The sequence below is a fragment of the Nocardia sp. NRRL S-836 genome (genome assembly GCF_001279525.1).
Classification (GTDB): domain Bacteria; phylum Actinomycetota; class Actinomycetes; order Mycobacteriales; family Pseudonocardiaceae; genus Lentzea.
In genome coordinates, this window is the sequence record NZ_LGDY01000110.1 from 1 (window position 1) to 56,093 (window position 56,093).

Here is a 56,093-nt window from a genome sequence, read left to right on the forward strand (position 1 = left end):
CGAGCTCGACTCCCGCCGCGTGGAACGGATCCTGCGCAACCTGCTGGCGAACGCGATCGACCACGGCGAAGGCCAGCCGGTCGAGCTCACCATGCGCGGCAACGAGGACGCGGTCGCGATCACCGTGCGGGACCACGGCGTCGGCCTGCGGCAAGGTGAGGCGGAGCTGGTGTTCAGCCGGTTCTGGCGCGCCGACCCGTCGCGCAACCGGCGCACCGGCGGCACCGGCCTCGGCCTGTCGATCTCGCTGGAGGACGCGCGGCTGCACGGCGGCTGGCTGGAAGCGTGGGGCGAGCCCGGCCACGGCGCGGTGTTCCGGCTGACGTTGCCGCGCAGGCACGGCGAGGAGCTGCGGGAGAGCCCGCTGCCGCTGGCGCCCGCCATCGCGTCCCTCCCGGCCGCCGCCGTCGTGGAGACGCCGGTGGCGGACGAGCCCGAAGAGGTCGAGCTGACCCCTGAGGAGATCACCTGGCAGCCGGCGGAACCCGTCGACGGCGTGCCCGACGAGGTATCGGAGGAAGTGCGGTGAAGCGGCTGGCGCTGGTGTTCCTCGTGCTCCTGACGGTCACGGGCTGCGCCGCGATCCCGACCAACACCCAGCCGAAACCGATCGGCACCAAGGACAACAAGTCCTCGAACACGAACCAGGCGCCCGAGCCGCGGCGCGACCTGGACCCGTTCGAGCTGGTCCGCGACTTCATCGGCGCGACGTCCAACCCGGACCACAACTACGCGGCGGCGCGGGCCTACCTGACGCCGGAGGCCGACAAGAAGTGGGACACCAAGAGCCCCACGATCATCGAGACGGCGTTCTCGACCGTGCCGACCTCGCAGGCGCCGCAGGAGAAGACGCAGACGGTGCTGCTGCAGGGCCGCAACGTCGGCCGGTTGGGCGCCAACGACAACGCGTTCGTGCCGCAGCTCGGCGACTTCTCCACGCCGGTGAAGCTGGAGCGCAACAACGAGAACCAGTGGCGCATCTCCGAGCCGCCACCGGGCGTCTACATGCCGCAGAACGTGTTCAACAACAGCTACCGCCGGGTCGTGCTCTGGTTCTACAACCCGGAGTTCAGCGTGCTGGTGCCGGACCCGCGCTTCGTGATCGTGCCGGCGGCGACCGAAATCCCGACGCGGGTGACGGAGCTGCTGATCAAGGGCCCCGGTGACGCGCTGCGCGACACGCTGGTGTCGGCGCTGGGCCCGGACACCGACAAGTTCTCGAACACCAAGGAAGCCGACGACGGGGCGTTGGAGGTCAACCTCACCAAGGTCGGCAACGACCGCACCCCGGAGAAGAACAAGCAGATCGTCGCGCAGGTCGTGAAGTCGTTCCAGGGCGTCACGTCGTCGCGGATCCGGGTGCTGGTCGACGGCCAGCAGATCATGCCCGAGCAGCGCGACTACCGCCCGTCGGACGTGTCGGCGACCGCGGGGGAGGCGTTGCTGGCCTCGAACGTGAACCTGCCGGGGATGCTCGTGGTGGACGGCCGGCTGCGGTCGCTGAACGACGGCGTCGCGGTCAAGGGCCCGGCCGGTGACGGCACGTACAACGTCGCGAGCGCGGCCCAGTCGCTGGACGGCTCGCGGCTCGCCGTGGTGACGCGGGAGGCGTCGTCGATGCGGCTGCGCATCGGGGAGAACGAGCAGGCGCTGTCCGAAGTGGACCTGCCGGCGACGACCCTGACGCGCCCGACGTGGCAGCTGTCGAGCGGGCCGAAGGAGCCCGGCAAGGAAGTGTGGATCGTCGTCAACGGGAACTCGGTCGCGCGGGTGACCCGTTCGGACAACGGGAACTGGACCGCCAAGAGCGTCAACATCACCGACCTGGTGTCGTTCGGCACGATCAGCGAGCTGCGGCTGTCGCGGGACGGCACGCGCGCGGCCCTGGTCATCGCAGGGAAGCTCTACGTGGCCTCGGTGTCGCGCAACCAGCAGGACGTCGCGCTGAGGGCGCCACGGCCCGTTCAGCCGTCGTTGCTGGGCAACTCGGTGCTGTCGGTCGACTGGCTGTCGCAGGACATCGTGGTGGTGTCGTCGTCGCTGGCGACGCTGCCGGTCAGCAAGGTCTACATCGACGGCGCCAAGCTGGACAGGTACAGCCAGTCGAACCTCACCGGGCTCGTGGGCTCGGTGGCCGCGGGACCGTCGCGGTCCGTGCAGGTGATCGACAGCTCCGGGTTGTGGATGGCGACCGACATCACCGACGTGTGGCGGCCGAGCAGCATCCGCACCTCGGCCGGGTCGATGGTCTTCTACCCGGGCTGATCCCGCTCAGGGCCGCGTGAAGACCCCCGCCGTGGCCAGTGCGACCCGGTCGCGCGCGGCCGTCTCGTCGTCGGCGAACCGGTCGACGGCCCACGACAGCGCGAGCACCAGCTCGTACACCGCGCACGGCCCAGGCTTACGACGCCGTCGAGGACGGGACGATCGAGGTGCTGGCCGACGAGACCACGCGGGACCTGAAGGCGCGGCTCGGCACCAGGGCGGAGGAGCTGTACCCGTGGCTCGACGAGCAGCTCGCCGCGTTCGTGCCGTGATTCGTCCAGCCTTTGACCTGCGGTTTTCGTAGATCCACAAAATTGTCGGACCCCGTCGTCATGCTGGTCCACATGACTCTCGACCTGCTCGTGCCCTCGCGGTGTTCCGGCTGTGGACGGTCCGGCCCGGCGTGCTGTTCGTCGTGCCTGCGCGTGTTCGGGCCGCCGTCCAGGCTCTCCGTGCCCGGTGTGGGGCCGCCGGTGTGGGCGCTGGCGGCGTACGGCGGCGTAGCGCGTGAGCTCGTGCTCGCGTTCAAGGAGCGGGGCGCGCGAGCCCTGGCGGCGTGGTTCGGCGCGCTGGTGGCCGCGGCGCTGGTGTCGGTGGGGCCCGCGCCGTGGGTGCTGGTGCCGGCCCCGTCCCGTTCCGCCGCTGCTCGGGAACGCGGCGGTGACCACATGGTGAGAATCGCTCGTGCCGCCCAGATCGCCTCGGTGGCGCCGCTGCTGTCGTTCGCCGCCGGGGTGGCCGACTCCGTGGGGTTGGGTCCCGGCGCGCGCCGCCGGAACGTGGACGGGCGGATCTTGGTTTGTGGGCGGCCGCCGCCGGGAACCGTTGTGGTGCTGGACGACGTGGTCACAACGGGTGCGACGGCAGCTGCCTGTGTCCGAGCGCTGCGATCGTCCGGTGTGCGCGCGAAGGCGGTGCTGGCACTTACGTCAGCACGTCCGTGGGGTTGACGGTTCCGCTGGGACTTTCGGCACCGCCCACAAGGGTGAAGTTGGTGTCGACTAGTGGATCACCGGTTCGTCCTGGTTGGACACGAATCCCCAGGTCGTCGTCGCGAGCGCGGTCCTGTCCCAAGATCCGGAACTACGGAGTGGCACGTTTGCACCCCATCCGCGCAAGACCAGTGTTTCGTATCCGTGTCGTACCCCGTTCCGGCGCGCTGCCGATTGGTGTGGACCATTAGAGCCGTCCACGCCTCGGTGGCCGCCGCCCGCGGCGCCCGGTCTCGCTGACGCGCCCCTCGCCGGCCCTGTGCGGCCCGCTCCGGTTAACGATTATTCACATGTGGAGCTGACCAGCACGTATCGCTGGGAATGCATGGTTCACCGGGTGGCCGAGTAGATCACCGGCTTGTCTGCGAATGGGCGAAATCTGGTGTTGGGCCAGGCGTGACCGCCTCGTGATCGGTCAGCGAAACGGAACAGTTCAGTGAAAGAACTGTGGTTCGGGTCCATCCCAATGCGCGTCGGAGGCGTCGGAATCGATCTCTTGGAGGTTTCGGGAACATGACGTCCGGGTCGCCCGTTGGCTGGGTATGAGGCCGCGACTGGAACCGTTCGACGCAGTGACGCTGCCGTCGAGTGCTGGTCGCGCGCTGCTCCGTACGGGTGAGCGAAGTGCCGGAGAACAGTGCTCGTGCCACGCTCGGAACACGAGCTGTGGCGGTGTGTCGTCGCGCTGTGTAGTCGCCAAAAAATCTGCCGGTTCGCCCGGCAAGGGGGCTTACGCGACGGTGAATCCCAAGCTAACGTGCACCGCTATCAGCGTTCCCGGCCCGCGGGGAGGAGGCGAACAGCCCATGACCCTGGCGCCGTGAGACCCGCGGAGGACGACCCTCTGCGACACATCCGCGATCCAAGATCGCCACGGCGCCCGAGAACCAGTCCAGCCAAAGCTCGCAGCAAAGCGAGGGAGGTCGTGTATGGACATCGTCGTTAAGGGCCGCAACGTCGAGGTGCCCGATCACTACAGGGTTCACGTCGCCGAAAAGCTGGCCCGGCTTGAGCGCTACGACCGCAAGGTCATCCGCTTCGACGTGGAACTTTTCCACGAACCGAACCGCCGCCAGTCGAAGAACTGCCAGCGGGTCGAAATCACCGGCAAGGGACGTGGACCGGTGGTCCGTTCCGAAGCCTGCGCGGGTGACTTCTACGCCGCGCTCGACGCGGCGGTCGCGAAGCTCGAGAACCGCCTGCGTCGCTCGCACGACCGCAGGCGCGTCCACCACGGGGCACGCGCCCCGATCTCGGTGGCGGAAGCGACAAGCGGACTGGCATCCGCGACTGACCAGAACGGTCAGGTGATGACGTCGCGCCGCGCGAAGACCGCGGTGCTCGACGCACCCGAGGCCGACTACGAGGGCATGGCGGAAGTGCCCGCGCAGCGGTGGGACGACGGCCTCGAGGACCAGTTGCCCGGACGCGTGGTGCGCGAGAAGGAGCACGCCGCCAAACCCATGACCGTCGACCAGGCCCTCTACGAGATGGAACTGGTCGGACACGACTTCTACCTGTTCGCCGACGCCGACAGCGGACGCCCGAGCGTCGTCTACCGCCGGAAGGGATTCGACTACGGCGTGATCAGGCTGGCCTGACGCGGTAACCCACACCCATCCTTCGACCGCCGCCGCCCTCGCACCCCTCGCGTGTGAGGGCGGCGGTGTGCGGTTCGGGGGCCTGGGTCCGTCCGTTTGCGTGTCGCCTTGGCAGCGTGGTCTTGCAGGCAGGAACGACGTTCGGGGTTCATCGCCGCTTCGCGACGATCGCGATTGGGGCTTGACTTCGAGCCTCTTGCGGGGCGATGAGTCGGCCTTCAAAAGCCGGGCTGAGAAGAGCCCGGCCGATCCGGAACCAGGGTATCGCCCCGCCCTCGAAGTCAAGCCCCAATCGCAGGTCAAAGGGCTTGTCACCGCTACCCGTCGAGGGAAGGTGGAGACGTCTCGCTTCGCTCGACAGCCGCGAACTGCCTGAGGCGGAGGGAGAGTCGTCTCGCTCCGCTCGACGGGCGTGTTCGCCCCTGGCATCGGGCCGATCCGACTCGCTTCGCTCGACGGCGTGACCGTGCTCGGGACCAGGTCGGTGCGGCTTGCTTCCTTCGATGGGCGTGACCCGTGCCGCCAAGGTGGTCACCCCGCTCGACTGGCGTTGCCGGAGTGCGAGGCGCCAGAAAGTGTCAGACCTGCTCGGTACGTTGGGTCGCGGGGGAGCCAACTGACGAGGGGACCCCTGCGCGAGCCTGCGGACGAATCGGAGACGGGTGCGTGGCCGCCGCTTCGCGGCAGCGCTCCGCCAGCCCGCGCCAACAGCCCGGCAGCCGGTATGCAGGCCCTGCCCGGCAGCCAAGTTCGCGCGGCGGCGGCCAGCCGAGCTCCACAGCGCACACCAGCAACCGCACGCCAGCGTCCCGCCCCGCCCACCAGCTCCCGGCCTCGCCTGGCGCTCACTTCGGCAGCGCGCGACCGGCCTGGTCTCGCGCCCGGCTGAGTCCGACCTGGCTGAGTCCGGCGTCTGGCCTTGACTGGGCGGCGCACCCCAGCGGTTCGTTTCCCGCAGCGCTGTTCGGCACCCCGGCGCCGCCGGGCCGCTGTCGAGCGGCTTCCCACCGGCTGAGCCGTCGCCTCGCCCGCAGTCCGGTCTGGCCGAGTCCGGCCCTGGCGTTGCCTGGCAGCGCACCCAGCAGTCCGTCCCAGCAGGCCCGCCCAGCACGTCGGCCTCACCCGGCCGCCCTCCAGTGGCCTCGCCACCGGCCAGCCCTCGCCCGCTCGGCAGCTCCGCCCCGCAACCCAGCCCGGCCATCCGCCCCTCAGCTCCGCCCGACGGCCCGAGCCCCGGCCTCCCGCCCCACAACCCAGCGCGCCCCCCGGACGGCCACGAAACGGCTTGTCAACCGCCTCCCGTTCACCGTCAAGGTGAACTTCTCCCGACCAGGAACCTTTACGCGGTCCTCATGCGTTCACCTCACCAGTAGCCGAGGTGGGGGCACCGGCGACAGGTGGGTCCGCGGAAGATCGTGGAAACGGCACCTGACCTGCATATACCAGGTCCGGTGCAGGAATCCGCCTGTGTCTGTGCACACATCTTGGCGACTTGCCTACGATGGGCAGGGGAAAGGCGTCCGACGTGGGCGCGCCGCGATACAGGTGATGAGGTCTATCCAGATGGTGCTGTCCCGACTGCTCCGCGCCGGCGAGGGCAAGATGCTCAAGCGCCTCCGCAACATCGCAGCACACATCAACCAGCTCGAAGACGAGGTGGTGGACCTTTCCGACGCTGAGCTGCGTGCGAAGACGGAGGAGTTCAAGAAGCGCTACGCCGAGGGCGAGTCGCTCGACGAGCTGCTGCCGGAGGCGTTCGCCGTGGCCCGCGAGGCGGCCAAGCGCACCCTCGGTCAGCGGCCCTACGACGTGCAGCTCATGGGTGGCGCGGCGCTGCACCTCGGGCAGATCTCCGAGATGCGCACCGGTGAGGGCAAGACGCTCACGAGTGTCATGCCGGTCTACCTCAACGCCATCGCCGGCAAGGGCGTTCACGTCATCACCACGAACGACTACCTCGCCAAGCGCGACGCGGACTGGATGGGACGTGTCCACCGGTTCCTCGGGCTCACGGTCGGGGCGATCCTGTCCGAGATGACGCCGGAGCAGCGGCGCGCGGCGTACAACGCGGACATCACGTACGGCACGAACAACGAGTTCGGCTTCGACTACCTGCGCGACAACATGGCGTGGAGCCTGGACGAGTGCGTGCAGCGCGGGCACTACTACGCGATCGTCGACGAGGTCGACTCGATCCTGATCGACGAGGCGCGCACGCCGTTGATCATCAGTGGTCCCGCCGAGCAGAGTGCCCGGTGGTACGTCGAGTTCGCGCGGATGTCGCCGTTGATGAAGCGCGACGTGCACTACGAGGTCGACGAGCGCAAGCGCACGGTCGGTGTGTCGGAGCAGGGTGTCGCGTTCATCGAGGACCAGCTGGGCATCGACAACCTGTACGAGGCGGCGAACACGCCGTTGGTGGGCTACCTGAACAACGCCCTCAAGGCGAAGGAGCTCTACACCAAGGACAAGGACTACATCGTCCGCAACGGTGAAGTCATGATCGTCGACGAGTTCACGGGTCGTGTGCTCGCCGGGCGGCGCTACAACGAGGGCATGCACCAGGCCATCGAGGCCAAGGAGGGTGTGGAGATCAAGGCGGAGAACCAGACGCTCGCCACGATCACCCTCCAGAACTACTTCCGCCTCTACGAGAAGCTCGGTGGCATGACCGGTACCGCCGAGACCGAGGCGGCCGAGTTCCACCAGACCTACAAGCTGGGCGTCGTGCCGATCCCGACGAACCGGCCGCCGCAGCGCAAGGACCAGCCCGACCTCGTCTACAAGAGCGAGGAGGCGAAGTTCGAGGCCGTCGCCGAGGACATCGCCGAGAAGCACGCGAAGGGCCAGCCGGTCCTGATCGGCACGACGAGCGTCGAGCGCTCCGAGTACCTGTCGAAGCTGTTGGTGCGCAAGGGCATTCCGCACGAGGTCCTGAACGCGAAGCACCACGACCGCGAGGCGCTGATCATCGCGAAGGCCGGTCGCAAGGGTGCCGTCACGGTCGCGACGAACATGGCCGGCCGTGGTACCGACATCGTGCTGGGCGGCAACCCGGACATCATCGCCGACCACGAGCTGCGCGACCGCGGCCTCGACCCGGTGACCACGCCGGAGGAGTACGAGGCCGCGTGGGCCAAGGTCGTCGAGGAGCTGACGATCCAGGGCAAGGCCGAGGCGGACGAGGTGCGGGAGGCCGGTGGTCTCTACGTGCTCGGCACCGAGCGCCACGAGTCGCGCCGCATCGACAACCAGCTGCGCGGCCGCACCGGTCGTCAGGGCGACCCCGGTGAGTCCCGGTTCTACCTGTCGCTGCAGGACGAGCTGATGCGCCGGTTCAACGCGTCGATGGTCGAGATGGTCATGACGCGCCTGAACGTGCCGGACGACGTGCCGATCGAGCACAAGATGGTGACCAGGGCGATCCGCAGCGCGCAGGTCCAGGTCGAGCAGCAGAACTTCGAGATCCGCAAGAACGTTCTGAAGTACGACGAGGTCATGAACCGCCAGCGCACGGTGATCTACGCCGAGCGCCGCCGCGTCCTCGAGGGCGAAGACCTGAAGGAACAGGTCGAGCACATGATCGAGAGCGTGGTCGAGGAGTACGTCAACGGCGCCACGGCCGACGGCTACGCCGAGGACTGGGACTTCGAGAAGCTGTGGACGGCGCTCAAGACGCTGTACCCGGTGAGCCTCGACGCGGACCAGCTCCTCGAGTCCGATGAGGACATCAGCCGCGAGTACCTGCGCGAGGTGCTCGTCGAGGACGCGCGGAAGGCCTACCGCGAGCGCGAGGCCGAGATCGACAGCCGCGTCGGTGAGGGCGCGATGCGCGAGCTGGAGCGGCGCGTGCTGCTGTCGGTCCTGGACCGCAAGTGGCGCGAGCACCTCTACGAGATGGACTACTTGAAGGAGGGCATCGGCCTGCGCGCGATGGCGCAGCGCGACCCCCTCATCGAGTACCAGCGCGAGGGCTTCGACATGTTCAACGCGATGCTCGACGCGTTGAAGGAGGAGATCGTCGGCTTCCTGTTCAACCTGCAGGTCGAGGCCGCCGACCCGGAGCCCCAGCCGGAGCCCGAGGTCCCGGTCCTGCTCAGCCAGGCCCCGCAGGCGCTGCCGCCGACGGGCGCACGGGCGCGTGCCCGTGCCGCGGCGGCCGCCCAGCAGCAGGCGCAGCAGCAGACGGCGGCCCCGGCCGGCCCGGCGATGGCGCAGCTGGCCAGCGGCAACGCGATCCCGCCCGCCCTGCGTGGCAAGGGTCTCGGCGGCCCCGGTGAGCAGCACCTGAGCTACAGCGGCCCGGCCGAGGACGGCGGCGTCGAGCAGCACGCCGACAACAACGGCGGCTCGCAGAGCGGCACCCGCAAGGAGCGCCGCGAGGCGGCCCGCCAGGCCGCGAAGGGCAACCGCCGCAAGCGCTAGCAGCCAACGGCCACACAGGGGCCCCGCGCTTCCCACCAGGGGAACGCGGGGCCCTTGCGTGTACCCAGGGGGAACGCGGGGCCCCGCGTGACATTTGCAGGCGACGCCGGGCCCAGGGGCATCAGAACCGAACGCGGGCCCCTACATGGCCTCCGGAAGGCACGTGGGACCCCCGCGTGGCCCTGGAGGGCACGCGATCCGCGGAAGCGGGGGAGGGGTTACTCCAGCACTGTGAACGTGGTCAGCAGCCAGCGGGCGTTGCGGTGTTCGGCGCGTGCGGCCACGGCGAGGGCGCGGTTGTCCCGCAGCACCGTCGCCGAGATCTCGGCGGCGAAGCGGGACGGGTGGCAGACGCGGGGCGGGCGCAGCAGGCGGGTGGACCGCACGCGCACCGACCGGGCCAGGCGGTCGGCCAGGCGGGGCAGGGCGAGCTGCTGCAGCGAACGGCCGGGGCGGCGGCCGTCGAGCACCTCCAGGACGGCTCGGACGAGCCTGGCGGCGTCCAGGGGCGGCGAGGGCGGTTCGGGTGGAGGTGTCCACGGCGGGCGCGTGCGGGGGTGTGGCACGAAAGCCGCCCCGGCGGGCGGCTCGTAGGTGGGCAGGCGGCGAACGACTGGGGGCATGTCGAAACCGGCGACACACCCCGCTGATCAGGACACCGTCCACCCGAAAGTGTGGGTAGTACGGTCCTGACCATGCTCAAGGCCCTGGTGCTGGACTACGGCGGCGTGCTGACCGACCCCGGCGAGGACAACCCGCCGGAACCGCCGTTGCTCACCGCGCTGCGCAAGGCCAGGCAGCAGGGCGTCAAGACCGCGCTGCTGTCCAACGCCGACGGCTGGTGGCACCCGCCGGCGCAGTGGCACGGGCTCTTCGACGCCACCGTCATCTCCGGCGAGGTGGGGCTGGCCAAGCCGGACGTCGAGATCTACCTGCTCACGGCCGCGAAGCTCAATCTCGAACCGGCCGAGTGCGTCTTCGTCGACGACCTCGCCGTCAACGTCCGCGGCGCCGCCGAGGCGGGCATGGTCGGCGTCCACCATCGGTCCACCCGGTCCACCCTCGAGGAGCTGGAGATCCTGCTAGCGATCGCGCTGCGCGATTGAGCTTCACCCCGAGGCGTAATTGCCGGTCATTCCGCTCGGCCACTAAATTCGGCGCGGAGCAGGTTCCGCGCGTCTTTAGGGGAGTCAATGCGAAGAAATGCCGCTTGTGTTGCGATTGCCGTTGCCGCCATCGCGGCGATGACATCACCGGCACAGGCACACGAGCGCGGCTGCTCCGAGGACTACCCGCGGGGCGGCCACAGCGTCGAGGTCTTCTGCGACGACGGCAGGCCGGGCAACTTCCGCGCCGTCGCCCACTGCCGCACCGCGCTGTCCAGCTGGGACGTCTCCGGCTCGATCGGGCGCGTGCGCGGCCGGTCGTCGGTCGCCGTCTGCGAGGCGCTGGTCGGCCCGACCTGGGTCGAGGGCTACCACGTGGACTGGCTGTGATCCGCCCGCCCGACGAGCTACACCTGGGCGCGCCGCACCAGTTCGAAACAGAGCACGGCCGCCGCTGACGCGACGTTCAGCGATTCCACACCGGCGGCCATCGGAATCGAGAGCCACGACGTGATGTGCGGCCGCACGTCGTCGGTGATTCCGAACGTTTCGCTGCCCAGCACGAAGGCCGCGCGTTCACCGAATTCGGCCGAATAAATCGTGTCGGAAGCGTGCGAGTCCAGCGCGTGCAACGGGAAACCGGAGGCGCGCAACAGGGCGGAGGCCTCCGCCGCGGTGGCGCAGCGCAGGACGGGCGCCCGGAAAGCCACCCCGGCGGAGGCCTTCACCACGAGCGGGTCGATCGAGGCGACGCCGCGGCGCGGCACCACGATGCCGTCGATGCCCGCGGCCGTCGCGGTCCGCAGGATCATGCCGACGTTCGCCGGCGTGGTGATGCCGTCCAGCACCAGCACGGACCGCAGGTCGTCCTCTTCCAGCGCCAGCGCCAGCGGCTTCATCCGCGGCGCCACGACGTCCGCGAGCACACCCTGGTCCTGCTTGCCGTTGCCCGCCAGCACCTTCACCCGCTGCGCGGTCGCGCGCTGCACCTCGACGCCACGGGACCGGGCCGCGTCCAGGATCTCGCGCGCCGCCGGGCCGCGGGCGGTGTCGGCGAGCACCACCTTGTCCACCGACAGCGCCGGGTCGTCCAGCGCTTCCAGCACTGGCTTGCGGCCGTAGACGGTGACGAAGCGGTCCTTGGGCGAGATTTCCACGCCGATGAGGGTGCCAGACGGGGTCACGGGCCCCCGCACGCCCGGCTCGAACGGGTGAAGTGCCCGAGTAGAGCCGTTCGGCCCTTGTGCTTTGGATCATATGCATGATGATCGTCACATGACGGCAGGTATGCGCAGCGTCGCGCAACGTCAACACCTCGCGAGCGGCCAGGACTCGGACGTGTTCATCCGGTCCGACGGGCTTCTCGTCAAACGCACGCGCACGGGCCGTGACCTGCGGCGCGAGGCCGAGATGATGTCGTACCTGAGCGGTCACGGCATCCCCGTCCCGCGGGTGCACGAGGCGACGGCGGACGAGCTCGTCATGCAGTACGTGCCCGGTCCGCGGATGTCCGAGGAGATCGGCCGCAGGCCGTGGCTCGCGGGCCCGCTCGGCCGCGAGCTGGCCGGCCTGCACCGGCGCTTGGACGCGGTCCAAGCCCCCTGTTTCCTCACCGGCGACGGCGACCTGCTGCACCTCGACCTGCACCCCGGCAACGTCGTGCTCGGCCCCGAGGGACCGGTCGTGCTGGACTGGGCGTGCGCGACGAGGGGCGACCGGCGGCTCGACGTGGCGCTCAGCTGGGTGTCGCTCGCGGTGGCCAGGCTGACGACCGCCCGCAGGCTCACGCGGTGGAGCTTCCTCAGGTCGTTCATGGCGAACGTGGACCCGAGGGCGCGCGAGGCGATCCCGGAGGCCGCGCGCATCCGGCTGGAGCGCCACGACCGCGATCCGCGGGAACGTGCGGCCCTGGAAAAGCTCATGGCCGTCAACCGGCCCTAGCGCGGCATTAGGCTGGCGGGCATGCCGGACCGACTGTCAGCGCTGGACGCCTCGTTCCTGTACCTGGAGGACTCCACGACGCCGATGCACGTCGGTGGTGTGGCGGTGTTCCGCAGGCCCAAGGCGGGCTTCGACTACGACAAGCTCGTCGACCTCATCGAGCAGCGGCTGAGCCTCGTGCCGCGCTACCGGCAGAAGGTCGTGCAGGTCCCCGGCCGCATCGCGCGGCCCGTGTGGGTGGACGACCCGGACTTCGACGTCACCTACCACGTGCGGCGCTCCGCTCTGCCCAAGCCGGGCAGCGAGAAGCAGCTGCACGACCTGGTGGCGCGGCTGATGTCACGGCCGCTGGACCACTCGCGGCCGCTGTGGGAGATCTACCTGGTCGAGGGTCTCGCGAAGAACCAGACCGCGGTGATCACGAAGACGCACCAGGCCATGGTCGACGGCATCGCGTCGCTGGAGATCGGTCAGGTCATGCTCGACGTGTCGCCGTCGCCGCGCACGAACGTCGAGAACCTCTGGATGCCGCAGCCGGAGCCCAGCTCGCTGCAGCTGGTGGCGGACGCGCTCACCGAGGTCGTGCACCGGCCCGGTGAGCTGGTGGAGAACGTCCGCAGCGCCGCGATGGACACCGTCGCCACGGTCGGGAAGGTCGTGAACGCCGTCGGCGTCGTGGCCGCCGCCGTCCGCACCGCCGCGACCCCCGCGCCCGGCAGCCCGTTGAACGTGCGCATCATGTCGCCGCAGCGCCGGTTCGCCGTGGCGCGCGCACGGCTCGACGACCTGCGCACCATCCGCAAGGCGCACGGCGGCACGGTCAACGACGTGGTGCTGGCGGCGTTGGCGGGGGCGATGCGGAACTGGCTGCTCAGCCGCGGCGAGAACGTCACCGGGAGCACCTCGATCCGCGCGATGACGCCGATGTCGGTGCGCGACACCGATCCCGAGTCCGGCAACAACGTCTCCGCGTACCTGGTGGACCTGCCGGTGGGCGAGCCGAACCCGGTCGTGCGGCTGCACCACGTGAGCCACGCGACCCGCGCGCACAAGGAGTCCGGCCAGTCCGTGGCCGCCGACGCGCTGGTCAAGGTCTCCGGCTTCGCGCCGCCGACCCTGCACGCGCTCGGTGCGCGGGCGGCCAGCTCGTTCAGCCGCCGGCTGTTCAACGTGATGGTCACCAACGTTCCCGGCCCGCAGGTGCCGCTGTACGCCGCGGGCGCGAGAATGACCGAGATCTTTCCGGTCGTGCCGCTCGCCAAGAACCAGGCGCTGGCCATCGGGGTGACGTCGTACGACGGCGGTGTTTACTTCGGGCTGAACGGTGACCGCGACGCCATGTCCGATGTGGACGTTCTGGCGAGCATGGTCGAGGAGTCGGTGGAGGAACTGATGGGGACGGCGAGCGCGTGATGAGGGTCTACATCCCGGCAACGGTGGCCATGCTGCGCACCTTCGTCGACACCGGCGAGCTCACTCCGCTGGGCGGCACGGCGTTCGCGCTGACGCCGGCGCTGCGCGAGTCCTACGCCGCCGGCGACACCGAGGAGCTGGAGTACGCCGCGATGCTCGACGCGGCCCGCGCCTCGCTGCGGCTGCTGGCCGCCGACGAGAAGTCGGAACCGCGCCGCGCGGTCGTCGCGGTGGACGCGGACGACGTGACGCTGCGGCCCGACCTCGACTTCTCGGTGGTGAAGGTCGCGGGTTCGTTCACGTTGAAGGACGTCGCGTCCGTGCACCTCGACACGGCCGAGGCGGAGGACGACGTGCGTGCCGCGGCCGAGGTCGTGGACGCCGCCGACCTGGGCGACCCGGACGCGGAGTTCACGCTGGGCAGCGCCGAGGACCACGAGCTGGCCTGGTACGCGGCGCAGGAGCTGGCCTTCGTGCTGGAACTCATGTGACACAGGTCACCTCCGGCTGATGTCGAGGTGCCGCGACCGGCTCCGTCCCCCGGTTGTCCGACACCGGAGAGACGGAGCCAGAGCCATGCGGCAGCACGAGATCGACGAGGTCCTGAACCACCCGCTCAGCCAGGAGCTGCTCGCCCGCGACATCGCCCGGCTGGCGTTCGTCGCGCAGGACGGCACACCCCGCAACATCCCGGTCGGGTTCTGCTGGAACGGCGCGGAGCTCGTCGTGTGCACCTCGAAGAACGCCCGCAAGCTCGCCATGCTGGCGGCGAACCCGGCCGTCGCGTTCACGATCGACACCGAGGGCTTCCCGCCGAAGATCCTGTCCGTGCGGGGCAACGTCGAGCTGGACCCCGTGGACGACATCCCGGAGGAGTACCTCCAGGTCGCCAAGACCATGTCGATGACGCCGGAGCAGCGCGCCGAGTGGGAGGTCAACGTGCGGTCGCTCTACAGCGACGGCATGGTCCGCATCGTGCTCAGGCCGGCCTGGGTCAAGCTGACCGACTTCGAGACCACGTTGCCCGACAACGTCGCCGAGCTCGTGCAACGCCAGGCCGCCGCGCAGGGAGCCTGAAGCTCACATGCCCGTCGCGGGTTCCCAGAGCTCGATGCGGTTGCCCTCGGGGTCCACGCACCAGCCGAACCGGCCGAACTCCGAGTCCTCGGTCTCCGGCAGCACCTCGACCCCGCGGGCCCGCAGCTTCGACATCAACGACACCAGGTCGTCCACGCGCAGGTTCAGCATGGTGCGCTGGTGCGGTTCGCCGATGTAGTCGGTGTCCTGCGCGAACAACGCCATGGTGGTGGTGCCGGGGTACTCCGACGTGGCGGTGTCGAGCCAGTGGAACGTGACGGTGCCGCGTTCGCTCATCGGCACACCGAGGTTGTCGCGGTACCAGGCCGCCAGGCGCACGGGGTCCCTGGAACGCAGGAAGACCCCGCCGATGCCAGTCACCCGCGCCACCCGACGGACCCTACTACCGCGTGCCACGATGGGGGAATGGACGCCGTAACGTCTGCACCCGAACCGGTCAACGAGCCCGTGCGCACCTACGCGCCCGGCAGCGCCGAACGTGCCGCGCTGCAGGCCCGCGTCGCGGAGCTGGAGGGAACCACCCACGAGCTGACCATGACCATCGGCGGTCAGCAGCGGATGGGTGGCGGCGACCGGGTCGACGTCGTCCAGCCGCACGACCACCGGCACGTGCTCGGCGTGACGGCGAACGCGACCAACTCCGACGTCGCGGCGGCGATGCGGGCCGCCCAGCACGCCGCGCCGGGGTGGCAGGAGCTGCCGTTCGACGAACGCGCCGCGGTGCTGCTGCGGGCGGCCGACCTGCTTTCCGGGCCGTGGCGCGACACCCTGAACGCCGCCACGATCCTCGGGCAGTCGAAGTCCGTGCAGCAGGCCGAGATCGACTCGGCGTGCGAGCTGATCGACTTCCTGCGGTTCAACGTCCACTTCGGGCGCCGGATCCTGGCGGAGCAGCCGGTGTCGAGCCCCGGCGTGTGGAACCGGATGGACCACCGGCCGCTGGACGGGTTCGTCGTCGCGATCACGCCGTTCAACTTCACCGCCATCGCCGGCAACCTGCCGCTGGCGCCCGCGCTGATGGGCAACACGGTGGTGTGGAAGCCGTCGCCGACGCAGCAACTGGCCGCCCACTACACGATGCGCCTGCTGGAGGAGGCGGGGCTGCCACCGGGTGTGGTCAACCTCGTCACCGGTGACGGCCGGGCCGTGAGCGAGGTGGCGTTGCGCGACCGGTTCTTCGCCGGCCTGCACTTCACCGGTTCCACCCGCACGTTCAAGGCGCTGTGGCAGACCATGGCGAGCAACCTCGACCACTACCGCGCCTACCCGCGCATCGTCGGCGAGACCGGCGGCAAGGACTTCGTGCTGGCCCACGCCTCCGCCGACCCCGACGCCCTCGTGACCGGTCTGGTGCGCGGTGCTTTCGAGTACCAGGGCCAGAAGTGCTCGGCCGCCTCACGGGCGTACATCGCGCGTTCGTCGTGGGACAACGGTGTGCGCGACCAGCTGGTCGACCTCACGAAGACGCTGGCGTACGGCGACGTCACGGACCTGTCGGCGTTCGGCGGCGCGGTCATCGACCACCGCGCGTTCGCCAAGCACGAGGACGCGTTGCTGATGGCGTCCGCCTCCACCTCGGTCGACGTCCTGGCCGGCGGCACGTGCGACGACTCGGTCGGCTACTTCGTCGACCCGACCGTGCTGCTGGGCACCGACCCGCACCACGACATCTTCACCTCCGAGTACTTCGGCCCGATCCTCGCCGTGCACGTCTACGACGACGCGGACTACGAGCAGATCATGGGCGTCATCGACACCTCCACGCCGTACGCGCTGACCGGCGCCGTGTTCGCCCGCGACCGCGTCGCCGTGGAACAGGCCCACCGCGGGCTGCGGTTCGCGGCGGGCAACTTCTACGTCAACGACAAGCCGACCGGCGCCGTCGTGGGACAGCAGCCGTTCGGCGGGTCGCGCGGGTCGGGGACGAACGACAAGGCCGGGTCGATCTACAACCTGCAACGGTGGACGAGTCCGCGCGCCATCAAGGAAACGCTGGTGCCCCCGACCCGGCACGGCTATCCGCACATGGGCTAGCGGGCCCGCGGTGCCCAGCCCGTCGCCGCGGTGAGCTTGGTGCTCACGACCCGTTGCGAGCGCCCGAACACCGCCAGCGACGTCGCGAGCCTCCCGAACGCGCGCGGCAGCCGCGTGATGCCCAGGTCCCGCTTCAAGACCGGCGTGCCGACGTTGTAGACGCCCGCCGGCGCACCGAGAGCGGCGATGGCGGCGGCCGCCGCGTCGCCGGGGTGCACGACCGACATCCAGCCGTCGCCGACGAGCACCGGCGGCGACTGGGCGGCGCCGCCCACCAGCATCCCGAAGCGCAGGAAGACGCCGCCGGGGTGGCGCAGGACGTTGTGCTGCGCGGTCACCGAGCTGGCGATGTGACCGACGGGCTCGATGGGAGCGTTCTCGTCCAGCTCCCGGTCACCGCCGTCGGCGTACACGAACGAGATGCCCTCCTGCACCACGCGGCCCACGCCCGCCCGCAACGCCGCCTCGGCCACCGCGGCGCTGCCCCCGGTGCGGATGCGGTCGTTCTCGGCCCAGGCACCGGGCAGCACGGCCCTGGCGCTCAACGGGATGCGGGTGGCGAGGTTGAGGACGGCGTCGTAGCCGCTCAGCGCGGCCGTCAGCCCGGCGACGTCGAACAGCGAGGTGGTGTGCCGGTCGAGCACCCCGACCTCGTGGCCCGCCTCCCGCAGCCGCGGCAGAGCTTCCCGCCCGAGCACACCCGTCGCACCGATCACGAAAACCTTCATGACCGGTGGACGGGACAGCCTGCCGATTCGTGACAGCCCGGTTCGTGACCGTCCAATTCGTGACAGGCCGGTTCGTGACAGGTCAGCCGGTGGCGGGCAGCCGCTTCAGCGCGTTGCCCACCTTGCCGGTCGCGATCTGCACCTTCTGGTCCTGGTTGGCGCCTTCGAGGTGGACGACCACCGCGATCGTCTCGGTCCGCGACACCACGACCGTCGCCGTGCACTCCGACCCCGCGTTGCACGAGACCCACATCGAGTGACCGTCGACGAGCCCCTGGGGCTTCCGCGTCTCGTCGTACGGCCCGCCGATCGCGGCGAACACCCGCAGGTCCCCGGCCGTGCCGGTGCCGACCCGGTACTCGCACGATTTCGGCAGGCCCGCGAACGGCGCCGGTGCGCTGAACAGCGGTTCGTCGAAGTCCTTCGCCTCCAGCAACGCGCACGGGTCGAGGCCCGCGAGCTTGCGCGGTGTGTCGATGCGCGGCGACGTGGTGGTGGCCGTCGTCGTGGTGGTGGTCGTGGTCGTGGTCTGCACGGGCGGGGGAGCGGGCGTCGAGGCGCAGCCCGCGACCAGGATGACCGGCAGCAGGACGCGCTTCACCGCGGCAGCCGCTGCAATGCCTTCAACGCCAGGCCCTGCGTGGTCTGGCCGAGCACGTTGTCGTCCTCGCCCTGCTTGGTGACGCTCAACCCGAGCAGCTCGCCCTCGCGCACCTGCACCACGGCCTCGCACGCCGACGACGCGCACCGGCGGGTCATCGGCCGGTCCTCGACCACCGCGCCGTACCCGCCGCCGGTCTGCAGCCGCGCCGACTCCTGCTCGAACTTCGCCTCCAGCAGCTTCAGCGTCACCGTCGTCGAGCCGAACGCGAACGTGCACTCGCGCTCGCCCTTGGCGGTGCTGGTCAGCTCACCCGCGTCGCCGCCGCGCAGCAGCGTGCACGGGTCGGTGTCGGTGAACTTCGGGGGAGCGGGGTCGCCACCGCAGGCGCTCAGCAGCAGCACCAGGGCCAGAACTCGCTTCATGCACTTCCTTCTGCACTTGATCAGGGGGTCGGGGCTCAGTCCGTGTAGTCGTCCAGCCCGGCACGGGAGGCGAGCAGGCGGCGCAACGACGTCAACCGGCCCGGCGCGTCCGGAACGAGCTCGTCCAGCATGCAACCGGGGTCCTCGGGCGCACCCAGGTGGCCGCAGCCGGGCGGGCACTCCTCGGCGGCCTCCGCGAAGTCCGGGAAGGCCTTCACGATGTCGTCCGGCGTGATGTGGGCCAGGCCGAACGAGCGGATGCCCGGGGTGTCGACCACCCAGCCGCCGCCGGGCAGGCGCAGCGCGACGGCCTGGGTGGAGGTGTGCCGGCCCTTGCCGACGCCGGAGACGACGCCGACCGCGCGGTTGGCGTCCGGCACGAGCTTGTTGACCAGGGTGGACTTGCCGACGCCGGAGTGGCCGATCAGGCACGACACCGTGTTCGCCAGCCGTGCGCGCAGCTCGGCGGGTTCCTCGTCGGACCGGGTCACGATCACCGGCACGGCCAGCTCGGTGTAGAGCGCCAGCAGCTCCTCCGGCGAGGCCAGGTCCGACTTCGTGAGGCACAGCACCGGTTCCAGGCCACCGGCGTACGCGGCGACCAGGCAGCGGTCGATGAAACCGGTGCGCGGCGGGGGATCGGCCAGAGCGACGACCATGATGAGCTGGGAGGCGTTGGCGACGACGACGCGTTCGAACGGGTCGGTGTCGTCGGCGGTGCGGCGCAGCACCGAGGTCCGCTCCTCGACGCGCACGATGCGGGCCAGCGTGTCCGGCTGGCCCGACGTGTCACCGACGACGCCGACCTGGTCGCCGACCACCACGGGCGTGCGGCCGAGCTCGCGCGCACGCATCGCCGTGACGACGGCACCGGACTCCATCGCGCACGTCCACCGGCCCCGGTCGACGCCGATCACCATCGCGCTCTCGGCGTCGGCGTGCTCCGGCCGCCTCTTGCTGCGCGGCCGCGTGCCCTTGCCGGGGCGCACCCGCACGTCGGTCTCGTCGAGCTTGCGCCAGTCCTGCTTGCTCACCTCAACGCGCCCCCGTGAGCATGGTGGTCCACATTCCCGGGAAGTCCGGGATCGTCTTCGTCGTCGACCCGATGTCGTCCACCGCCACGCCCGGCACCACGAGCCCGATGATCGCGCCCGCGGTCGCCATCCGGTGGTCGGCATAGGCCTTCCACACCCCGCCGTGCAGCGGAGCCGGCTCGACCACCAGGCCGTCCTCGGTCTCGGAGGCGTTGCCGCCCAGCGCGTTGACCTCGTTCACCAGCGCGGCGATCCGGTCGGTCTCGTGGCCGCGGATGTGCGCGACACCGCGGATCACCGTGCGGCCCTCGGCCAGTGCCGCGAGTGCCACCACCGTGGGCGTCAGCTCGCTCTCGTCGCGCAGGTCGATGTCCACACCGGACAGCTTCGCGGGGCCGCGCACGGTCAGACCCCGTTCCGACAGCTCGACCGAGCAGCCCATGCGCGTGAGGATGCCGCGCACCGCGTCACCGGGCTGGGTGGTCTCGGCCGGCCAGCCGGGGATGGTCACCTCGCCGCCGGTCACCGCGGCCGCCGCCAGGAACACCGTCGCGTTGGACAGGTCCGGCTCCACGTGCCACGTCCGCGCGGCGATCGGGCCGGGCTCGACGTGCCACGTGCTGGTGCCGTCGGTCTCCACCGCGACCCCGACCGAACGCAGCGTCTGGACCGTCATGTCGATGTGCGGCAACGACGGCACGGGCTTGCCCGCGTGCCGCACCGTCACGCCCTTGTCGTAGCGCGCGGCCGACAGCAGCAGCCCGGACACGAACTGCGACGAGCCCGACGCGTCGATCGTGACCTCGCCGCCGGCCAGCGATCCGGTGCCGCGCAACGTGAACGGCAGCGCGTCGCCCTCGACCTCCGCACCGAGCCCGCGCAACGCCTCCAGCACGGTGCTCATCGGCCGCACGCGGGCGTGCGGGTCGCCGTCGAACCTGATCTCGCCCTCGGCCAGCGCGGCGGCCGGCGGCAGGAACCGCATGACCGTGCCCGCGAGCCCGCAGTCGACGTCGGCCGGTCCGCGCAGCGCGCCCGGCGTGACGTCCCAGCCGCCGTCGGCCCGGTCGGTGATCCCGACGCCGAGCGAGGTGAGCGCCTTCGCCATCAACGCGGTGTCGCGGCTGCGCAACGGCGCGTGCACCGCGGACGGCCCCTCGGCCAGCGCCGCGAGCACCAGGGCGCGGTTCGTGATCGACTTCGAGCCGGGCACCGGCACCGTGGAGTGGACTGGGCCGGGTGCGCTGGGGGCTGACCAGTGCTGAGTCATGCGCTGAATGATCCCGCATGCGGCCGGGGCGGCTCGCACAGGTGTTCCCGGCGTGCGACGATTGCGACTTCGGAGGTGATCGGTTTTGTGTGGTAGGTACGCCTCCACCAAGGACCCGGCGCTGCTCGCGGCCGAGTTCGAAGCGGTGGACGGGACCGGCGACGAGGCACCGGGACCCGACTACAACATCGCTCCCACCAAGCACGTCATGGCGGTGGTCGAGCGCAAACCCGAGGACGAGGAACTGGAGCGCAGCCTGCGGGTGATGCGCTGGGGCCTGGTCCCGCACTGGGCCAAGGACCTCTCCGGCGCGGCCAAGATGATCAACGCCCGCGCGGAGAGCGTGCTGAGCAAGCCCGCGTACAAGCAGTCGGCGATGAAGCGCCGGTGCATCATCCCCGCCGCAGGCTGGTACGAGTGGCAGCCGGGCGAGGGCCGCAAGCAGCCGTACTTCATCACGCTCGGGGACGACGTCTCGCTCGCGATGGCGGGCATCTGGTCCGTGTGGTGGAAGGACGACGTGCCGACCGTGACGTGCGCGGTGCTGACGACGGACGCCATCGGCGCGATGACCGAGGTGCACCACCGCATGCCGTTGCTGCTGCCGCACGACCGCTGGTCGGCGTGGCTCGACCCGGCGTCGCAGGACCCGGGCGAGCTGCTCGCACCCGACCCGTCGATCGTCGACGCGCTGGAGCTGCGCCCGGTCTCGACCGCGGTGAACAGCGTGAAGAACAACGGCCCGTCGCTCATGGACCGCGTCTCGCTCGCCGAGGACGAGAAGCCCGCACCCACGCTGTTCGAGCTGTCGTGAACACGCTGCTGGTGGACACACCGCACGGCCCCGCGCGGGCCTCACTGCACTGCGCCCACGAACCGCGGGCCGCACTGCTGCTCGGCCACGGCGCCGGTGGCGGCGTCGAGGCACCCGACCTGGTGGCCGCGTGCCACGCCGCGAACTCCGTCGGCGTGCACGTGGCACTGGTCGAACAGCCCTACCGCGTCGCCGGCCGCCGCGCCCCCGCCCCGGCGAAGCAGCTCGACACGGCGTGGCTGTCCGTGGTCGACGACCTGGGCGAACGCTGGTTCGACGGCCTGCCGCTGGTGTTCGGCGGCCGGTCGTCGGGTGCACGGGTGGCGTGCCGCACGAGCGTCGAGGGCCAGGCGGTCGCCGTGCTCTGCCTGGCGTTCCCGGTGCACCCGCCGGGCAAGCCGGAGAAGTCGCGGATGGCCGAGCTGGACGGCGTCGAGGTCGCCACCCTGGTCGTGCAGGGCGAGAACGACCCGTTCGGGCAGCCCGCCCGCGGCCACCGCCGCGAGGTCGTGCTGCTCCAGGGCGACCACTCGCTGAAGACGTCCGTCGCGGAGGTCGGCCGGTTCGTCGGCGAGTGGCTGGACCGCGTGCTGCGCCCCCTCGACTAAATCGCCTGCTCAACGCCGATCCGGGCATTACTGTCCGGCCCCATGACCCTTGTGGACGACCAAGACCGGCCCGAACCTCCGACGGACGGCGACGAGCTCGCCACCCTGACCGGGTTCCTGGAGTTCCAGCGCGCGACCCTCGCGTGGAAGGTCGGCGGGCTGAGCGCGCAGCAGCTCGCCCAGACCACCGCGAAGTCCGAGATGACCCTCGGCGGCCTGGTCAAGCACCTCGCGTACGTCGAACAGCACTGGTTCCACGTCGTGCTGCACGACCGCGAGCCGCTGGAGCCGTGGGCGAGCGTCGACTGGAAGGCCGACCACGACTGGGACTGGCACTCGGCCGCCGGCCACACCCCCGACGAGCTCGTGGCGTTGTGGCAGGACGAGGTCGGCCGCTCCCGCGCGGCCGTCGAGGAGGCGCTGCGGACCGGTGACCTCGGTCAGCCGGCCAGGCGCAAGCCGTGGCGCGGCGACGACCGGACCGTGAACCTGCGGTGGATCCTCACGCACATGGTCGAGGAGTACTCGCGCCACAACGGGCACGCCGACCTGCTGCGCGAGGCGATCGACGGCCAGACCGGCGAATGACGGCCACGTGACAACCCGGTGCGAACCGATCGCGTTTCCAGGGGTGCAAGCGGAAACACCAATCGAGACGTATTCGGGGAGAACACGTGAACTCGTTCCGCAACACCGCGCTGGCCCTGGCCGGCGCCGCCCTCCTGTCCACCGCGGTGCCGACCACGGCCCAGGCCGACGCCGCGCCGTGGTGCACCGGCGACGACCTGGTGATCACGGCCCACGACATGCGCCCGACGACGAACCCGGACAAGGGGCACGTCATCAGGTTCGCGGCTGCCGAGGGCGTCACCTGCACGATCGGCGGCAGCCTGAGCAACGTGCGGTTCCTCGACGCCGCGGGCCAGGACCTCGATGTTCCGCTGACCGGCGGCCAGGGCCCGTACACCGAGGCGACGGTCCACGGGATCTTCAGCGCCGTCGCCTACGTGGGCTCGCCGAAGAAGAGCGACACCGTGACGCCGGCATACGTTCGGTTCGACCTGCCGGGCAAGGGCAGCCTCGGTGCCCGGATCACCACGGCGTGGCCGTCGTGGATCGGCACGCCCGTGCGGTTCACGAACATCGGCTGGCCGGTGAGCTAGGTCGCTAGGCGCTGATCGAGGCCACCACGGCGTTCGTCAGCCGCACCAGCTCGGCCGGCGCGATCTCCACCTCGAGCCCGCGCCGGCCGGCACTGCAGAACACCGTCTCGAACTCCAGCGCGGAGGCGTCCACCACGACCGGCAGCCGCTTCTTCTGCCCCAGCGGTGAGATCCCGCCGGCCACGTACCCGGTGGCGCGCTCGGCGTCGGCGACGACGGCCATCTTCGCCTTCTTGCCCTTCAACGCCGCCGCCAGCGCCTTCAGGTCGAGTTGCACCGTCACGGGCACGACGCCGACCGCGAGCTTGCCGTCGACCTCGGCCACCAGCGTCTTGAACACCCGGCCCGGCACCAGCCCGAGCGCCTCCGCGGCCTCCAGGCCGTACGACTCGTGGCGGGGGTCGTGCTCGTACGAGTGCAAGGTGTGCGCCACCCGCTGCTTGTCCAGCAGCGCTGTGGCGGGGGTCCCACGTCCGGCCATGCGGAATTACTACCAGCACGACCGTGTTGGTCAGGACGTGGCTACGAACATGCTCGAGCGGCCCCGCGTAGAGTCAGCACCGACCCAGAACCTGTGGGAAGGGAGCGCGGTGCCCGCCACCGGCACAACGGAGACGACGGCGGAGCGCGCCGCGCGTTTCGAGCGCGATGCCATGCCGATGCTCGACCAGCTGTACTCGGCGGCGTTGCGCATGACCCGCAACCCGGCAGATGCCGAGGACCTCGTCCAGGAGACCTACCTCAAGGCCTACTCGGCGTTCGCGTCGTTCTCGGAGGGCACGAACCTCAAGGCCTGGTTGTACCGGATCCTGACGAACACCTACATCAACGGCTACCGCAAGAAGCAGCGTCAGCCACTGCAGCAGCCGACCGACGAGATCACGGACTGGCAGCTGGCGCAGGCGGAGAGCCACACCTCGTCCGGGCTGCGCAGCGCCGAGGTCGAGGCACTCGACAACCTGCCCGACAGCGACGTGAAGGAAGCATTGCAGCGGTTGCCGGAGGAGTTCCGGATCGCGGTCTACCTCGCCGATGTCGAAGGCTTCGCGTACAAGGAGATCGCAGACATCATGGGCACCCCGATCGGCACGGTGATGTCCCGGTTGCACCGGGGCCGCCGGCAGCTCCGCGACCTGCTCGCGGACACCGCACGTGAACGTGGCTTCCTGCGAGGCGGCAACGGAGACGCGTCATGAACTGCGGCGAACCCCACGAGACCGACTGCTCCGAGGTCCTCTCCGAGGTCTGGCTGTTCCTGGACCAGGAGTGCGACTCGTCGAGGCGCGCGGCCCTGCAGACGCACCTCGACGAGTGCCACCCCTGCCTGGAGCAGTTCGGCCTGGAGGAGCACCTCAAGGCGCTGCTCGCGCGCAAGTGCGGCGGGGATCACGCCCCGGCGGACCTGAAGGCCCGCATCCGCGCCACGATCGTGGAGATCCGCACCGAGGGCTGAGGCCCCCGCGTACACGAAAAGCCCTGGTCACCGTGGTGGTGTCCAGGGCTTTTCGCGGCACTCAGGCGTTGGGGCGCTTCCCTCGGTTAGCGCCACCCTTCTTGCGGTCGCGGCGCTTGCGGGCACGCTTCGACATCCGTGTCTCCTAAAATCGAACTACTTCAGCTTCCAGTGTGACATGGAGGAGTTCTGTCTACTCTCACGGACCTGCTGGCCGAGCACACGAAGCTCTCCGGCGCCGCCGTCGACCACCTCCAGCTGGTCGTCGCCGAGTGGCAGCTCCTCTCCGACCTCTCGTTCGCGGACTTCCTGCTCTGGGTGCCGCTGGACGGTCCCGGCGACACCTTCCTCTGCGTGGCGCAGGCCCGTCCCACGACGGCGCCGACGGCCCACCCCGAGGACGTGGTCGGCAGCGAGGTGCAGTCCGACGAGCACCCGCAGCTGCGCAGGGCGATGGACGAGTCGCGGATCTGCCGCGAGGAGGACCCGCGCTGGCACCTCGGCGTGCCGGTGCGGCGCGAGACCATCCCGGTGCGGCTGGGCCTGCAGGTCATCGCGGTGCTCAGCCGCAGCACGAACCTGGCCGTCCCGCGCGTGCCGTCGCCGTTGGAGATTTCCTACCTCGGCAGCGCGGCCGACCTGTGCCAGATGATCGCGGACGGCACGTTCCCCGCGCCGGAACCGTCACCGGACGTGCACACCAGCCCGCGCGTCGGCGACGGCCTGATCCGGCTCGACCCGTCCGGCGCGGTGGTGTTCGCCTCGCCGAACGCGCTGTCGGCCTACCACCGCATGGGCCACGCGTCCGACCTGGTCGGCGTGCACCTGGCGCCGCTCACGCGCAGCCTCATCGGCGACCCGTTCGACGCGACCGAGGTGGCGCAGCGGATCCGGCAGGCGCTGGACGGCCAGCCGTCGATGCGCATGGAGGCGGAGTCACGCCGGGGCGCCGCGGTGCTGTTCCGCTCGTTGCCCCTTCGGCCACGGGGACAGGCGGCCGGTGCGATCGTGCTGTGCCGCGACGTCACCGAGGTCCGCCGCCGTGACCGGGCGCTGATGTCGAAGGACGCCACGATCCGCGAGATCCACCACCGCGTGAAGAACAACCTGCAGACGGTGGCCGCCCTGCTGCGGCTGCAGAGCCGCCGCCTCACCAACCCGGAGGCCAAGGAGGCGCTCGCCGAGTCGGTGCGCCGGGTGACGTCGATCGCGCTCGTGCACGAGACGCTGTCGATGTCCGTCGACGAACGCGTCGACCTCGACGACGTCGTCGACAAGGTGATCCCGATGATGGGCGACGTGGCCGTCACCGAGACCCAGGTGAAGGTCCGCCGCGAGGGCGGGTTCGGCGTGGTCTCCTCCGAGATCGCGACCCCGCTCGTGATGGTGCTGACCGAGCTCGTGCAGAACGCCTTCGAGCACGCCTACGCCCCCGGCCAGCGCGGCGAGGTCGTCGTGCACAGCGAGCGGTCCGCGAAGTGGCTCGACGTGACGATCTCCGACGACGGCAAGGGCCTTCCGCCCGGTTTCTCCCTCGAACGCACCGATCGTCTCGGTCTGCAGATCGTTCGGACCCTCGTCGACTCCGAATTGAGAGGCTCGTTGAGCTTGCGACGGAGGCCCCGAGGCGGTACAGAGGCGGTCCTGCGCGTGCCGCTCAGAGGGCGGCGCTAAACTAACGCCGTGCACACGTGACGACCAGCCTCAGCGGTCTCACGTGGTCATGCGGGAGGGTGTGCAAACAAGAAAAGAGCCCGACACCTGGCACGGTGTCGGGCTCTTCTCAACTGTCGTTGTTCGCGGCCAACTGCCTTCTCAGGCGTTGCTGCGGGCCCGCGTGCGGGCGTTGCGGCGCTTGAGAGCGCGGCGCTCGTCCTCGCTCATCCCGCCCCAGACGCCGGCGTCCTGGCCGCTCTCGAGCGCCCACGCGAGGCAGTCGGAGACGACGGGGCAACGGCGGCAGACGGTCTTCGCCTCGGCGATCTGAAGCAGCGCGGGACCACTGTTCCCAACGGGGAAGAACAGCTCGGGGTCCTCGTCGCGGCAGATCGCGCGGTGGCGCCAGTCCATTGGAACTACTCCTCAGCCTTGGCGCGCACAAAGGCACGCCGGTTGTCAGCGGTCGTTTTGGGGTGCTTGTGAATGCTTTCACGAACGGCTGGGATGTCAAGGGGTTGGCACCAACCCGGTGAGTGAACTCACCCAAAAGATCGACAGCGTTCACCTGGGGTTTCACGCTCTGCTGTCACTCGATTGCTCTACATCCCGGATGGGTAGCGAGACGGTCACGAACTGATCACGGACCGTCATACCGCGCCGTTCGGGCGCCTGCGCCCGAACATCGGGGTTTGCGGGGTCGCCCCCGCAAAGTCATCCCGGCCGCGGCGGCTCGCGCTCTCCGCGAGCACACCTCAGCTGAGGACGGTCAACGCCTCGGGAACCGCTCGGAACTCCACCTGGGTCGTCGTGCCGAGGAAGTCGCCATCCACCTGCAGGTTGGCGGGTTCCTCGGACTTCACTCTGACATATTCGAGGTCGTCGCGCCGCACGAGTTTCTGACCTCTGGGATTCCCCGTCGTCAGGACTTGTGTGATGTAGCGCGCAACGGTCGGCACGCGCAGCGTCGTGAGGGCGGAAAGGCCCAGTCCGCCGTCGAACGACGTGCTCGGGTTGAGGTGGATGTCCTTGTCGCCGAAGTAAGTCCACGGGTCGGTGTTCGACACGAACACCATGCCGAGGTCGTCGAACCGCGGTTCGTCCGGCACCTCGACGGTGAAGTGCAGCGGAGTGCGAACTAGTTTCGCGTATGCCTTGAGCGCGACCGCCAGATAAAGCGCGGGACTCGCGTTGTGCCCCTTCGCGCGCTTGGCCTCCACGCCCGCGACGACGTCCGCGTCGAGCCCGACACCGGCGTTGAACGTGAACCAGCGGCCGTCCTCGATGACGTCGGCGAAGACCCGGCCGAGCCCGATGCGGCGGCTGGTGCCGTGCTCGATGGCCTGCAACAGGACGTGCGTGGCCTCGACGGGGTCGCGGGGGATGCCCAGCGCACCGGCGAAGACGTTCGCGGAACCGCCGGGGACGACCCCGAGCATCGGCTGGCCGGCGCGGGGGCCGCCGCGCAGGATGCCGTTGACCACCTCGTTGACCGTGCCGTCGCCGCCGTGGGCGATGACCAGGTCGAACCCGTCGTGCACCGCCTGCGCGGCCGCGTCGAGCGCGTGGCCGCGGTAGGAGGTCTCGACGATCTCCAGCTTCACGTCGGAGGCGAGTGCGTGGGCCAGCACGTCGCGCCCCGCCGGCGTCGTTGTAGTCGCCTGGGGGTTCACCACGAGAAGAGCGCGCACCAGTCGAGGGTAGGACAATGCGTGACCGCTCGCGGGTCGCGTGTCCTCCCTCAGGGCGACTCCAGCCTCACGAAAGTGGCGCAAATCTCCCTTCCGTTCGCGTCGCGTCAGCCCCGCAGACGAGTGCACCCCGGTCGACCGCCGGCTCGCTGAAGGCTCCCCAATCTTTCCCCGTGAGGTGTGCGCGAAGAGACCTCCAACCGGGTGGCCTACGATCCGTGACCAGTACAGAACGTGAGGAAAGGCCTCCTGTGACTACCGGTACCCCGGCCCCGCCGCGCGCGGTGCGGACCGCCGCAGTGCTCACCTTCCTGCAGGGGCTGGGCGGCATCGCGCTGGCCGGCGCGCTCGTCGTGCGGGTGCTGCAGGGAGCTCCCTCCGCAGGTCCGGTGCTCGGGGCCGCCGGCGTGCTGGTGCTGTGGTTCAGCGGGGTGATCTTCGCCTGCGTGATGTTGTTCCGCGGCCGGCAAGGCGCGCGCACGCCCGTGATCGTCACGCAGCTGCTGCTCCTGGGATGCGCCTGGTACGCCTACGGACCGTCGGAACAACCGCTGGCCGGCTCCCTCGGCGGCATCTACTGCTTCGTGGTGCTCGTGCTGCTGTTCACCCGCGACGGCCGCGAGTGGGCTCTCGGACTACCGACGTCCGAAGGAGACAAAGCCGACTAACGGAGGGTGGTCACAGTCACACGGCCGGGTGAAGCTGTCGGTGGTTGCTTAACCACTCCCTGCACTCACGAGGTGACCAACCATGCGTTTCATGACCGCGATCGCGGGCGCCTTCCTGGCGGCGCTCTCCCTCGCACCTGCGACGGCGACGGCCACGGCCGCGCCGGAAGAGCCCGGCATGTCGCCGATGATCATCGGTGGCAGCTACGCGTCGAACTTCCCCTACGCGGCCCGTCTGTTCGTCAACGGCCGGGAGAACTGCTCGGCCACGAAGATCGCTCCCACGTGGATCCTCACCGCGGAGCACTGCGTCGCCTCCGCCGGCACGTACACGTTCCGCGCCGGCAGCCTCGACCAGACCTCGGGCGGCCAGCTCGTCACCGGCACGCAGATCATCAAGCACCCGTCGGCCGACCTGGCCCTGGTGCGGGTCGGCACGTCGATGTCGGCGCCGTTCTCCCCGCTCGGCACGACGTCCGACGTGGCCGTCAACCAGACCGTGCAGCTCTACGGCTGGGGTGCGACCTGCACCAACCAGCCGGAGATCAACTGCCAGTCGCGCTACCTGAAGGTCGCGAACACCCGCGTCACCTCCGTCAACGGCAGTGACTACCGCGGTGGCGTCGCCATCGCGGTGACCCGCGTCGACGGCATCGCCGCCGGCGGCGACTCCGGTGGCCCGATGTTCGCCTCCGGCAAGCAGGTCGGCGTCGCCTCGACGTCCGACCGTTCGTCCCGCTCCAACTACACCGCGGTCACCCGCTACCGCTCCTGGATCCAGCAGTACGCGGGCGTCTGACCTGGTGAGTCACGCGGGGGCCCCACGTTCCCTTCACGGGCGCGTGGGGCCCCTGCGTGACCTGTGTAAGCACGTGCTTACGTCACCCTGCGTGTTCACTAATGGTGGATGGACACGAACGGAGTAGCCAGCTACCGTGCTGCCAGCGTTCGCGCCGCTCGGGAGCAGGGTGAGGTGCGCAGTGCAGGACGGCCCGCAGCGGGTGACGACAAACGGCAGTTCCGAGCGCCCAAATGCCGCTCGTCTCTTCGACTACTACCTCGGTGGCGCGCACAACTTCGCCGTTGACCGCGCACTGGCCGAGGCGACCATCCAGCAGTTCCCCGTCGCCGAGATGGCCCGCACGATCAGGTCGTTCTCCCGCCGCGTGGTGCGCTTCTGCGTGGAGGACCTGGGCATCCGGCAGTTCCTCGACCTCGGCAGCGGCATCCCCACCGCGGGCAACGTCCACGAGGTGGCCCACTCCGTCGACCCGTCGTGCCACGTCGTCTACGTCGACCACGACCCGGTGACCGTCGCCCACTCCCGCACCATGCTGCGCGACAACCTCAACGCCGCCATCGTCCAGGCCGACATCAACGACGTGGGCACCGTGCTGCGCGACCCCGAGACCCGGCGGCTGATCGACTTCGAGAAGCCGGTCGCCGTGCTGATGATCGGCATCCTCCCGTACGTCTACGACGAGCCGGCGGGCGTGGTGGCGCGCTACCGGGCCGCGATGTGCGAGGGCAGCCTGCTCGCGCTGACGCACCTGACGCGGGACGTCGAACCGGAGCTGGTCGACAAGCTCGTCAACCTGGCCGACGGCCTGGACACCCCGGTGGTGCCGCGCACGAAGCAGGACGTCGAGGAGTTCGTCTGCGGGCTCGAACTGCTCGAACCCGGCCTGGTGCTCGCCGCGAACTGGCGTGCGGACGGCGACCTGCCCGGCACCTCGGCGGCGGCCGACGCGTCGACCTACGGCGCGGTCGGCCTCATCTGCGGCTGACAAGCGGGCAGCGCACGTGGTCCTGCGTCGGGGGCGGCGGCTGCCGGTGTCTGAAACTCCATAAAAAGGATTTCACCGCGGACCGTGGTGAAGGCCGGGCCTGAAGTACAGGGTGACTTCGAGCCCGGCCTGGTGGTGCTCGGTCAGGTGCTCAGCCCTGGTACGCGGGCTGTCGGCCGGAGAGGGCCGCCGGGCCGCGGTACTGCGCGCCGCCGAAGGCGAGGATCGCGAAGCCGATGATGCTGAACAGCCAGAGGCCGACGATGCCGAAGACGGCGTCCTTGCCGAACGACTTGGCGATGTCGATCGCCAGGACCGCGAACACGACGATGTTGACGAACGGGATGAGCAGCAGGACGGTCCACCAGCCTGGACGCCCGCCGATCTTCGTCAGCACGTAGAAGTTGTAGATCGGGATGATCGACGCCCAGCCCGGCTGACCGGCCTTGGTGAAGACCTTCCACATCACGATGATGCCGATGACGGCGAAGACGAGGCCGATGATGCCGAACACCGCGAGGGTGCCGAACAGGGCTGCCTGGTCGGCATCGGTGAGAGTCGGCTGTGACGGGTCCACGGTCGTTCCTTCTTTCCACGCTTACCTGGTGCCGGGGGATCGGCGAGCGGGGACGCTGCCAGCACCGTGGACCCGTCCTCAGTGGAATTCCTGTTTCGTGAGCCTTTCGAGACCTTCCGTCAACCTTCAGCGTGCTGAGCCCAGCTCCCGCAGCGCCTCGTCGGCCACCCGCATGACGGTCCACTCGTCCATCGGTATGGCACCCAACGACTTGTAAAAGCCGATCGACGGCTCGTTCCAGTTCAGCACCCACCACTGCAGACGGGTGTATCCGCGGTCGATGCACTCCCGTGCCAGCACTTCGAGCAGCTGCTTGCCGAAGCCCTTGCCACGCTGCTCCGGCGTGACGTAGAGGTCTTCGAGGTAGATGCCGTGCACGCCGTCCCACGTGGAGAAGTTCAGGAACCACAACGCCATCCCGACGACCTGACCGTCCACTTCGGCCACATGGCCGAACAGCGCGGCGTGCTCGCTGAACAGCGCCGTGTGCAGCTGTTCGGCCGTGAGGTGGCACTGCTCCGGTGCGCGTTCGTACAGCGCGAGCTCGTGCACCAGCCCCACGACCGCGTCGACGTCACGCGGTTCCACCCGCCGGATCATCACACCTCCCAGGCAGGCACGTTCAGCCTGCGCACCTGCGGGTCGCCCCGCTCGTCACCCAGCTGGCAGGTGCCGGCCGGGTCCAGTCCGAAGTGGACGCCCTGGTCGGGCGCCAGGCCGAGCCACGCCGCGATCAGGACCCGGCTGAAGTGCCCGTGCCCGACCAGGACCACGTCACCGCCGGGCAGGATCTTGCGCACCTCGCCGAGCACCTTGCGGGCCCGCTCCTGCACCTCCGCGTGCGTCTCGCCGTTCGGCATCGGGTGCGTCCACACCGTCCAGCCCGGCACGCGCTCGCGGATCTGCGGCGTGGTGATGCCCTCGTAGTCGCCGTAGTCCCACTCGGCCAGGTCCTCGGTCGTCGCCGAGATCTCCAGCCCGGCGAGCTCCGCCGTCCTGGTGGCGCGCTGCCGCGGGCTCGTCAGCACGAGCGCGGGCGCCTGGTCCGTGGCTCTGAGCCGGGCGAGCGTGGCGCCCGCCCTGCGTGCCTGCTGCTCGCCCTCGGGCGTCAGCTCGATGTCGGTGCGTCCCGTGTGCCTGCCGCTCTCGGACCACTCGGTCTGGCCGTGGCGCAGCAGGTAGAGGTGGGTGCTCACCTGTTCGATCCTAAGGAGTGACCGGCACCACGTTTGGAGGAGTGCCCGTTCGCGGTACCCCGATCGCCATGACCGCCGAGCACCACGACCAGGGCGCACCCGACGAGGTGAACGCCCAGGAGATCCGCGCGGCGTTCGGAGTGCGGGTCGCGCGCATCCGGGCCGAGCTGACCTCGACCTGGAACAAGCTGAGCCAGAACGAGCGCGGCGGCGACGGCAGGAGTGAATGATCTTCCGCCGGTGCGCGAAATGTGCTGACCGGCGGGGTCCTGAAACACCGTGGTTCTGTTTCTGATGTCACGTAGGCGTCGTGAGCTGCTGTAACCCGCCATTGGTATGGCAAGTGGGCCGAACGGCGTAATACTCCCGTCTATTTTTCGTTTTGGTTGGCCAAATACTCACGCGCGTCGTCCGGGAATCGCTAGAACGGAGCGGACAGTCCTTTTCTGAGAGGACCCGCTCATGCGCCGCGCAGTCGCGCTCCTGTTACCCGCCCTGCTCATCGCCGTCGTCCCGGCGCAGCCCGCGTCCGCCGCGCCGGAACCGCCGGGCTTCTCGGTGGCCGGTGGCGTGATCCGCTGGATCTCGCCCCGCCCGCTGCCGGTGTCGGACGCCGGCGTCGAGTTCTGGGAGGGCGACCGGTTCCTCGGTTCCGCCGCGGAGTCGGCCGACCTGCGCACGTTCACGCTGCGGGCGCCGTCGCACCACCCCGCCAAGCTGGAGGTGCGGTCCTCCGGGCGCCGCATCGACGTCGAGGAGCCACCCGCCGCCACCCTCGGCGTGCCGGAGCTGCCCGCCGTGCAGCCGGAGGCCGCGGTCGACCCCGGCAAGCCCGGCTCGTACGCCACCACCCGTGGGGAGTACCGGCTCGACCCGGTCCGGTTGCCCGGTTACGCGCAGCCGATCGAGATGCAGGCCGTCGTCGTCGCGCCACAGGGTGCGCACGGCAAGCGGCCGCTGGTGTTGTTCCTGCACGGCCGGCACTACACCTGCTACAGCAAGACCGCTCCCGACGTGATGACCCTCAACTGGCCGTGCCCCGAGGGCCTGACGCCGGTGCCGAGCCACCGCGGCTACCTGAGGTCGCAGGAGCTGCTCGCGTCGCAGGGCTACGTGACGGTGTCGATCTCCGCCAACGGCATCAACGCCCAGGACGCCCAGACCGCCGACGCCGGCGCGCAGGCCCGTTCCTCCCTGGTGCGCCACCACCTGGCGAAGTGGGCCGACTGGTCCGCGCACCGCGACAGCGCGCCGGACCCGGTGCGCACCGCGCCCCCGGCCGACATGGCGAAGGTGCTGCTCGTCGGCCACTCCCGCGGCGGCGAGGGCGTGAACCGCGCCGCGACCGACAGCCTGACCCCACCACCTGGCGACACCGGCTTCTCCGGCCGGGTGCGCTGGTCGATCAGGGGTGACGTGCTGATCGGCCCGACGATCTTCGGCCACAACCCGGCACCGGACGTCCCCTCGGTGACGCTGCTGCCCGGCTGCGACGGCGACGTCTCCGACCTGCAGGGCCAGCTGTTCGTCGACCAGACCCGCGGCGTGAGCCGTGACGTCGCACTGCACAGCGCCCTGTACGTGGTGGGCGCCAACCACAACTTCTACAACAGCGAATGGACCCCCGGTCAGTCCGAGGCCCCCGCGACCGACGACTTCTTCAACCCCGGCACCGACCCGGTGTGCGCACCCGGCACCCCCACCCGCCTGACCGCCGACCAGCAGCAGGTCCAGGGCGCCACCTACACCGCGGCCGCCGCGCACCTGTTCCTCTCCCGCGACGAACGCGTCCTGCCACTGCTCGACGGCTCCGGCGTGCGCGCCCCGTCCGCCGACCCGGCCCGCGTCCTCGCACACGCCGTGGGCGGCGCCCGCAAGCCACTGGTCGTGCCCTCCGCCACGACCACCGCGTCCGGCAGCGCCAGGGTGTGCCTGGAGGTGAGCACCGACCCCGCCACCGCCTGCGGCCCCCGTTCCCCGCACTTCGTCGGCCTGCGCGGCGTCGGCACCCAGCCCGAACGCCTCGCCGTGGCCCTGCGCTGGTCCACGCCCGGTCAGCCCGGCGTGATCGCCCTCCCGGCACCGGTCGCACTGGCGGGCTCCCGTTCGCTGGCACTGCGCCTCGCCGTCCCCGCGAACACCCCGGCAACCTCCTTCGAGGTCTTCGTGACCGACCCCTCCGGCCGCCGCTCCCTGGGCTCCGTCTCGTTGACCGGCCTGCCCGGCTCGAACCGCACGAGCGCGTTGTGGGCCCAGGAGGTCCGCGTGCCACTGCCCACCACCCTGGGCCGCGTCTCGGCGCTGGAACTCGTCCCGACCTCCGCGTCAGGCGAGGCCTGGCTGATCGACGCCCACGGCTGGACCGCCGGCCTCCCGCCGGTGCCACCCTCGACCCTGGGCCGCGCCGACGCCGAACTGCTCTCCGTCGCGGAAGGCGACTCGGGCACGAGGACGTACACCCTCGCGGTCACCGCGACCGGCACGGGCACCCGCACCCTGCGTGTGTTCTTCACCGAAGGCACGGGCACCACCATCACCAGCCGCCTGGTGACCCTCCACCCCGGCGAACACCGCACGGAGGTACCGATCTCCGCCACCGGCAACACCCGCTGGGGCACCGACCTGCTCCGCCCCGTGGCGGTGCAGGCCATCCACAACGTCGTCGCCGGCGCCGCCATCGGCGGCCTCCTGCTCCGCAACGACGACCCGGTGCCCACCATCACCGCCACCCCGCTCGCCGCCAACGTGACCGAGGGCATGCCACTGCGCTGGCGGCTGACGTTGTCCGAACCCGCCGACGCCGCGGTGGTGCTGGCGGGCCTGCCCGTGCCGCCCGCGGGCGCCACCGAACTGTCCACAACGGACGTCGACGCCGACTGGTTCGTCACCAACTCCGGTGAGCCGGTGCTGCCCGAACGCCCGTTGTCGCAGACCCAGCTCGGGGTGTTCGTGTTCTTCGCGGCGGGGCAGACGACGACCGAGGTCGCGGTGCCGACGGTGACCGATGGCGTTGCCGAGGGGGAGGAGCAGGTGCGGTTGCGGTTCGAGGGGCTGCAGCCGGTGGAGCTGGCGAGGTTCGAGGTGGTGGGCTCGGTGCAGGACGCGGCCTGACCTGCGCCGATGCCACCTCCCAGTGCGAGACGCCAGCTGAGTGACAGACTCGATGCATGATCGCGCCGAACGAGCCGCGACGGCTCGTGCTCTGGGACATCGACCACACGTTGCTCGAGTCTGGCGGCATGGGGCGGGAGATGTACGAGCGAGCGGTTCCGGCGGCGATCGGCCGGCCGTTCCGGCAGCTTGCTGATGTGAGCGGCCGGACCGAGCTGGACATCATCGCCGAGACTTTGAAGCTCCACGGCGTCGAGCCGACCGACGCGGCGGTGAGCAGGCTGGTGAACGCGCTCATCGACAGCTACGAGGCCGGCCGTGATGAGTTCGCGTCGCGAGCGCGGGTGCTGCCGGGAGCGCGGGAGGTCTTGGAGGTCTTGGCCGGTGAGCCGGGCGTTCACCAAGGGGTGCTAACGGGGAACCTTCGGACCGTCGCGCGGATCAAGCTGGTTGCGCTCGGGCTGGAACAGTTCCTTGATCTGGAGACGAGTGCTTACGGCGACGACCATGTCGACCGGGTGGAGTTGGTGGCGATTGCCAGGGAGCGCGCTGCTCGGCAGCTCGACACACCGTTCGCCCCGGCCGGCACAGTGCTCATAGGGGACACTCCGCGGGATGTGATCGTGGCTCTGATCGCAGGCGTGCAGGTCATTGCTGTGGCGACTGGACGCAGCAGCGTTGAAGAGTTGGAAGCGGCCGGAGCCGGGAATGTGCTTACGGACCTGACGAACACCGACCAGTTGGTGCGGTTGGTCAGGGGGTAGAGCAGCCGCGTGACGATCGCGGTCGCTGACCGCCGATCTCAGGTCCACGACCTTCTCCGCTCAGCTTCAGCGTTGGCTGACAGCTGACTGGCGTGCGAACGGACGAAAAACGACGCTGACCTGCGGAAGAGATCTCCGCAGGTCAGCGTCGTCTACAAGGCTACGGGCTCAGCCCTGCTTGGTCTCCCAGAAGATCTTGTCGATCTGCGCGATCAGGTCCAGCAGCTGCTGGCCCGTCGCCGGGTCCATCGAGCCCTTGGTGCCCGACGCACCCGCGGCCTTGGTGGCGCGGTTGAACAGGTCGTGCAGCTCGGGGTACTTCTCGAAGTGCGGCGGCTTGAAGTAGTCCGTCCACAGCACCCACAGGTGGTGCTTGACGAGCTCGCTGCGCTGTTCCTTGATCAGGACGGCGCGCTCCCGGAACTCCGGGTCCTCGTTGGCCTGGTACTTCTCCTGGACCGCCTTGATCGACTCGGCCTCGATGCGGGCCTGCGCCGGGTCGTAGACGCCGCAGGGCAGGTCGCAATGCGCGGTTGCCTCGACGCGCGGGCGGAGAATGCGCGACACGAGTCGCATCGTTCCTCCCAGAGTGAAAACAGTGGATGCTCCGACAAGGAGACCCTACTCCGGCTGACCGAAGGGTGATCGTTGAGACCGCGTCTTTCCACCGTCCTCGTCAGGGGGCCGTCCATGGCACCAGCGCTGCGGAGCGAGGACGTCGTGCTGGTCAGCTGGGGTGCGCGGCCCCGTGCGGGCCAGGTCGTGCTCGTCCGGTGGGCGCACCGGCCGGAGCAGCTGTCGATCAAGCGGGCCTCTCACCTGGTGGACGGTGGGTGGCACGTCGTGGGAGACAACCCGTTCGCGAGCACCGACTCCGAGCAGCTCGGGCCGGCCGAGGTGCTCGGAGTGGTCAGGGCACGGTTGTGGCCGAGGCCGCGGTTCAGGCTTTGAGGGACGCGTACAGGGCCAGGCAGTCCTCGTAGCGGGGCAGGACGCCGGCCTCGTACGCCTCGGCCAGGGTGGGGGCGGCCTTGTCCTTGTCCGAGAGCAGGAACTCGAACTCGCGCGGCCACGGGAGGTCCAGTGCCGGGTCGAGTGGCGTGAGGCCGTGTTCGCCGGTCGGGTTGTACGGCGTGGAGCACAGGTAGTTCATGATCGTGTCGTCTTCCAGCGCGATCATCCCGTGGCCGAGGCCCTCGGACACGTAGACGGCGTTGGACTTCTCCGCCGTCACCAGCACCGCGTCCCACTGGGCGAAGGTCGGTGAGCCGACCCGGATGTCGACGACCACGTCGATGAACGAGCCGCGCGGGCAGAAGATGTACTTCGCCTGGGAGGGCGGGACGTCGGCGTAGTGGATGCCGCGGATCGTTCCGGCGCGGGAGACGCTGTGGTTCGTCTGGGCGACGCGCAACGGGTGGCCGACCGCCTCGGTGAACGCGGCCTCCTGGTACGGCGAGACGAACAAGCCGCGGTCGTCGGGGAAGGACCGGGGTGTGAACTCGAACGCGCCGTCGATTTTCAGCGAACTCACCTGCATGGCGTCACTCTAAGGCGTCATGTTTTCTTGACCGATCGGGTGCTTCCTGCCTGCATAAACCGACCGGTCGGTGCAGAAAAACGGACGGACGTCTTGCTGCATGCCCTCTGACCTGCGGAAAAAGTGTGATCCCCGCCGCAGACAGCTGCGTTCGTCCCTGCCACACTTCGCTCACCCGCAGCGCTCGGGCTGGTCTCCGGCACAACTCGTCGGAGGGCATCGACCGAGTTTCCAGGCCCCGTGTACCCGGTGTGACAACGCTGGGCCGGTGCGCCGTTTGGTGATGAGCCCACGTTGGGCCACTACGCCGCCCGCACCGCAGGAGGGACGCCGTGACAGCAGTGAACGAAGCCCGTACCGAGAACTCCGATCCGACGCAGCTGACGGACGAGGAGATCTTCACCGCGCACCTGGGCGGGAAGCTCGAGGTCGGCGCGACCGCCTCGCTCGCTGACCCGAAAGCGCTGTCCATCGCGTACACGCCCGGTGTCGCACGGGTGAGCAACGCCATCGCGCGGGACGCGAGCCTCGCCGCGAAGTACACCTGGGCGCACCGGCTGGTCGTCGTCGTCAGCGACGGCACCGCGGTGCTCGGCCTGGGCGACATCGGCCCGAGCGCGTCGCTGCCCGTCATGGAGGGCAAGTCCGCGCTGTTCAAGACGTTCGGCGGCCTCGACTCCATCCCGCTCGTGCTCAACACGACGGACGTGGACGAGATCGTCGAGACCCTGGTCCGGCTGCGCCCGTCGTTCGGCGCGGTCAACCTGGAGGACGTGTCCGCGCCGCGCTGCTTCGAGCTGGAGCGGAAGCTGATCGACGCGCTCGACTGCCCGGTCATGCACGACGACCAGCACGGCACCGCCGTGGTGTCGCTGGCCGCGCTCAACGGCGCGAACACCGTCCTGGGCAAGCACATCGGCGACCAGCGGGTGGTCATCTCCGGTGCGGGCGCCGCGGGCATCGCGATCACCAAGATCCTGCTCGCCGCCGGCGTCGGCGAGGTCACGCTGCTCGACTCGCGCGGCATCGTGCGCAGCGGCCGGGCCGGCCTCAACCCGGTCAAGGAGGAGATCGCGGCCGTGACGAACGGCAGCGGCCTCGACGGCGGTGTCGACGTGGCGCTGCGCGGCGCGGACGTCTTCATCGGCGTGTCGTCGTCGAAGGTGTCCGAGGACCTGATCGCGAGCATGGCCGACGACGCGATCGTGTTCGCGCTGTCCAACCCCGACCCCGAGGTGCACCCGGAGGTCGCCGCACGCCATGCCGCGATCGTCGCGACCGGCCGCAGCGACTTCCCGAACCAGATCAACAACGTGCTCGCGTTCCCCGGCATCTTCCGCGGGGCGTTGGACGCGGGCGCGCGCCGGATCACCGAGGGCATGAAACTCGCGGCGGCCGACGCCATTCTCGCCGTCGCGAAAGATGATTTGGGCCCAGACCGAATTGTTCCGTCCGCTCTCGACCCGCGGGTCGGGCCCGAGGTCGCGGCGGCTGTCGCGGTGGCCGCGAAAGCCGACGGAGTGGCCTGATCCGCACTTCCCGATCACGCAACCATTTGCCACCCTTTTGCATCACGCGGTTGAGCGGAACCTCGAACGTGGCTTTTCGTTAACCCGCACAGGGGTGGGCGATGACGCTCCGAAGCGCTACCGTCCCTCTCCTCGGGTGTTCACCCGAGGAGAGGGTTCGTGTTTGCCGCCGTTCGGGTGCCGTTGTCGTGCCCACCCGAATTGCCGCGGGCGGCGGATGCGGGAGAGGGTGGGCCGGTGCCCAAGTGGGTAGGACGCGCGACGGTGGTGAACGGCCGTGCCAGATCGGCCGGTGCTCAGAACAAGGGGAAGCCGCCCGTGACGCTGGACGGGCTGACCCTGCCCGACGCGCCGTCGTTGCTGGTCGACGCCAAGGGCGTGGTCATGCAGGCGAACCCGGCCGCCGTCGAGCTGGCCGGTGCCCAGGGTGCCGACGACCTGGTCGGGCACCCGCTCGGTGAGCTGCTCCTCGGCAACCAGGCCGACCTCCGGCTCGCCCGCGCGGACGGCACCCAGCTGCCGGTGCGCGTGGCCAGGCACGCGGTTCCGAGAACGGGGCTGCAGGCCGTCCTCCTGATCGACGTGTCCGACCTTTCCGCGGCGGCCGACGCGCTGCGTGACGAACAGCGGCGGCTGCGCAAGGTCCAGCGGGTCGCCGAGCTCGGGTCGTGGGAGTACGACCCGGAGACCGGCCTGACGGTGTGGTCGGACACCCACTACGAGCTGCTCGGCGTCGACCGCGCCGCCGTCGTGCCCGGCGCCCAGGCCGTGCTGGACGTGGTGCACCCCGACGACTACGACATGGTCGCGTCGTACTGGCAGGGCCGCGAGATCACCGGCGACCCCATAGACATCGAGTACCGGATCGTCCGCCCGGACGGCCAGCTGCGGTGGATCCGCGGGGTGGCCGAGGCGCGGCTGACCGACGAGGGCCGGCTCGACAAGATCACCGGCTACATCCGCGACATCACCGAGTCCAAGCGCGCGGCCAGCGAGCTCGCCCAGGAACGCGCGCGGCTGCTCGAAGCCCAGCGCATCGCCCGCATCGGCAGCTGGGCCTACGAGACCGGCACCCGTGCCGTGCACCGCAGCGAGGTGCTGCTGGAGATGTACGCCGAGCTGGGCATGACCCCGGACGACGACCTGCTCTGCGGCGTGCACCCGGACGACCGCGAGGCCGTCACCGACCTGCGCCACCGGCTGCTGCACGCCCAGGACAACGACCCGGTCGAGGTCGAGGTCCGCAGCGAGTACGGCGACCGCGTCTACATCTGCCGCGCCCGCGCCGAGATCTCCGCGTCCGGCCGGATAGAGCGCTTCCACGGCACCATCCAGGACGTCACCGAGGCACGCGCGCTGGAACGCCAGATGCGCGACGACCGCCGGAGACTGGCCGACGCCCAGCAGGCCGCCCGGCTGGGCACGTGGGAGTGGAACCCGGCGACCGACGACACCGTGTGGTCGGACATGCTGCGCGAGCTCTACGGCCTGCCCGACGACGCGGCCAGCCGGTACGAGACCTACCTCGACCTGGTGCACCCCGAGGACCGCGGCTGGGTCGACGACCTGTGGCGCCAGCTCGCCCGCGACGAGGTGCCCGTGCAGTGCGAGCACCGGGTCGTGCGCCGCGACGGCCAGACCCGCGTGTTCCGCTGCCACGGCATGGTGGTCCGCGACAACCACGGCAAGCAGCTCGCCGTCGGCACCGCCCAGGACGTCACCGAGCAACGTGCTGCGGAAGCCCGCATGAAGCGCTCCTCGCAGCGCTTCACCGACCTGGTGTCCGTGACGCCGGTCGGCATCGGCCTGTTCGACGAGGGCGAGCGCCTGGTCGACGCCAACGACGCCCTGTGCGACCTGCTCGGCATGGAGCTGGAGCAGCTGCGCGGCATGACCGCCGAGCAGCTCACCCACCCCGAGGACACCTCGCCCGGCCTGCAGTGGGCCGCCGAGCGCACGCAGAAGATCCCGCAGCGCATCCTCGTGCGCCCCGACGGCGAGAAGGTCTACTGCGAGCTGCACATCGCGCTGTCGGTGCAGGACGACGGCCGCCGCTTCTGGCTGATCGTGTTCCTCGACATCACCGAACGCCGCCGCACCGCGGAGGCCCTGCGCCACCAGGCCACCCACGACGAGCTGACCGGCCTGCCCAACCGCGCGCTGGTCAAGGAGATGCTCGGCAAGCTGCTGGACGGCCCCGGCCGGTCCAAGGTCGCCGTCTTCTTCTGCGACATCGACAACTTCAAGCGCGTCAACGACTCCCTGGGCCACGACGCCGGCGACGAGCTGCTGGTGGCGCTGGCCCGGCGCCTCGAAGGCGGACTTCCGGAAGGCTGCACGGCGGCGCGGTTGTCCGGCGACGAATACGTGATCATCTGCGAGGACATCGACTCCGTCGGCGGTGTCGACGCATTGGCCACCCGCGTCGCCTCGCTTTTGCGCACCGCGGTTCCGGTGCACGGCCAGCTGGTCCGCGTTTCCGCTTCGATCGGTGCCGCGGTGCCCAACGGTTCACGGGCGAATGGCGCGGATTTGCTCCGTTTCGCGGACGCGGCAATGTTCGAGGCCAAACGCAATGGTGCCGGTCGCGTTTCTCTCGCCTCGGCCGCGCTGATCGCTTCCGCCGACCGCCAAGTGCATTTGGAAGGCCAGCTCCGCGAGGCTTTGCAGCACGACGGCCTGGCACTGCACTTCCAGCCCGTTGTCGGCGTCGACGGCTCGGTGCTCACCGCCGAGGCCCTGGTGCGCTGGCCGCACCCGGACCGCGGCCTGCTGCCTCCGGACGTGTTCCTGCCGGTTGCCGAACAGGGCGACCTGATGCGCGAGCTCGACCGCTGGGTGCTGCGCACGGCGTTGAAGGAGGCCGCGACCTGGCCCGCGCCCGACGGCCGCCCGGTGTCGGTGGCCGTGAACCTCGCCGGACTCGTGCCCGGCGACCCCGAGTTCGTGGACATCGTGTCGACCGCGATCCTGGAGTCCGGCGTGCCGTGGGACCGGGTGGTGCTCGAACTGGTCGAGACCGCGCTGGTCGACCTGCCCTCGCGGGTCCGGCAGTCGATGGACGAGCTGGTGCAGCGCGGCGTGCAGTTCGCGGTCGACGACTTCGGCACCGGCTACTCGTCGCTGGCCCGCCTGAAGGACCTGCCGGCGCAGATCATCAAGGTGGACCGCCGGTTCGTGTCCGGCGTGGGCAACGACTCCTCCGACTTCGCCGTCGCGCGCGCCGTCGTGGACATGGCACGGGCGATGGGGCGCAAGTGCGTGGCCGAGGGCGTGGAGACGGCCACGCAGTTCCACGTGCTGCGCGGGGTCGGGGTGGACGCCTACCAGGGGTGGCTGTTCTCGCGTCCGGTGCCGCCGAAGGAGTTCCGCGCGCTACTGGCCCTCGGGCCGCTCCACATACCGCGCGCTGGCTGAGACCTCCGGCAGCAACGCCGCGATCCGGTGCTTCGGCAGGTCGATCAACCGCACCTCCAGGTCCTCGGAGTCGGCCGCGGCGTTGTCGACGATCTCGGCGGCCTGCCGCTTGGTCAGCACGCCCTGCGACGCCGTGATCAACGCCTCCCGCCACACGTTGCGCAGCTTGCCGTGGGCCTTCATCAGGACCTCGCGCACGACGCGGTCGCCGAGCGACAGCGAGCCGTGCAGGACCTGGTCGGCGACGACGACCGTGGTCTTGTTGTCCGGGTTGTTGCGCAGGAACCTCAGCGTGAACCGGGTCCGCACCAGCGACTGCAGCTCCTGCTGGCCCGCCGCCGACGACACCGCGGGGTGGTTGTTCGGCACCAGGCAGGCCAGGCGGGCGGGTGAGGAGGCCAGCAGGGTGCGCAGCAGCCACGGGCCGGGGTCGGCGAACAGGTCGACGGCCAGTGACGCGGCGCCCTTGCCGACCGGCTCTGCCCAGCCGGCGGGGCGGGGTTTCGGCGGGGGCGAGGACTCCGGGCGGGGTGCCAGTTCCGACAGCGCGGCAAGGGCTTCGCGGGACGGGCCGGTGGACTCCACGGACTGCGCGCCGTGGGTGTAGATGCGGGTGCCGCCGGTCACGGCGCGGCGGCCGGTGGGGCGGCAGACGTACAGGTCGGCGGCCGAACCGATGGCCTGCGCGCCGTCGAAGCGGTGGAACGCGGGCAGGATCGCCTCGAAGACGAGGCCGAGCTTCTGCAGCTCCTGCTGGACCTTCAGGCCCAGGGCGGGGGTGCGGTCGGAGAAGCCGTACGCGAGCAGCACGCGTCCGGCGGCCACGTCCTCCAGCGCCTCCACCGCGCGGCCGGCGAACAGGCCCATGCCCTCGGGCGTGTACGGCGGGTCGGAGAAGACGAGGTCGGCGGACTCCAGCACGGACGCGGGCAGGCCGAAGCGCAGGTCGCAGTGCAGGGTCCGGATGTTGAGGCCACGGGCGGCGGCGCGCGAGTCGATGAACTCCAGCAGGCGCTCGTCGAGGTCCACGACCGTGATCGCCACGTGCGGGTTCACGGCGGCGACGGCGAGGGACGTCAGGTCGTGGTCGCCCAGGCACAGCAAACGCTTGCCCGCCAGGTCGTAGCCGGAGTCCAGCCACACCGCGCGGTTCAGCGCGGTCTCGGCGGTGGCCTGCACGTGGTCCAACGAGGACAGCGGTGGTGGCACGTCCGCGATGTCGACGAGGATCTGGCGCAGCACGTCGGTGTGGTCGCGCACGCCGGTGACCGCGAACGCCTCGCGGTAGGCCCCGGCGAGCCGGGGCGCGATGCGGTAACGATCACCTGAAGATTCGACGTCGTCGCCGAGGGCCTTGAGCAGGTCCTGAACGGTGCGGCGGGGGACGGCGGGCAGGCGCACGAGCTCCGCCAGCGGGTGCCAGTCCTGGCTGAGCAGGGACAACACTTCGCGGAGCTTGCGCGCGTGCACGCCGCGGTCGGACAGCAGTCCGCGCACCTGGTCGATCGTCACAAGCGGTAAACCATACGGGCTGTCACATCGTGGAATGCTGTGCCGGGGTACGCCGAACGAGTTAAGGTCACAGGGATCTGCATCCAGGGCGGTCCGAACCGGGGAGACCGTCACGACCGGAGGGATCCGAAGGGTGATCGAGTTCCGGGCCGTCACCAAGCGGTTCGAGGACGGGACCATCGCTGTCGATCAGCTCGACCTCGCGGTCGAGGCGGGCACCATCACGGTGTTCGTCGGTCCTTCCGGGTGTGGCAAGACGACGTCGTTGCGGATGGTCAACCGCATGATCGACCCGACGTCGGGCACGATCCTGGTGGACGGCAAGGACGTGCTCAGCGTGGATCCGCCGACCCTGCGCAGGGGCATCGGCTACGTGATCCAGCAGGCCGGCCTCTTCCCGCACCGCACCGTCCTCGACAACGTCGCCACGGTGCCGCTGCTGTCCGGTTGGGACAGACGCAAGGCGCGCAGCCGTGCCGCCGAGCTGCTGGAGATCGTCGGGCTGGACCCGAGCTTCGGCAAGCGGTACCCGGCGCAGCTCTCCGGCGGGCAGCAGCAACGCGTGGGTGTCGCCCGCGCGCTCGCCGCGGACCCGCCGGTGCTGCTGATGGACGAGCCGTTCAGCGCCGTCGACCCGGTGGTGCGCGAAGACCTGCAGAACGAGCTGCTGCGGTTGCAGGCCGAGCTGGACAAGACGATCGTGTTCGTCACGCACGACATCGACGAGGCGCTCAAGCTCGGTGAACGGGTCGCCGTGTTCCAGACCGGCGGCCACCTCGCGCAGTACGCGCGGCCGACCGAGCTGCTCAGCGCGCCCGCCAACGACTTCGTGGCGTCGTTCGTCGGCAGGGACCGCGGCTACCGCACCCTGACGTTCCTGCACGCGGACGTGCCCGTGCACCCGGTCAGCACCGCGCGGCTCGGCGAGCGCGTCACCGTCACCGACTGGACACTGGTCGTGGACGAGCAGAACCGGCCGAGGGGCTGGCTGTCCGGAGTGGACGGTGAGGTCGAGGTGGGCGAGCAGCACCTGATCTCCGGTGGTTCCCTCTACGACGGCGGCACGCTGCGCGGCGCGCTCGACGCGGCGCTCAGCTCGCCGTCCGCGCTCGGCGTCACGGTCGACGGCGCCGGCGCGGTGATCGGCGTCGTGAAGGCCGACGACGTGATCAAGGCCCTCGCGAAGGCCCGCGCGGCGGGTGAGGTCCCGAAGTGAACTGGATTTTCGAGAACTGGGAGAAGTTCTGGGAAGTCACGCAGGTTCACGTCCGGCTCGCGCTGCTGCCGGTGGTGATCGGGTTCGTGCTCTCGATCCCGCTCGGGTGGTGGGCCAGCCGGTCGCAGCCGGCGCGCGCGGTGCTGTTCCCGCTCGCCAACGTCCTGTTCACGATCCCGTCCATCGCGCTGATCGTGATCACCCCGGTGCTGCTCGGCGTGAAGATCCTCGACGAGATCAACGTCATCGTGCCGCTGGTGGTCTACACGGTCGCGCTGATGCTCCGCTCGGTCGCCGACGCGCTCGCCGCGGTGCCGGGCAACGTCGTGGCGGCGGCGAACGCGATGGGCTACCGGCCGTTGCGCCGGTTCCTGACCGTCGAGTTCCCGCTGGCGCTGCCGGTCACGGTCGCGGGCCTGCGGGTGGCGGCGGTGTCGAACATCAGCATGGTCAGCGTCGGCGCGCTCGTCGGTCTTGGCGGGTACGGGCAGCTGTTCACCGAGGGCTACCAGAACGACCACACCGAGAAGGTCCTCGCCGGCCTGATCGGCACGGTGGTGCTGGCGGTGCTCGCGGACGGGTTGCTGCTGCTGGCCGGACGGGTGCTCACGCCGTGGGCACGGGCGGGGAGGTGAGCGATGGGCTGGCTCCTCGACCCCGTGCACTGGAGCGGTGACACCGGGATCCCGGTGCGGCTGCTGGAACACCTCGGGTTCACGTTCGTCACGCTGCTGATCGCGGCCGCCATCGCGGTGCCACTCGGCGCGTTCGTCGGCCACACCAGCCGCGGCGGTTTCCTGGTCGTCGGGCTGTCCAACGCACTGCGGGCGCTGCCGACGACGGCGGTGCTGATCCTCGTCGTGCTGTGGGCGGGTCTGGGCGACTTCCCGGTGTACGTCGCGCTGGTGCTGCTGGCGATCCCGCCGATCATGGCCGGCACCTACGCGGGCATCCGCGCGGTCGACCCGGTGACCGTCGACGCCGCGCGGGGCGTCGGCATGCGCGAGTCGGGCGTGCTGCTGCGGGTGGAGATCCCGAACGCGCTTCCCTTGATCTACGGCGGTTTCCGGGGCGCCGCGCTCCAGGTCGTCGCCACCGCCACCATCGCCGCCTACACCGGCGCCGGTGGCCTGGGCAGGTTCGTCTTCGACGGCCTCGCCCTCCAGGAATTCGGTCAGATGCTCGCCGGCGCGGTGCTCGTCGCACTGCTCGCCGTCCTCGTCGACCTGGTGTTCGCCGGCCTGCAACGGCTGACGGTCTCACCAGGGCTGCGTCCAGTGGGAACCGGAGGAAAGAAATGAAGCGCATCGCCACGGCTGTTGCTGCGGTCATGCTCCTGTCGGCGTGCGGTGGTGGTGGTGACCCGCTCTCCAACTCGGGCGGGAACAACCCGGCACCGACGGACACCATCGTGGTGGGCTCCGGCAACTTCCCGGAGTCGCGGCTGCTCGCCGAGATCTACGCGGAAGCCCTGTCCGCCAAGGGCGTGAAGGTCTCCAAGAAGCTCAACATCGGCAACCGCGAGCTGTACTTCAAGGGTGTCCAGGACGGCTCGATCGACCTGATCCCCGAGTACACCGGCGTGCTGCTCAAGCACGTCAACAAGAACGCGACCGAGGTGTCCTCCGACGAGGTCTACACGGCGCTGAAGAAGTCGCTGCCGCAGGGCCTCACCGTGCTCGACAAGTCCGCGGCCGAGGACAAGGACGCGGTGGTCGTCACCAAGCAGACCGCCGCCCAGTACAGCCTCAAGACGCTGGACGACCTCGTGCCGTACTGCAAGGAGATGGTGTTCGGCGGCCCGCCGGAGTTCCAGACCCGTCCCGACGGCCTGCCCGGCCTGAAGGAGAAGTACAAGTGCGAGTTCAAGTCCTTCAAGGCGCTCGACGTCGGCGGCCCGGTCACCGTCGCGGGCCTGAAGGACGGCACGGTGCAGGCCGCTGACCTGTTCACCACCGACACCGCGATCACGACCAACGAGTTCGTGGTGCTGGAGGACCCGAAGAGCGTCTTCGCGGCCCAGAACGTGCTGCCGCTGATCAACGAGAAGAAGGCGTCGCAGCAGGTCCGCGACGTCCTCAACGGCATCTCGAAGAAGCTCGACACGAAGGCCCTGCTCGACCTGAACGCGAAGCTGGCCTCGCCGGACAAGCCGGAGCCGGACAAGGTCGCGAAGGACTGGCTGGCTTCGGTCGGTCTCTGAGCCGCGAGACGTGGCGAGGGGCGGGCACCCCCAGGTGCCCGCCCCTCGCTGTCAGTCGGGCAGGACGAACGAGACGAGCAGGATGCAGAGCGTTGTCGTGGCGGCGAACGCACCGCCTGCCGCGAGGATCGCCACACACAGCCCAATCCGGTCCCCGGTCGACAGGATCGACAAGGGCGGGCAGGCCTACCGGCCTTGCTCGCACAGAGCGTTCGAGGACGCCGTCCCAAGAAGAGGCGTGACAGTCGTGAGCACGAGCGTGCAGGCGCTTACGAGGACGTTCAGCCACGTCACGAGGAGCGCAAGAGCAAGCCGCATTACCGGGATCACGCCGTGATAGTAGCTGCGAGAGCCTCATGTTCATGACCCTTAGGGCTCAAACGGTCGGGCGCTGAAGTACGTTCCCCGTCACAGGCGCAGGTCGGCGACCCGCGCGTTGATCGACGAGTACGTGTACACGTCCACGTACCCCAGCGAGTGGTTGACCCGGCGCATGTGCTCGTTGGTGCTGTTCGTCTGCGTCTCGACGCGCACGACCTCCGGCGGCAGCTGCTGCAGCATGTGCGTCTTCACCACCCGGCCGAGCCCGCGGCCGCGGTGTGCGCGCGTCACCACGGTGTCCCACTGGAACGCGGTGTCGGGCTCACCGCGGAACCGGCGCAGTTCGGTGAGTCCCGCGACCTCGTCGCCGTGCAGCGCGAGCACCACCCACAGGTCACCGCCGGAACCGAGGTGGTCGGCCTCCTCCAGGCGCACGCTCTGCGGGGTGCGGTTCAGCGTGTCGACGGCGAGGTCGTCACTCGGGGCGTCGACCATCGCGTTCAGGCCCTCGACGTAGTGGCCGAGGAACTCGTCCGGCACCGGACCCGTCCAGGTCACCAGCCGGTAGCCCGCGGGTACCTCGTCCGGCCGCGGGCGGTCGGCGCAGGCCAGGCGTTGCACGGTCCAGGTGATCGACGTGCGGAAACCGAGCTTCGCGGCGAAGTGCTCGCCGCCGGTGCCGTGGTCGACGCGGCGGGTCTCGATCACGGTCCGTCCCCGCAGCAACGGCAGTGCGGCGCGCAGCAGCGCCGTGCCGATGCCCTGGCGGCGGTGGCCGGGGCGCACGCTCGAACCGTAGATGGCCACGTGCGCGTTCTCCGGCTGGTCGGACAGCCGCACGGTCGCCGAGCCGACGACGCGGCCGTTGTCCCTGGCGAGCACGAAGTGGGGTGGGGCGAAGCTCAGCATCGACATCTGGACCGCCGCGACCCACCCCTCGTACGGCTCCACCGCGACCTTCTCGGGCCAGTCGTGGGCCGTGCACTCCACGCGCACGGCGTACAGGGCGCGCCGGTCGTCTTCCGGTATCCGCTCGAACTCGACCGCTTCCAGATCCATCACCAGCCGATCCAACCAAGGGCGTGACGGCCTGGCCACCGAATTGGGGCCTCCGGTCCCAGCGGAGGCGCCGGCACCACGTGGCGGCTAGACCGGCGCCGCGTGACCGCCGATCCGCAGCGTCAGGTCCTCGGCGGCCTTGCGGACCTCCTTGGCCAGGTCCGGCCACGTCTGGCCGCAGGGCGTGTCGCACAGGTGCCGGAACGTCAGCGTGATCGCCGCGATCGGCCGCCCGCCGTGGTCGAACACCGGCGCGGCCACCGAGGCGAACCCCGCGGTCACGAACCCGTCCTCGACCGCCCAGCCCTGCCGCCGTTCGACGGTCAGCAGCCGCCGCAGCGCCGGCAGGTTGTGCGGGCCCCGCCCGGTGCGGTCCACGAACGCGGCCACGGACGGGAACACCGCCCTGACCTGCGCCGGAGGCAGGTGGGCCAGCATCGCGCGACCGGACGCCGTCAGGTGCGCCGGGAGCCGGACGCCGACGTCGGACACGATCGACTGCGGCTGCCGCGGCTGCTCGCGGACCAGGTACAGCGCCTCGGCGCCGTGCAGGACACCCAGGTGGGCGACCTTCTCCATCCGGTCGGCGAGCTTGCGCAGCAACGGGCGGGCGAGCCGTTCGAGCGGGTCGTGGCGCAGGTAGGCGGACCCCAGCTCGAACGACGCCACGCCCAGGCCGTACCGCTTCTCCTCGGGGAAGTGCGTCGCGAACCCGGCCTCGGTCAGCTCCGAGAGCAGGTGGTAGGTCGTCGACCTGGGCAGGTTCAGCTCGCGCGCCACCGACGCCGCGGAGACGGGGCCCGGCCGACCGGCCAGCAGGCGCAGCACGGCGAGCCCTCGCCGCAGGGCGGGAACGTCACTGCTGTTGCCCACAACGGTGATTTTCCCACGTGATCCAGCCCACGCCGTTCCGCCATCAGTGCACACTCAACAGAACGGGCCGCCGGCGCGTTGGAGTGGCGTGACGGTTTTGAAGGGGGTCGGGATTGACACCGAGTTTCGATGACTTCGTGGCGGAACAGGTGACCCCGTTGCTGCGCTACGCCACCGTGCTCACGTGCGACCCCCACCTGGCCCAGGACGTGGTCCAGGAAGTCCTGCTGCGCGCGCAGCAGAAGTGGGACCGCATCGGTTCAGTCGACCTCCCTCACGCCTACGTCAAGCGCATGGTGACCAACGAGTACCTCTCGTGGCGCAGACGCAGGGCCGCCAAGGACGTCGCCCTCTGCACGACCACCCTGGAGTCCGTCACACCGCCCGTCGGGGACACGACGCACCACTACGACGAGCGGGAAGCCATGTTGCAGCGGATCGCCAGGCTGCCTCGCAAACAGCGGGCCGCCGTGGTGCTCCGCTACTACGAGAACTACGAGGACTCGGAGATCGCACAGATGCTCGGTTGTGCCGAGGGAACCGTGCGCAGCCACATCTCACGTGCGCTGGCCACACTCCGGATGGACCACACGCCGCAACCCGCTGGTGTCGGGATGCGGCTCGGGGAGGGCCTGTCGTGAACGACACCGAACAGTTGATCAAGGAGGCGCTCGGCCAGCTCGCCGAACGCACCCCGCACCCCGGGCCGACGCTCAACGCCCTGCGGCGCAAGCGCAAAAGGCACCGCAACGTCTTCCTCATCGCCACCGCGGGAGTCGCCGCCGCCGCTGTCCTGATCTTCACGGGACTCCTGGCCAGCGACCGCTACACCCCGCCGAGCAGCACCGACGCGGCCGCCGTGCTGGGCGGCGGGGACCAGGGCACGTCCAGGCTGCCGCTCAAGTACGCGCCGCACTGGCTGCCCACCGGTCACGTCGAGGTCTACCGGGACCTGCTCGAAGGCGAGCGCGCGTACGTGCCGGCCGGGGCGCAGGGCTACCCGTTCACCGACGGCGGCCCGCTGACCAAGGTCTTGAAGTCGAAGAGCAAGCCGGACACCGCGGGCTGGGACGAGGTGACCGTCCGCGGGCTCAAGGCGTGGGTGCACACCGTCCAGGGCCAGTCGACCGGTCCCACCGCCGTGGTGGTCTGGGAGGCGCAGGACTGGCTGAGCGTCCTGGTGCGCGGCACGGCGGACGTGCGGCAGGACGCGTTGCGCGTGGCCGAGTCGGTGCGCGCGGACGCCAAGGTCGTGCAGCAACCGTTGTTCACACTCGACGGTCACGAGGCGAACCAGGTGTGGGGGAGTTCGCCGGGTGACTGGGGAGCGCACCTGTTCCACGACGACGTCTCGGTGCAGGTCGGGACCCGCACGCCGGGTGTGACCGGGGCGCCGGTCACGGTGCGCGGCAAGCAGGGGGTCGCCGATGAGGGCCGGGTCGCCGTGCTGGACGGGCCGGTGTGGGTGACCGTCATCGGTGCCGTGCCGCAGGAGAAGCTCGTCGACCTGGCGAACAAGGTCCAGCTCGCGTCCTCTCCTGACACGAGCTGGATCGGCAAGGGCCTGTAGGGCCGCTGTCTGGGTTCCCAGACACCATCGCGCGCTCCGGGGTCGCTGAGTCGGCCCCGGAGCGCTGTGATGTCTGCATGACACAACCGGTGGAGCTGGGCCCGAAGCCGCTGACCCTCGAGGACGTGCACGCCGTCGCTCGCGAGGGTGCCCAGGTGACGATCACCGAGGCGGCCCGCGAGGCGGTCGGCACCGCCCGCGGCCACATCGAGCAGCTCGCCACGGCCGAACGCCCCACCTACGGCGTCTCGACCGGGTTCGGCGCGCTCGCCGTCCGGCACATCCCGCCGGACCGCCGCGCCCAGCTGCAGCGTTCCCTGATCCGCTCCCACGCCGCCGGGGCCGGCCCCGAGGTCGAGCGCGAGGTCGTGCGGGCGTTGATGCTGCTGCGGCTGCGCACCCTCGCGACCGGCCACACCGGCGTCCGGCTGTCCACTGTGGAGGCCATGGCCGGGATGCTGAACGCCGGCATCACGCCCGTGGTGCACGAGTTCGGCTCGCTGGGCTGCTCCGGCGACCTGGCGCCGTTGTCGGCCAGCGCGCTCGCGCTGATGGGCGAGGGCATGGTCCGCAACGCCGCCGACGAGCTCGTCCCGGCCGCCGAGGCGCTCGAGGCCGCGGGCATCGAGCCGGTGCGGCTGGCCGAGAAGGAGGGCCTGGCGCTGATCAACGGCACCGACGGCATGCTCGGCATGCTGTCGCTGGCGATCGCCGACTTCAGCCGGTTGCTCGACGTCGCCGACCTCACCGCCGCGATGAGCGTGGAGGCGTTGCTGGGCACGGACCGGGTGTTCTCCCCGGAGCTGCACGCGCTGCGCCCGCACCCCGGCCAGACCGTGTCGGCCGCGCGCATGCTCGCGTTCCTGCGCGACTCCGAGATCGTCGCCTCGCACCGCGGCCCCGACTGCACCCGCGTGCAGGACGCGTACTCGCTGCGCTGCTCCCCGCAGGTGCACGGCGCGGCCCGCGACACCGTGGCGTACGCGGCGACGGTGGCCGACCGCGAGCTGTCGTCGGTGATCGACAACCCGGTGGTGCTGGCCGACGGCCGGGTCGAGTCCAACGGCAACTTCCACGGCGCGCCCGTCGCGTACGTGCTGGACTTCCTCGCCATCCCGCTCGCGGACGTGGCGTCGATCGCCGAACGCCGCACCGACCGCATGCTGGACGTCTCCCGCTCGCACGGCCTGCCGCCGTTCCTCGCCGACGACCCCGGCGTCGACTCCGGCCACATGATCGCCCAGTACACCCAGGCCGCGATCGTGTCCGAGCTCAAGCGCCTGGCCGTGCCCGCGTCCGTCGACTCGATCCCGTCGTCGGCGATGCAGGAGGACCACGTCTCGATGGGCTGGTCCGCCGCCCGCAAGCTGCGCAAGGCCGTCGACGGACTCACGACCGTGCTGGCCGTCGAGCTGCTCACCGCCGCTCGCGCCCTCGACCTGCGCGCGCCCCTCAAGCCCGCCCCCGCGACGGCCGCCGCCGTGGCGAAGCTGCGCGAGACCGTGCTCGGTCTCGGCCCTGACCGCCACCTCGCGCCCGAGATCGCCGCCGCCGAGGCCCTGATTCGAAGTGGAGCCCTGTAATGGTTGTTCGTGCTGACCGAGGTACCGCGCTGACCGCGAAGAACTGGTCGACCGAGGCCGCGCTGCGGATGTTCCACAACAACCTCGACCCGGACGTCGCCGAACGCCCCGACGACCTGGTCGTCTACGGCGGCACCGGCAAGGCCGCACGCGACTGGCCGTCGTTCGAGGCGATCACCCGCGAGCTGAAGAACCTGGAGGCGGACGAGACGCTGCTGGTGCAGTCCGGCCGTCCCGTCGGCGTCATGCGCACGAACGAGTGGGCGCCGCGGGTGCTCATCGCGAACTCGAACCTGGTGCCCGACTGGGCGAACTGGCCCGAGTTCCGCCGCCTGGAGGCCGAGGGCCTCACGATGTACGGGCAGATGACCGCCGGTTCGTGGATCTACATCGGCACCCAGGGCATCCTGCAGGGCACGTTCGAGACGTTCGCCGCGGTCGCCACCAAGCGCTTCGGCGGCACGCTGCGCGGCACCCTCACCGTGACCGCCGGCCTCGGCGGCATGGGTGGCGCGCAGCCGCTCGCCGTGACGATGAACGAGGGCGTCGCGCTGTGCATCGAGGTCGACCCGCACCGCGCCCAGCGTCGCCTGGAAACCCGCTACCTCGACGAGATCGCCGACGACCTGGACTCGGCCGTCGAGCGCGTGCTGGCTGCGAAGGCCGCCGGTGAGGCCGTGTCCGTCGGCGTGGTCGGCAACGCGGCGGAGATCCTCCCCGAGCTGCTGCGCCGCGAGGTCCCGGTCGACATCGTCACGGACCAGACCTCCGCGCACGACCCGCTGGCGTACCTGCCGGTCGGCGTCCCGCTGGAGGAGTGGGAGGACTACGCCGGCGCGAAGCCGGACGAGTTCACCCAGCGCGCGCGGGAGTCGATGGCCACCCACGTCGAGGCGATGGTCGGGTTCATGGACCGCGGCGCCGAGGTGTTCGACTACGGCAACTCGATCCGCGGCGAGGCCCAGCTCGGCGGCTACGAGCGGGCGTTCGACTTCCCGGGCTTCGTGCCCGCCTACATCCGGCCGCTGTTCTGCGAGGGCAAGGGCCCGTTCCGCTGGGCCGCGCTGTCCGGCGACCCGGCCGACATCGCCGCCACCGACCGCGCGATCCTGGAGCTCTTCCCGGAGAACGAGCAGCTCGCCCGCTGGATCAAGATGGCAGGTGAGCGCGTCGAGTTCCAGGGCCTGCCCGCCCGCATCTGCTGGCTCGGCTACGGCGAACGACACCTCGCGGGCCTCAAGTTCAACGAGATGGTCGCCTCCGGCGAGCTGTCCGCGCCGATCGTGATCGGCCGCGACCACCTCGACTGCGGCTCGGTCGCCTCCCCGTACCGCGAGACCGAGGCCATGGCCGACGGCTCCGACGCGATCGCCGACTGGCCGCTGCTCAACGCCCTGGTCAACACCGCCTCCGGTGCGACGTGGGTGTCCATCCACCACGGCGGTGGCGTGGGCATCGGCCGGTCCATCCACGCCGGCCAGGTCACCGTCGCCGACGGCACCGAGCTGGCCGCGCGGAAGATCGAGCGCGTGCTGACCAACGACCCCGGCATGGGCGTGATCCGGCACGTGGACGCCGGGTACGACGAGGCCAAGGCCGTGGCCGCCGACAAGGGTGTGCGCATCCCGATGGAGGGCTGAAAATTGTCAGACCTCGCTGGGAGAATTGAGATCGGGGGACCCCCGGGAGGGGACGCCTGCGTGAGCGTGCCGCGGTTGCCGGTCGGGAGCGTGGCGAGCATGCCGGTGGGCGGGTCGAGGTGGTCTGCGGCGGGTGCTCGGAGGGCGTCGGCTGCGGGCGTGGCGAGTTCGTCGGTGACGGGCGCGCGGAAGGTGCCGGTTGTGGGCGTGCCGCAGTCGTCGGTGGCAGGCGCACCGAAGTTGTCTGCCGCGGGCGTGTCGAAGTCGTCCGCGGCGAGCGTGCCGATGTCCGCTGCGGCGAACGCGCGGAAGTTCTCTGCGGCGAGCGCGCCGACGTTGTCTGCGGCGAGCGCGCCGAGGTCATCTCCGGCGAGCGTGCCGACGTTGTCTGCGGCGACCGTGCCGAGGTCACCGGTCACGAGCGCACCGAGGTTGCCGGTCACGAGCGCACCGAGGTTGCCGGTCGCGGGGGCACCGAGCTTGTCGGTCGCGGGCGTGTCGAGGTGGTCTCCAGCGAGCGTTCCGGCATCGTCAGCCGCGGACGAGCCGAAATTGTCGGTGCTGCCTGGGATAATTGAACCAGGGGACCCCTCCGGAGGGGACCCCTGCGTGAGCCTGCCGGTGGAGGCGCGGTGATGCTGGACCAGATCGCGGACGTCGGCCGGGACGCCAAGCGCGGCGGTTACTCCCGCCACGGTTACGACAAGCCCGAGTTGGAGCTCCGGCACTGGTTCGTCGAGCAGGCGGTCCGCCGCGGGCTCAACGTCGAGACCGACCAGAACGGCAACCTGTGGGCGTGGTGGGGTGAGCGCGGCGACAACGCGCTCGTCACCGGCAGCCACCTCGACTCGGTGCCCGGCGGTGGCGCGTTCGACGGCCCGCTCGGGGTGACGTCGGCGCTGCAGGCGGTGGACGTGTTGCAGGCGAAGGGTTTTACGCCCGCGCGGCCGTTCGCCATCGCGGTGTTCGCCGAGGAGGAAGGTGGCCGGTTCGGGGTTGCGTGCCTCGGGTCGCGCCTGCTCACCGGTGCCATCGCGGCCGACAAGGCGCTGGGGCTCAAGGATCCCGATGGTGTCACGCTGGCCGAGGCGATGAAGGCCGCCGGCTACGACCCGAACCTGGCCGGCCGGGACGAACGGGCGTTGAACCGCATCGGCCAGTTCGTCGAGCTGCACGTCGAGCAGGGGCGTGGCCTCACGGTTCCGGTCG

General features: G+C 70.3%; 58 protein-coding genes (1 of these 58 running past the window's edge). 38 read left to right on the forward strand and 20 right to left on the reverse strand.

From position 1 onward, the window contains the following. The 5 genes from ADL03_RS26315 to secA all read left to right on the forward strand — a co-directional run. The coding region (locus tag ADL03_RS26315) for an ATP-binding protein (protein ID WP_197288670.1) at positions 1-529 on the forward strand (529 nt) is incomplete at its 5' end. Continuing rightward, positions 526-2,265 (forward strand): LpqB family beta-propeller domain-containing protein, encoded by a 1,740-nt coding sequence (locus ADL03_RS26320; RefSeq protein ID WP_053736232.1) that lies wholly within the window; start codon positions 526-528, stop codon positions 2,263-2,265. The genes ADL03_RS26315 and ADL03_RS26320, both read left to right, overlap by 4 nt. A gap of 344 nt (positions 2,266-2,609) precedes the next feature. After that, a complete protein-coding gene (locus ADL03_RS26325) occupies positions 2,610-3,215 on the forward strand; it encodes a ComF family protein (protein ID WP_053736291.1) in 606 nt (201 codons plus the stop codon). 971 nt (positions 3,216-4,186) lie between these two features. Then, complete coding sequence (gene hpf / locus ADL03_RS26330) at positions 4,187-4,858, forward strand: ribosome hibernation-promoting factor, HPF/YfiA family (protein WP_053736233.1); 672 nt, start codon at positions 4,187-4,189, stop codon at positions 4,856-4,858. Positions 4,859-6,424: 1,566 nt separating this feature from the next. Beyond that, positions 6,425-9,283, forward strand: coding sequence for a preprotein translocase subunit SecA (gene secA, locus ADL03_RS26335; RefSeq protein WP_197288676.1), 2,859 nt, complete (start codon positions 6,425-6,427; stop codon positions 9,281-9,283). A gap of 218 nt (positions 9,284-9,501) precedes the next feature. Here secA and ADL03_RS47385 read toward each other — a convergent pair whose 3' ends face one another. After that, positions 9,502-9,906 carry an Rv3235 family protein gene (locus ADL03_RS47385; RefSeq protein ID WP_157529247.1) on the reverse strand — a complete coding sequence of 135 codons (405 nt, stop codon included), beginning with the start codon at positions 9,904-9,906 and terminating at the stop codon, positions 9,502-9,504. A 72-nt stretch (positions 9,907-9,978) separates the two neighbouring features. Between ADL03_RS47385 and ADL03_RS26345 the strand changes: the two genes are divergently transcribed. Both ADL03_RS26345 and ADL03_RS26350 read left to right on the forward strand, forming a co-directional pair. Further along, entirely contained in the window at positions 9,979-10,389 is a 411-nt protein-coding gene (locus ADL03_RS26345) for an HAD-IA family hydrolase (RefSeq protein ID WP_053736236.1), read from the forward strand. A 138-nt stretch (positions 10,390-10,527) separates the two neighbouring features. Further along, positions 10,528-10,779, forward strand: coding sequence for a hypothetical protein (locus ADL03_RS26350; RefSeq protein ID WP_053736237.1), 252 nt, complete (start codon positions 10,528-10,530; stop codon positions 10,777-10,779). A gap of 17 nt (positions 10,780-10,796) precedes the next feature. Here the strand turns inward: ADL03_RS26350 and ADL03_RS26355 are convergent, their stop codons facing one another. After that, the gene (locus ADL03_RS26355; RefSeq protein WP_157529249.1) at positions 10,797-11,546 is read right to left on the reverse strand and encodes an RNA methyltransferase; all 750 of its coding nucleotides are present in this window, start codon (positions 11,544-11,546) and stop codon (positions 10,797-10,799) included. Positions 11,547-11,664: 118 nt separating this feature from the next. Here ADL03_RS26355 and ADL03_RS26360 point away from each other — a divergent pair, with 118 nt between their 5' ends. The 4 genes from ADL03_RS26360 to ADL03_RS26375 all read left to right on the forward strand — a co-directional run bounded on the left by ADL03_RS26360 (position 11,665) and on the right by ADL03_RS26375 (position 14,820). Beyond that, entirely contained in the window at positions 11,665-12,330 is a 666-nt protein-coding gene (locus ADL03_RS26360; RefSeq protein ID WP_053736238.1) for a phosphotransferase, read from the forward strand. 21 nt (positions 12,331-12,351) lie between these two features. After that, positions 12,352-13,743 (forward strand): wax ester/triacylglycerol synthase family O-acyltransferase, encoded by a 1,392-nt coding sequence (locus ADL03_RS26365; protein WP_053736239.1) that lies wholly within the window; start codon positions 12,352-12,354, stop codon positions 13,741-13,743. Further along, the gene (locus tag ADL03_RS26370) at positions 13,743-14,234 is read left to right on the forward strand and encodes a hypothetical protein (RefSeq protein WP_053736240.1); all 492 of its coding nucleotides are present in this window, start codon (positions 13,743-13,745) and stop codon (positions 14,232-14,234) included. The genes ADL03_RS26365 and ADL03_RS26370 overlap by 1 nt, the downstream gene beginning before the upstream one ends. A gap of 85 nt (positions 14,235-14,319) precedes the next feature. Then, a complete protein-coding gene (locus ADL03_RS26375) occupies positions 14,320-14,820 on the forward strand; it encodes a pyridoxamine 5'-phosphate oxidase family protein (RefSeq protein WP_053736241.1) in 501 nt (166 codons plus the stop codon). A 3-nt stretch (positions 14,821-14,823) separates the two neighbouring features. Here the strand turns inward: ADL03_RS26375 and ADL03_RS26380 are convergent, their stop codons facing one another. Next, positions 14,824-15,210 carry a VOC family protein gene (locus tag ADL03_RS26380; RefSeq protein ID WP_053736242.1) on the reverse strand — a complete coding sequence of 129 codons (387 nt, stop codon included), beginning with the start codon at positions 15,208-15,210 and terminating at the stop codon, positions 14,824-14,826. A 36-nt stretch (positions 15,211-15,246) separates the two neighbouring features. On the opposite strand from ADL03_RS26380, the gene pruA reads away from it, so the two are divergent. After that, the gene (gene pruA / locus ADL03_RS26385; protein WP_053736243.1) at positions 15,247-16,875 is read left to right on the forward strand and encodes an L-glutamate gamma-semialdehyde dehydrogenase; all 1,629 of its coding nucleotides are present in this window, start codon (positions 15,247-15,249) and stop codon (positions 16,873-16,875) included. Here the strand turns inward: pruA and ADL03_RS26390 are convergent. The 5 genes from ADL03_RS26390 to aroA all read right to left on the reverse strand — a co-directional run bounded on the left by ADL03_RS26390 (position 16,872) and on the right by aroA (position 20,933). Then, positions 16,872-17,603: an NAD(P)-dependent oxidoreductase gene (locus tag ADL03_RS26390; RefSeq protein WP_053736244.1), complete on the reverse strand. Its 732-nt coding sequence runs from the start codon at positions 17,601-17,603 to the stop codon at positions 16,872-16,874. The two genes, pruA and ADL03_RS26390, sit on opposite strands and share 4 nt — an antisense overlap. An 82-nt stretch (positions 17,604-17,685) precedes the next feature. Then, positions 17,686-18,204: a DUF3558 family protein gene (locus ADL03_RS26395; protein ID WP_053736245.1), complete on the reverse strand. Its 519-nt coding sequence runs from the start codon at positions 18,202-18,204 to the stop codon at positions 17,686-17,688. Further along, positions 18,201-18,629 (reverse strand): hypothetical protein, encoded by a 429-nt coding sequence (locus tag ADL03_RS48760; RefSeq protein WP_053736246.1) that lies wholly within the window; start codon positions 18,627-18,629, stop codon positions 18,201-18,203. The genes ADL03_RS26395 and ADL03_RS48760 overlap by 4 nt, the downstream gene beginning before the upstream one ends. A gap of 35 nt (positions 18,630-18,664) precedes the next feature. Continuing rightward, on the reverse strand, positions 18,665-19,663 hold the full coding sequence (rsgA, locus tag ADL03_RS26405; protein ID WP_053736247.1) for a ribosome small subunit-dependent GTPase A: 999 nt from the start codon (positions 19,661-19,663) through the stop codon (positions 18,665-18,667). Between the two features lies 1 nt (position 19,664). Beyond that, positions 19,665-20,933: a 3-phosphoshikimate 1-carboxyvinyltransferase gene (aroA, locus tag ADL03_RS26410; protein WP_053736248.1), complete on the reverse strand. Its 1,269-nt coding sequence runs from the start codon at positions 20,931-20,933 to the stop codon at positions 19,665-19,667. A gap of 85 nt (positions 20,934-21,018) precedes the next feature. On the opposite strand from aroA, the gene ADL03_RS26415 reads away from it, so the two are divergent. From ADL03_RS26415 to ADL03_RS26430, 4 genes are all read left to right on the forward strand, one after another. After that, positions 21,019-21,747 carry an SOS response-associated peptidase gene (locus ADL03_RS26415; RefSeq protein WP_053736249.1) on the forward strand — a complete coding sequence of 243 codons (729 nt, stop codon included), beginning with the start codon at positions 21,019-21,021 and terminating at the stop codon, positions 21,745-21,747. After that, positions 21,744-22,355 carry an alpha/beta family hydrolase gene (locus ADL03_RS26420; protein WP_053736250.1) on the forward strand — a complete coding sequence of 204 codons (612 nt, stop codon included), beginning with the start codon at positions 21,744-21,746 and terminating at the stop codon, positions 22,353-22,355. The genes ADL03_RS26415 and ADL03_RS26420 overlap by 4 nt, the downstream gene beginning before the upstream one ends. A 42-nt stretch (positions 22,356-22,397) precedes the next feature. Then, complete coding sequence (locus ADL03_RS26425) at positions 22,398-22,943, forward strand: DinB family protein (protein ID WP_053736251.1); 546 nt, start codon at positions 22,398-22,400, stop codon at positions 22,941-22,943. A gap of 86 nt (positions 22,944-23,029) precedes the next feature. Continuing rightward, on the forward strand, positions 23,030-23,518 hold the full coding sequence (locus tag ADL03_RS26430; protein WP_053736252.1) for a hypothetical protein: 489 nt from the start codon (positions 23,030-23,032) through the stop codon (positions 23,516-23,518). Positions 23,519-23,522: 4 nt separating this feature from the next. Here the strand turns inward: ADL03_RS26430 and ybaK are convergent, their stop codons facing one another. Beyond that, positions 23,523-23,999, reverse strand: coding sequence for a Cys-tRNA(Pro) deacylase (gene ybaK / locus ADL03_RS26435; RefSeq protein WP_053736253.1), 477 nt, complete (start codon positions 23,997-23,999; stop codon positions 23,523-23,525). Positions 24,000-24,048: 49 nt separating this feature from the next. On the opposite strand from ybaK, the gene ADL03_RS26440 reads away from it, so the two are divergent. Both ADL03_RS26440 and rsrA read left to right on the forward strand, forming a co-directional pair. Continuing rightward, positions 24,049-24,714, forward strand: a complete 666-nt coding sequence (locus ADL03_RS26440; RefSeq protein ID WP_197288671.1) for a sigma-70 family RNA polymerase sigma factor — start codon at positions 24,049-24,051, stop codon at positions 24,712-24,714. After that, positions 24,711-24,971 (forward strand): mycothiol system anti-sigma-R factor, encoded by a 261-nt coding sequence (rsrA, locus tag ADL03_RS26445; RefSeq protein WP_053736255.1) that lies wholly within the window; start codon positions 24,711-24,713, stop codon positions 24,969-24,971. The genes ADL03_RS26440 and rsrA overlap by 4 nt, the downstream gene beginning before the upstream one ends. Positions 24,972-25,032: 61 nt before the next feature. Here rsrA and ADL03_RS50865 read toward each other — a convergent pair whose 3' ends face one another. Further along, positions 25,033-25,107, reverse strand: coding sequence for a 50S ribosomal protein bL37 (locus ADL03_RS50865; RefSeq protein ID WP_369809028.1), 75 nt, complete (start codon positions 25,105-25,107; stop codon positions 25,033-25,035). A 53-nt stretch (positions 25,108-25,160) separates the two neighbouring features. Here ADL03_RS50865 and ADL03_RS26450 point away from each other — a divergent pair, with 53 nt between their 5' ends. Next, on the forward strand, positions 25,161-26,645 hold the full coding sequence (locus ADL03_RS26450; protein WP_053736256.1) for a PAS domain-containing sensor histidine kinase: 1,485 nt from the start codon (positions 25,161-25,163) through the stop codon (positions 26,643-26,645). A gap of 141 nt (positions 26,646-26,786) precedes the next feature. On the opposite strand, the gene ADL03_RS26455 is transcribed toward ADL03_RS26450, so the two are convergent. After that, positions 26,787-27,041 carry a WhiB family transcriptional regulator gene (locus ADL03_RS26455; protein ID WP_015104912.1) on the reverse strand — a complete coding sequence of 85 codons (255 nt, stop codon included), beginning with the start codon at positions 27,039-27,041 and terminating at the stop codon, positions 26,787-26,789. A 341-nt stretch (positions 27,042-27,382) separates the two neighbouring features. After that, complete coding sequence (locus tag ADL03_RS26460; RefSeq protein ID WP_053736257.1) at positions 27,383-28,318, reverse strand: diacylglycerol kinase family protein; 936 nt, start codon at positions 28,316-28,318, stop codon at positions 27,383-27,385. Positions 28,319-28,569: 251 nt separating this feature from the next. Here ADL03_RS26460 and ADL03_RS26465 point away from each other — a divergent pair, with 251 nt between their 5' ends. The 3 genes from ADL03_RS26465 (at position 28,570) to ADL03_RS26475 (ending at position 30,773) form a co-directional block, all read left to right on the forward strand. After that, the gene (locus tag ADL03_RS26465) at positions 28,570-28,986 is read left to right on the forward strand and encodes a hypothetical protein (protein ID WP_063798715.1); all 417 of its coding nucleotides are present in this window, start codon (positions 28,570-28,572) and stop codon (positions 28,984-28,986) included. An 82-nt stretch (positions 28,987-29,068) separates the two neighbouring features. Further along, complete coding sequence (locus ADL03_RS26470) at positions 29,069-29,785, forward strand: trypsin-like serine protease (RefSeq protein ID WP_053736259.1); 717 nt, start codon at positions 29,069-29,071, stop codon at positions 29,783-29,785. Between the two features lie 169 nt (positions 29,786-29,954). Beyond that, a complete protein-coding gene (locus ADL03_RS26475) occupies positions 29,955-30,773 on the forward strand; it encodes an SAM-dependent methyltransferase (protein WP_053736293.1) in 819 nt (272 codons plus the stop codon). A 151-nt stretch (positions 30,774-30,924) separates the two neighbouring features. On the opposite strand, the gene ADL03_RS26480 is transcribed toward ADL03_RS26475, so the two are convergent. The 3 genes from ADL03_RS26480 to ADL03_RS26490 all read right to left on the reverse strand — a co-directional run bounded on the left by ADL03_RS26480 (position 30,925) and on the right by ADL03_RS26490 (position 32,546). Beyond that, the gene (locus ADL03_RS26480; protein WP_063798716.1) at positions 30,925-31,350 is read right to left on the reverse strand and encodes a DUF5684 domain-containing protein; all 426 of its coding nucleotides are present in this window, start codon (positions 31,348-31,350) and stop codon (positions 30,925-30,927) included. Between the two features lie 126 nt (positions 31,351-31,476). After that, positions 31,477-31,950 (reverse strand): GNAT family N-acetyltransferase, encoded by a 474-nt coding sequence (locus tag ADL03_RS26485; protein ID WP_053736295.1) that lies wholly within the window; start codon positions 31,948-31,950, stop codon positions 31,477-31,479. Further along, positions 31,950-32,546, reverse strand: a complete 597-nt coding sequence (locus ADL03_RS26490; protein ID WP_053736260.1) for a histidine phosphatase family protein — start codon at positions 32,544-32,546, stop codon at positions 31,950-31,952. The genes ADL03_RS26485 and ADL03_RS26490 overlap by 1 nt, the downstream gene beginning before the upstream one ends. Positions 32,547-32,614: 68 nt before the next feature. Here ADL03_RS26490 and ADL03_RS47390 point away from each other — a divergent pair, with 68 nt between their 5' ends. The 3 genes from ADL03_RS47390 (at position 32,615) to ADL03_RS26500 (ending at position 36,421) form a co-directional block, all read left to right on the forward strand. After that, positions 32,615-32,776, forward strand: a complete 162-nt coding sequence (locus tag ADL03_RS47390) for a hypothetical protein (protein ID WP_157529251.1) — start codon at positions 32,615-32,617, stop codon at positions 32,774-32,776. A gap of 232 nt (positions 32,777-33,008) precedes the next feature. Further along, positions 33,009-35,657, forward strand: coding sequence for a S9 family peptidase (locus tag ADL03_RS26495; RefSeq protein WP_053736261.1), 2,649 nt, complete (start codon positions 33,009-33,011; stop codon positions 35,655-35,657). A 56-nt stretch (positions 35,658-35,713) separates the two neighbouring features. Then, positions 35,714-36,421, forward strand: a complete 708-nt coding sequence (locus ADL03_RS26500; protein ID WP_053736262.1) for a haloacid dehalogenase-like hydrolase — start codon at positions 35,714-35,716, stop codon at positions 36,419-36,421. A 168-nt stretch (positions 36,422-36,589) separates the two neighbouring features. On the opposite strand, the gene sodN is transcribed toward ADL03_RS26500, so the two are convergent. After that, positions 36,590-36,997: a superoxide dismutase, Ni gene (sodN, locus tag ADL03_RS26505; protein ID WP_053736263.1), complete on the reverse strand. Its 408-nt coding sequence runs from the start codon at positions 36,995-36,997 to the stop codon at positions 36,590-36,592. A gap of 72 nt (positions 36,998-37,069) precedes the next feature. Between sodN and ADL03_RS26510 the strand changes: the two genes are divergently transcribed. Next, positions 37,070-37,372: a S24 family peptidase gene (locus ADL03_RS26510; protein WP_255353405.1), complete on the forward strand. Its 303-nt coding sequence runs from the start codon at positions 37,070-37,072 to the stop codon at positions 37,370-37,372. On the opposite strand, the gene ADL03_RS26515 is transcribed toward ADL03_RS26510, so the two are convergent. Continuing rightward, complete coding sequence (locus ADL03_RS26515; RefSeq protein WP_053736265.1) at positions 37,362-37,961, reverse strand: dTDP-4-dehydrorhamnose 3,5-epimerase family protein; 600 nt, start codon at positions 37,959-37,961, stop codon at positions 37,362-37,364. The two genes, ADL03_RS26510 and ADL03_RS26515, sit on opposite strands and share 11 nt — an antisense overlap. 332 nt (positions 37,962-38,293) lie before the next feature. On the opposite strand from ADL03_RS26515, the gene ADL03_RS26520 reads away from it, so the two are divergent. Further along, positions 38,294-39,490, forward strand: a complete 1,197-nt coding sequence (locus ADL03_RS26520) for an NADP-dependent malic enzyme (protein ID WP_197288672.1) — start codon at positions 38,294-38,296, stop codon at positions 39,488-39,490. 237 nt (positions 39,491-39,727) lie between these two features. Continuing rightward, the gene (locus ADL03_RS26525; RefSeq protein ID WP_082373493.1) at positions 39,728-42,907 is read left to right on the forward strand and encodes an EAL domain-containing protein; all 3,180 of its coding nucleotides are present in this window, start codon (positions 39,728-39,730) and stop codon (positions 42,905-42,907) included. Here ADL03_RS26525 and ADL03_RS26530 read toward each other — a convergent pair. Continuing rightward, positions 42,866-44,419 carry a bis-aminopropyl spermidine synthase family protein gene (locus tag ADL03_RS26530; RefSeq protein WP_053736266.1) on the reverse strand — a complete coding sequence of 518 codons (1,554 nt, stop codon included), beginning with the start codon at positions 44,417-44,419 and terminating at the stop codon, positions 42,866-42,868. The two genes, ADL03_RS26525 and ADL03_RS26530, sit on opposite strands and share 42 nt — an antisense overlap. A gap of 133 nt (positions 44,420-44,552) precedes the next feature. Between ADL03_RS26530 and ADL03_RS26535 the strand changes: the two genes are divergently transcribed. The 4 genes from ADL03_RS26535 to ADL03_RS26550 are packed head-to-tail and all read left to right on the forward strand — an operon-like array spanning position 44,553 to position 47,838. Next, the gene (locus ADL03_RS26535) at positions 44,553-45,635 is read left to right on the forward strand and encodes an ABC transporter ATP-binding protein (RefSeq protein ID WP_053736267.1); all 1,083 of its coding nucleotides are present in this window, start codon (positions 44,553-44,555) and stop codon (positions 45,633-45,635) included. Continuing rightward, positions 45,632-46,270: an ABC transporter permease gene (locus tag ADL03_RS26540; RefSeq protein WP_053736268.1), complete on the forward strand. Its 639-nt coding sequence runs from the start codon at positions 45,632-45,634 to the stop codon at positions 46,268-46,270. The genes ADL03_RS26535 and ADL03_RS26540 overlap by 4 nt, the downstream gene beginning before the upstream one ends. Positions 46,271-46,273: 3 nt before the next feature. Further along, entirely contained in the window at positions 46,274-46,936 is a 663-nt protein-coding gene (locus tag ADL03_RS26545) for an ABC transporter permease (RefSeq protein ID WP_053736269.1), read from the forward strand. Then, a complete protein-coding gene (locus tag ADL03_RS26550; protein WP_053736270.1) occupies positions 46,933-47,838 on the forward strand; it encodes an ABC transporter substrate-binding protein in 906 nt (301 codons plus the stop codon). The genes ADL03_RS26545 and ADL03_RS26550 overlap by 4 nt, the downstream gene beginning before the upstream one ends. Positions 47,839-48,246: 408 nt before the next feature. Here ADL03_RS26550 and ADL03_RS26555 read toward each other — a convergent pair whose 3' ends face one another. Both ADL03_RS26555 and ADL03_RS26560 read right to left on the reverse strand, forming a co-directional pair. Then, on the reverse strand, positions 48,247-49,218 hold the full coding sequence (locus tag ADL03_RS26555) for a GNAT family N-acetyltransferase (RefSeq protein ID WP_053736271.1): 972 nt from the start codon (positions 49,216-49,218) through the stop codon (positions 48,247-48,249). 87 nt (positions 49,219-49,305) lie between these two features. After that, on the reverse strand, positions 49,306-50,091 hold the full coding sequence (locus ADL03_RS26560; RefSeq protein ID WP_053736272.1) for an IclR family transcriptional regulator: 786 nt from the start codon (positions 50,089-50,091) through the stop codon (positions 49,306-49,308). A gap of 113 nt (positions 50,092-50,204) precedes the next feature. On the opposite strand from ADL03_RS26560, the gene ADL03_RS26565 reads away from it, so the two are divergent. From ADL03_RS26565 to ADL03_RS26585, 6 genes are all read left to right on the forward strand, one after another. Next, a complete protein-coding gene (locus ADL03_RS26565) occupies positions 50,205-50,732 on the forward strand; it encodes a SigE family RNA polymerase sigma factor (RefSeq protein ID WP_053736273.1) in 528 nt (175 codons plus the stop codon). Beyond that, positions 50,729-51,661, forward strand: a complete 933-nt coding sequence (locus tag ADL03_RS26570) for a hypothetical protein (protein ID WP_053736274.1) — start codon at positions 50,729-50,731, stop codon at positions 51,659-51,661. The genes ADL03_RS26565 and ADL03_RS26570 overlap by 4 nt, the downstream gene beginning before the upstream one ends. A gap of 77 nt (positions 51,662-51,738) precedes the next feature. Continuing rightward, positions 51,739-53,244, forward strand: coding sequence for a histidine ammonia-lyase (gene hutH / locus ADL03_RS26575; protein ID WP_053736275.1), 1,506 nt, complete (start codon positions 51,739-51,741; stop codon positions 53,242-53,244). After that, positions 53,244-54,884 (forward strand): urocanate hydratase, encoded by a 1,641-nt coding sequence (gene hutU, locus ADL03_RS26580; protein ID WP_053736276.1) that lies wholly within the window; start codon positions 53,244-53,246, stop codon positions 54,882-54,884. The genes hutH and hutU overlap by 1 nt, the downstream gene beginning before the upstream one ends. A 119-nt stretch (positions 54,885-55,003) precedes the next feature. Continuing rightward, the gene (locus ADL03_RS47395) at positions 55,004-55,462 is read left to right on the forward strand and encodes a hypothetical protein (protein WP_157529255.1); all 459 of its coding nucleotides are present in this window, start codon (positions 55,004-55,006) and stop codon (positions 55,460-55,462) included. Positions 55,463-55,519: 57 nt separating this feature from the next. Further along, positions 55,520-56,093, forward strand: the start of a protein-coding gene (locus ADL03_RS26585) for an allantoate amidohydrolase (RefSeq protein ID WP_053736298.1). Its footprint extends 596 nt past the window's final position; the window shows 574 of its 1,170 coding nt (coding positions 1-574); the start codon lies at positions 55,520-55,522; its stop codon lies off the right edge, out of view.

Coding starts and splice junctions, on each gene's coding strand:
- ADL03_RS26515 (WP_053736265.1), bottom strand. CDS start 37,961: ATGCAGGTGAGTTCGCTGAAAATCGACGGCGCGTTCGAGTTCACACCC.
- hutH (WP_053736275.1), top strand. CDS start 51,739: ATGACACAACCGGTGGAGCTGGGCCCGAAGCCGCTGACCCTCGAGGAC.
- ADL03_RS26470 (WP_053736259.1), top strand. CDS start 29,069: ATGCGTTTCATGACCGCGATCGCGGGCGCCTTCCTGGCGGCGCTCTCC.
- ADL03_RS26365 (WP_053736239.1), top strand. CDS start 12,352: ATGCCGGACCGACTGTCAGCGCTGGACGCCTCGTTCCTGTACCTGGAG.
- ADL03_RS26440 (WP_197288671.1), top strand. CDS start 24,049: ATGCTCGAGCGGCCCCGCGTAGAGTCAGCACCGACCCAGAACCTGTGG.
- pruA (WP_053736243.1), top strand. CDS start 15,247: ATGGACGCCGTAACGTCTGCACCCGAACCGGTCAACGAGCCCGTGCGC.
- ADL03_RS47390 (WP_157529251.1), top strand. CDS start 32,615: ATGACCGCCGAGCACCACGACCAGGGCGCACCCGACGAGGTGAACGCC.
- ADL03_RS26360 (WP_053736238.1), top strand. CDS start 11,665: ATGACGGCAGGTATGCGCAGCGTCGCGCAACGTCAACACCTCGCGAGC.
- ADL03_RS48760 (WP_053736246.1), bottom strand. CDS start 18,629: ATGAAGCGAGTTCTGGCCCTGGTGCTGCTGCTGAGCGCCTGCGGTGGC.
- rsrA (WP_053736255.1), top strand. CDS start 24,711: ATGAACTGCGGCGAACCCCACGAGACCGACTGCTCCGAGGTCCTCTCC.
- ADL03_RS26495 (WP_053736261.1), top strand. CDS start 33,009: ATGCGCCGCGCAGTCGCGCTCCTGTTACCCGCCCTGCTCATCGCCGTC.
- ADL03_RS26350 (WP_053736237.1), top strand. CDS start 10,528: ATGACATCACCGGCACAGGCACACGAGCGCGGCTGCTCCGAGGACTAC.
- ADL03_RS26375 (WP_053736241.1), top strand. CDS start 14,320: ATGCGGCAGCACGAGATCGACGAGGTCCTGAACCACCCGCTCAGCCAG.
- ADL03_RS26500 (WP_053736262.1), top strand. CDS start 35,714: ATGATCGCGCCGAACGAGCCGCGACGGCTCGTGCTCTGGGACATCGAC.
- ADL03_RS26345 (WP_053736236.1), top strand. CDS start 9,979: ATGCTCAAGGCCCTGGTGCTGGACTACGGCGGCGTGCTGACCGACCCC.
- hpf (WP_053736233.1), top strand. CDS start 4,187: ATGGACATCGTCGTTAAGGGCCGCAACGTCGAGGTGCCCGATCACTAC.
- ADL03_RS47385 (WP_157529247.1), bottom strand. CDS start 9,906: ATGCCCCCAGTCGTTCGCCGCCTGCCCACCTACGAGCCGCCCGCCGGG.
- ADL03_RS26325 (WP_053736291.1), top strand. CDS start 2,610: ATGACTCTCGACCTGCTCGTGCCCTCGCGGTGTTCCGGCTGTGGACGG.
- ADL03_RS26545 (WP_053736269.1), top strand. CDS start 46,274: ATGGGCTGGCTCCTCGACCCCGTGCACTGGAGCGGTGACACCGGGATC.
- ADL03_RS26425 (WP_053736251.1), top strand. CDS start 22,398: ATGACCCTTGTGGACGACCAAGACCGGCCCGAACCTCCGACGGACGGC.
- ADL03_RS26550 (WP_053736270.1), top strand. CDS start 46,933: ATGAAGCGCATCGCCACGGCTGTTGCTGCGGTCATGCTCCTGTCGGCG.
- ADL03_RS26555 (WP_053736271.1), bottom strand. CDS start 49,218: ATGGATCTGGAAGCGGTCGAGTTCGAGCGGATACCGGAAGACGACCGG.
- ADL03_RS26485 (WP_053736295.1), bottom strand. CDS start 31,950: ATGATCCGGCGGGTGGAACCGCGTGACGTCGACGCGGTCGTGGGGCTG.
- hutU (WP_053736276.1), top strand. CDS start 53,244: ATGGTTGTTCGTGCTGACCGAGGTACCGCGCTGACCGCGAAGAACTGG.
- sodN (WP_053736263.1), bottom strand. CDS start 36,997: ATGCGACTCGTGTCGCGCATTCTCCGCCCGCGCGTCGAGGCAACCGCG.
- ybaK (WP_053736253.1), bottom strand. CDS start 23,999: ATGGCCGGACGTGGGACCCCCGCCACAGCGCTGCTGGACAAGCAGCGG.
- ADL03_RS26390 (WP_053736244.1), bottom strand. CDS start 17,603: ATGAAGGTTTTCGTGATCGGTGCGACGGGTGTGCTCGGGCGGGAAGCT.
- ADL03_RS26455 (WP_015104912.1), bottom strand. CDS start 27,041: ATGGACTGGCGCCACCGCGCGATCTGCCGCGACGAGGACCCCGAGCTG.
- aroA (WP_053736248.1), bottom strand. CDS start 20,933: ATGACTCAGCACTGGTCAGCCCCCAGCGCACCCGGCCCAGTCCACTCC.
- ADL03_RS26370 (WP_053736240.1), top strand. CDS start 13,743: ATGAGGGTCTACATCCCGGCAACGGTGGCCATGCTGCGCACCTTCGTC.